This is a genomic window from Nonomuraea sp. NPDC049421 (genome assembly GCF_040677005.1).
Classification (GTDB): domain Bacteria; phylum Actinomycetota; class Actinomycetes; order Streptosporangiales; family Streptosporangiaceae; genus Nonomuraea; species Nonomuraea salmonea.
The window spans coordinates 55543-101554 of the sequence record NZ_JBFAQA010000038.1; the positions used below are offsets into that span (position 1 = coordinate 55543).

Below are 46012 nucleotides of genomic sequence, written 5' to 3' on the forward strand. Positions count from 1 at the left end.
TGCGGCACGCTCATCCGCTGCCGTCGGGCATGGTGCGGGTGGCGTGGTTGCGCAGCGACGATCACATCGAGGTGGCGGTCAGCGACGGGGGCGCCGCGACCGAGCCCCGTGCGGGCCGGCCGACGCTGTCCTCGCTCGGGGGCCGGGGGCTCGGCATCGTGGAATATGTCGCCGAGAGCTGGGGGGTGCGGCACGACGGCGACACGACGACCGTGTGGGCGATTCTGCCCGCGCCTAGCAAAAGTGTGAACGGGCAGGTCGCGGCCCTCAGAGAGGCCGGCTAGCCAGCACGGCGCGCTCGCTCACGGCCCACGCCGTCGAGACGAGCAGATAGAGGCCGGCGGCCAGCGGCAGCACGAGCACGGCCAGCACCGAGCCGTACGGCAGCAGCCGCATGATGCGCTTCATCGCCTCCGGCTGCTCCTCGGCGACCTTGATCTGCCGGGCCGAGAGCCAGGCCACCGCTGTGACCAGGGCGATGACCAATACAAAGACCAAAACCGGGGTGCTGACCAGACCGAAATGGGCGACCACGCCGGCCGCCTGCTCCCCCAGCGGCGCCCCGAACAACGTGTGCCCCGCGAGCGCGGTCGGATGAGTGGCCACCCGGTACATCAGCCACAGGAACGGCAACTGAGCCAGCATCGGCATGATCCCGGCGAACGGTGACGTGCCCTCCTTGGCGTAGAGGGCGTTCAGCTCCTTGCTCAGGCGCTCCGGGTGACGGCCGTGGCGCTGACGCAGCTCGCGGAGCTTGGGGGCGAGCCGTTCGCGGATCTTCGCCGTACGGGCCTGGCGGACGTTCAGCGGCAGCAGCAGAAGGCGTACGGCGAGGGTGAACAGCACGATGCCGAGGGCGGCGCTGCCGCCGGAGACGTGAATGACGAACGTGACGAGAGAATCGATCATGAGCCCTGTTCCCTGCTGAAGAGGCGTGATGACGACGGGCTCGCTCGTCATGGCCGAGGGAGCCCCGCTTCGACGGGGGCTCGTACGAGAGCCCCGCGTCCCGGAAAGCGGGGCGCGCTCAAGGAGCGCGGGGACGCGGCCGCCCGGCCGCGTCCGGGTCGCGCAGCCGCTGGAAGGCCGTGCGGCGCGCGTAGGACAGCGGGAAGCCCACCGGCTCCCCGAGAAGGACGGGCAGCAGCGTGGCCGCCCACGTGGCCAGCAGCAGGATCGCCATCATGGTGATCCCGACCAGCCACGGGTCGAACAGCAGCTGCATCAGCTGGAGCGGGACGTCTTACCGACGACGGTGACCGCGACGAACACGACCAGGGCGATCACCCCGATGATCAAGGCAAGCTTGATCAGACCCACCAGCATCGGCAGGATGAAGGTGAAAAGCACGAAGAGACCCAGCAAGGTCCCCAGAACGAGCATCACGACTTTACCCATGCGCCCACCGTACGTCCTCGGGGCATGATCCGCGACCCTTACGAAGCCATGACGTACCGGCCGGTTCCGGGCGGCGGGCCGTACCGTGAAGGCGTGAACACGCGCATCCTGGTGGTGGACGACGATCCCACGGTGTCCGAGGTCGTGGCGCGCTATCTGGAGCGCGACGGGCACGAGGTGGAGTGCGTCGGCGACGGCGCCGAGGCGCTGCGCAGGGCCCTGGCCCATCCGCCCGACCTCATGGTCCTCGACCTCATGCTGCCCAAGATCGACGGCCTCCAGGTGTGCCGGCGGCTGCGGGAGCGCTGGCCGGTGCCCGTGATCATGCTGACCGCGCTCGGCGAGGAGATCGACCGGGTGGTCGGTCTCGAGACCGGCGCCGACGACTACGTCACCAAGCCGTTCAGCCCCCGCGAGCTGGCGCTGCGCGTCCAGTCGGTGCTGCGGCGGGCGCGCGGGGCCTCCGTCACCGGCGGCACCGGCGTGCTGCGCGACGGCGACCTGCTGGTGGACGTCGGAGCCCACGAGGTACGCCTGCGCGGCGAGGAGGTGCTGCTGACCGCCCGCGAGTTCGACCTGCTCGCCTACCTCATGCGCAACCCGCGCCAGGCATTCAGCCGCTCCGCGCTGCTCAACCAGGTCTGGGGATGGTCGTTCGGCGACTCGTCCACGGTGACCGTCCACGTACGGCGGCTGCGGGAGAAGATCGAGCCCGACCCGACGGAACCGCGCAGGATCGTCACGGTGTGGGGGGTCGGCTACCGCTACGAGCCTCTGGACGGCCTCTGATGCCGCGCCCCGGCGACCTGCCCATGGTCATGGCCGTCACGGCCGGGCTCGGGCTGCTCATCGCGCTGGCGGGCGTCTGGCTGATGGGGCGGCTGCGCACGCGGTCGATCGGCGTGGCCATGGCCGTCGTCGTGGTGGTGGCGGTGGCGGCCACGCTGGCGGGCGTGGTGGCGATCATCAACAAAATGATCATCGAGGGGCCGACCAAGGACTTCGTGCTCAGCGTGGTGGCCGTCGGGGGGCTCGTGGGGTTGGGAGTGGCGTTCGTGCTGGCCAGGCGGGTCGTTCAGGAGAGCAGGCGGTTGGTGGCCGCCGTACGCGACCTGCCGTTCGTCGCGCCGACCGGGCTCCCGGCCGAGCTGCAGACGATCGCCAACACCCTGGAGGAGGCGTACGCGCGGGAGCAGGCCCTCGAAGGGGCGCGGCGCGAGCTGGTGGCGTGGGTGAGCCACGACCTGCGTACGCCGCTCGCCGGCATGCGGGCCATGGCCGAGGCGCTCGAGGACGGCGTGGTGACCGACCCCGAGACGGTCACCCGCTACCACGGGCAGATCAAGCTGGAGGTGGAGCGGCTGTCGGCGATGGTGGACGACCTGTTCGAGCTGTCGCGCATCCACGCGGGGGCGCTGCGGCTGTCACGGTCGCGGATCGGGCTCGCCGACCTGGTCGCCGACACGCTGGCCGGGGCCGAGCCCCTCGCCAGGGCCAAGGGGGTGGTGCTCACCGCCGAGGCCGCCGCGGCCGTGCCCGTGGAGGCCGACGCGGGGGCTCTGGGGCGGGCGCTGCGCAACCTCGTGGTCAACGCCATCCGGCACACGCCGTCCGACCGGCCCGTGGTGCTCAGGGCCGCTGTCGAGCAGGGGATGGCCTGTCTGTCGGTCACCGACTGCTGCGGGGGGATCCCCGAGGAGGATCTGCCCCGGGTGTTCGAGGTCGCCTTCCGGGGGGAGGCCGCGCGGACGCCCAGCGCGGACGGCGGGGCCGGGCTGGGGCTGGCCATCGCGCAGGGGATCGTGGAGGCGCACGACGGGGAGATCGGCGTGGTCAACGACGGGCCGGGGTGCCGGTTCGAGATCCGGCTGCCGCTGGTCGGCTGACGCCCGTCAGGGGCCTTCCGTGGCGTCCCGGCCGAACGACTCCGACATCGCCCGAAATGTCGGGCAGGGCCAGCGCCACATGCAGCTCCTGCAGCGCAGGATCGGATGTGCCGCGTCGCTCGTGATGCCCCCCGCGTCGCGCGGCTGATGGAGATCGAGCAACCTCAGCCCGAGCTCTGAGAACCTGAGCAACTCCGTACGCGCCCCCGCCAGGAACTCCAGGTCCTCGATCGCGAGGCGGGTGCGGATGGGGACGTAGCCCTCATGGTTCACCAGGGCGCGCAGGTGACCTGCTTCTTCATGCCATGACGTGGCCTTCTCCGTGGTGATGAGGATGGTCTCCAGGCGTTCGCGGAGGCCCTGACGCTGCGGATCTTCGGGTTCGTCTGCGTTCATCGATCCGGGGCTCTTCGGTCGTGCCCCAGCCCTTCCTTCTCCGTGAGGCGGTGGCGGTTCCGGTGTCACGCTGTCAAGCTTCGCGTACTCTCCGTTTTCATGGAGCCCAAACGGAGGACAAAAACCTGTGGTTGCCCTATCGGCGTGACAACGTGACCGGAAGCCTCAGCGCCGCTAGCCTGCCCATGTGGAGCTCAAGGTCTCGACTCGATCACATGCCGGGTGCGCACTCGTTGCCGTCACCGGGGAAATCGACCTCTATACGGCGCCTCACCTGCAGTCCGAGTTCACTCGGCTGCTGCAGGAAGGGCCTAGCCGGGTGGTCATCGACATGTCCGCCGTGGATTTCTGCGACTCCACGGGGATGAACGTCCTGCTCTCGGCGCTCAAGCGGATGAAAGAGCAGGGAGGGACGCTGGAGGTCGCCGCGCCGCGTCCCGCCGTACGCAAGATTCTGCAGGTCACCGGGCTCGACTCGGTGTTCACCGTGCACGAAGAGGTGCCGCAGGAGTTCCTCATCACCGAGGGATCATGAGGCAACGCGATCGCGGCTGCGCCGCGCTTGAAGGAGGTGCGGCTCGATGAGCGCTGACACGGCGGTCGTCATCCCGGCCGCCAACGAGGCCGACCGCATCGCCGCCACCGTCAAGGCCGCCGCGGCCCTGCCGGGCGTCGATCTCGTCGTGGTCGTCGACGACGGTTCGCACGACCAGACCGGCAGGGTCGCCCGCGCGGCCGGCGCGCGGGTCGTCCGGCACAGCCGCAACCGGGGCAAGGCCGCCGCCATGGAGACGGGGGCCGAGGCCGTACGCCTCCTCGACGAGGACGACGCCCCCCGCCACCTGCTGTTCCTCGACGCCGACCTGGGCGGCACCGCCCAGGCCGCCGCGCCTCTCATCGAGCCCGTACGCGCGGGCGAGGCCGACATGACCATCGCCGTCTTCTCCACCAGGGTGAAGCTGGGCGGCCACGGGTTAGTCGTCCGCCTGTCCAAAGAGGGCATCCGCCGCGCCACCGGCTTCGACGCCACCCAGCCGCTCAACGGCCAGCGCTGCCTGACCAGGGCGGCCTTCGAGGCGGCGCGTCCGCTGGCGCACGGGTTCGGGGTGGAGACGGCGCTGACGATCGACCTGCTGCGCAAGGGGTTCCGCGTCAGGGAAGTCGAGGTCGACATGGCCCATCGGGCCACCGGCACCGACTTTCGCGCCCAGCTCCACCGGGCACGTCAGCTCCGGGACGTGGCACGGGCGCTGGCGGTACGGGAGCCGGTGGTCGTACAAAATTTGGACAAACTTCGTCCCAAGCGCTGAACTGGCGAACCCCCTTAAACTGACCGCCCATGACCGACATAGACGAGCAGGGCCGTCCTGAGCCTCCCCTCGCCGCCGACGAGCTCGGCACGCTCGTGGGCTACCTGGAGTTCCACCGGGCGACGTTCGCGTGGAAGTGCGCCGGCCTCGACGCCGCCGGGCTCAAGGCCACCGTGGGGGCGTCGGCGATGACGCTCGGGGGCATGCTGAAGCATCTAGCGTATGTCGAGGACCACTGGTTCTCCCGCATGCTGCACGACCGGCCCGGCCAGCCGCTGTGGACCACGGTCGACTGGAAGGCGGACCAGGACTGGGACTGGCACTCGGCGGCCGCCGACTCCCCGGAGGACCTGCACGCGCTGTGGCAGGACGCGGTCACCCGCTCCCGCCACCTCCTGGACGAGGCCCTGGCCGCCGGCGGCCTCGAGCAGCCGGCCCGGCGCACGTGGCCGGACGGCCGCGCGCCCAGCCTGCGGTGGATCCTCGTGCACATGGTCGAGGAGTACTCCCGCCACAACGGCCACGCGGACCTCATCCGGGAGTCGGTGGACGGCCTCACCGGCGAGTGATCTTCGGTCGGGGCGGCTACTAGGGGTGCTCTATGGCACGGCCCGGCGGCTCGTTCGCTTGAGCTTCGAGCGCGGGCTGACCGGGCTTCTGCTTGTCGGTGGATCTGAAATGCCCGAGCGCGCAGCATCCTGTGGGCTGGTGGACGGAGAGGTCGGCGGGTTGTCCACAGGCCGGCGCGATTCGCTTGGGTTATCCACAGGTGGGCCTGAGCGGGCCGGATCCCTTCCGCGGGTGTGCTGGAATCTTCCGGTGACTTCGGAAGCGCGGCGCAAACAGGGACGAGGCCGGTTGGCCGGGCCGGCCATGGTGGCGATCGTCGCCTCGATCCTGCTGACCATCACCATCGGCCTCCTGGGCCCGTCCGCGATGGTCCCCGCGCTCACCGGCCCCGCCTGGCAACCGCCCTACTCCCTGGCAGTGCACCCCAGCCCCTACCTCGTCATCGCCCTGGCAGCCGCAACCCTGCTCCTTGGCGGCCTGGGCCTCCTGACCGCCCTCCTGGCGACAAGCCGCCCAGACTCCCCTCCAGCCCCCACCCGCGACGACCTCGACTCCACCCGCGACGGCTCCGGCTCCACCCGCGACGGCTCCGACTCCACCTGCGGCGGCTCAGACTTCACCCGCGGTGGTTCCGACGCCACCCGCTACGACTCCGACACCACTCCTACGGCCGCTCCAGACGACCCCAGCGCCACCGCCACGGCCACTCCGGATGCCCCCGGCCACGGCTCGGGGGGTGCCGCTTTCCGTAGGCCCTATCCCGCCCCGCTCAACCGGCTCGGAGGAGTGCTCCTCAATGCCAGGGTTCTGGTGCTCGTCGGGTGTGTGGCGGCAGCCGTGCTGGCGTTCCTGCCGCCCTCCGGCTCCGGGGACCACCTCAACTACGCCGCTTACGGGCGCATGGTCACCTTGGGCGTCAATCCGTACACGCACGGCGCGATCGACCTCCCAGGCGACCCCATCGCGGATGCCGTCGAGGAGCCGTGGCGGGAGGAGCCGAGCGTCTACGGGCCGGTCGCCACGGCCGTGCAGGCGGTGGCGAGCTGGGTCGGCGGTGACTCGCTCAAGCTGACGATGTTCGTCCTGGCGGTGTTCAACGCCGCCGCGTTCATCGTGACGGGGCTGCTCATCGACCGCTTCACCCGGCACGACCCCCGCAGGCGCCTGAGAGCTGCCCTTCTGTGGACGGCCAACCCGCTGCTGCTCTATCACCTCGTCGCCGGCATGCACGTCGACACCCTCGCCATCGCCTGCATGGTCGCCGCCCTGCTGGCCAGGGGGCGTCCCATGGGCTCGGGGGTCCTGCTCGGGCTGGGGGTGGCGATCAAGGTGAACGCCGGGCTCGTCGCCCTCGGCCCCGCCTGGGAGTTGCGCCGCCGGCCCGGCCGCCTGGCGCTCATGGCGGGGTGCGCGGTCGCGGTGGTGGTCGTCGGGTACGCCGTCGTCGGGTTCGACGCCCTCGCGCCGATCACCCGTACGAGCAAGTCGATCTCCCATGCCTCGTTCTGGAAGCTCGTCCAGGGGTGGCTGCAGGCCATCGTGGGGACGGGGAGCGCTTATCGGGGGGCCATCCAGGTCGGGTCGCTGCTGGTGCTCGTGCTCGTCGCATGGTCGTTGCTTCGCCTGGCCGTACGGACCGGGTGGTCGAGTGGTGGTGGGGCGCTCTCCACCCACCCCGGCACACGTTTTCGGCATGCCTCTCCGGCGGCGCCCGGGGGGTTGGAGGCGCCGGTGGTCGCCATGGCGTTGGTGGTGGCCTACCTGTTCGCGACGCCGTACATCCTGCCCTGGTACGACGGGCTGGCGCTCGGGATGCTGGCGCTTGTGGGGGCGTCCGCGCTGGACGGACTCGTGGTCGCGCATCTGCTGGTGCTGTCGTTGGCGTACCTGCCGGCCAGGGTCGAGGGGCAGCCCGACGACCTCGAGTGGCTGCGTACGGTGGTCAGACCTCAGCTCGGGTGGGCGTTGCTGGCGCTGACGGTGGCGCTGGTGGTGTGGGCGTGGCGAGCTGCAGGGCGCGAAGGCAGGCGGCAAGCGTCAGCGGCACCGCAACGGTCAGGGCCATAGCGGGGATGGCGATGCCCGAGTCGTTCATGAGGAAGCCGATGAGAGCGCAGGCGAGTGCGCCGAACAGGCCCGCTCTGAGCGTGGGGGTCAGCCCGTACGCGAGGCCGAGCGCGGCCACGCCCCAGCGTGACGGGCGGGCCAGCACGAAGAACAGGAAGGCCAGCGCCACCAGCGAGAGGAGGGTCAGTGACCAGTTGCCGACGGTGACGCCGATCATCGCGCCGAACTTGCGTCCGATGATCGTCCACGCCTCGCCGTCGATGATCTGCTGGACGAAGGTGCCGAGGTGGGTGCGCTCGGACTCCGGACGCAGCCAGTCCACCACGGACAGGGCGCCCACGAGCGCCGCCCCCGCCAGCCCGACCAGCACCAGCAGCAGCGGCGACACCCGCCGGCCGGAGAGAAGGATCAGGAAGACCGCCAGACCGACCACGAACGCCGGCACGCCCCCGAAGTCCGCACCCCAGGCGGGCCACCCGTCCGCGAACACCGCGAACCCCCCGTACACCGCGCACAGCGTCACCACCACGGCCCTCGGCACGCCCTTGCCGAGCAGCCAGTGGGCGATCCCGGCCAGGGCGAGGATGGTGCCGGTGGCGTAGATGGCGAAGGCGATGTTGCTGAATCCGTAGAACCGTCCGCCGGTCACGGGCTCGTATCCGCCGACGGCGTTCACCTGGAGGGTCGAGCCGGTCATGACGTCGAGGAGGAGGGCCAGCGAGGTGACGGCGGCGACGACGGTCAGCGGGCCGAGCACGTGCGCACGCCAGGGGCCGGCGAACGCCACGGCGGTGATGAGCCCGGCGATGCCCACGATGGTCACGATCACCGACAACATCGGCACCGGCAACGTCCACCAGGGCACCAACTGCGCCAAAAACGTCGAAACGGTGATCGCCCCACTGACCACAGCCACGACCTGCACGGACTTGAGCACGGGAGACCCGCCCGCAAGCTCGCCGGTCGGGTAGGCGCGGGCCGACCGGCCTGGGGCGGCCATGTGCGCGGGCGCGCCGCCGCCCGGGGTCGGCTGGCCCGGAGTTGCTGACTGCGCTGGGGCGCCGGCCGGGGTTGCCCGTTCAGCTGGGGGGTTGGTGGGCGGTGGTTGGTCTGTGGGGGCGTCGGTTCGGGGGGCTTGTGCGGATGTGGTGGTTGGTCCCGGGGGTGCTTCTCCTTCGAGGGCTGAGGGGGTGGGCTGGTGGTCAGCGGGCTGGGTGGCGGGGGGTGTTTGTGTGCTTTCTGTGCCCGACCGCTGGGGTTTCGGGGTGGGGCGGCGGTGGCGGAGGGTCAGGGCGGCGAAGGCGTAGAAGAGGAGTTGGGCTATGACCAGGACGGTGAAGAAGGGGCCGCGGACCTCACGCAACACCTGGCTGGCCAGGTCTTCGTCGGCCAGTTCCGCCGCCACGTCGGCGGGGGTCGCAGGGGGCTGGCCGCCGGGCTGCCAGGGGCGGCCGACGACTTCTCGGGGCGGGGTCAGGCCCAGGACGTCGATGGCGGTCGCGGTGAGGTCGCTGATCGTGACCAGGGCGTCCTGGCGGGTGGAGGTGGCGGTCAGGTAGCCGTGGGGGTAGGCGGGGCCGGTCGGAGCGGGGCCGGTGGCGATGGCGACGTGGAGGTGGGCGTTCGGGGTGACGTCGGAGATGCCGGCCAGCAGGATCGTCGTGTCGGGAGGGAGTTGGGTGAGCAGGGCGCCGATGCGCCGGTCGGCTTCGGCGACGGCCTTCTCGCGGGCCGCTGCGGGGAGGGCGGTGGGGATGCCGTAGTCGTCCGCAGGCCGTTGTGACCAGGCCGTTGCCAGGTCGGCGGCTTCCAGGACGATCAGGTTGTACGGGATGGGGTCGCCCAGGGCGGAAGGGGTGGGGGCGTATTTGGCGATATTTCCGGACTTGTCGGCGGCGGCCAGCGCGGCGCCCGGACCTATGGCGGCCACCTTGCCCCCGCCGTCCGTGACGATCTGGCCCAGGGTGCCGAGGCGGGCGTTGTACCCGGTCTCCGACTGATGGGCGGTCAGGGCGTCCCAGCCCGCAATGGTGGCGCCCTCGCCGTTCTGCTGAGGGGCGGGTGGCGCAGGGCAGCCCTCGTCCGGCGTGCCGGCTCGCTGGCCTGCCGACACGGTCAGCCAGCCCGCGGTGGGGCAGGTGATGCCGCGCCCCGGGGGCGGCACGGTGCGCGTCGAGAGGGAGGCCGACGAGCCCTCGGACATGAGGCGCCACAGGTTGGGAGTGCGCGTCTGGTCGAGGTCGCTCCACTCCAGCCCAGGGACGCCGATCAGAGCCACACGGCCGCGGGGGGCACTCGCGGCGCTGCCCGTGGGGGTGGCTGCCGTCGGGGTGCTCGTGCCGCCGGTCGTGCCGCCGGTCGCGGTGATGGCTCGCCCGCCCGGGGCGGCAGGACGCGTGCTGCCGATCAGAAGGTCATGGGTGGGCAGGGCGGCCTCTCGGTGAAGGCTGGAGGCGGGGTGAGCCGTGGCCGCTGCGGCGGGGGTGGTCCAGAGGAGGGGGAGGGACAGGGCCAGGAGGGTCGTCAGGAGGAGGCGGCGGCGCCGCCGCTTCTCGCGCCGGACCGGGCACGCCATGGCGTTCGGCATGTACGGACCCCCAGTAGTCTGCCCCTCGACCAAACAACAGCCACGGTAACGTGCCACACCGTGACAAGTGGCGAGGTACGGGTGAGACGGCGGCAGTGGTGGGCCTGGTTGATCGCGGCCCTGCTCGTCGCGGCGGCCGCGGCGCCGCTGGTGTACGAGTGGCTCACCAACCCCGACGACCAACGCCTGGTCGACCTGGACGTTTACCGTACCGGCGGGCAGATGCTGCTCGACGGCCGCCCGGTCTACGACTACTTCACGCCCGCCCCGCAACTGCTGCCGTTCACCTACCCGCCGGTCGCGGCGATGCTGGCGGTGGGTCTGGCCGGGATGTCGTGGGGAACGGCGCAGTGGGTGTGGACGGCCGGGATCTTCGTGGCGCTGGCGGTGACGGTCGGGTTCTCGTTCCGGCCTCTGCTGGTCAGGGAGTCGCTGCGCAAGTACGCGCCGTGGGTGTTCGCGCTGCTCATGGTCCTGTGCACGTACCTGATGCCGATCAGGGACCAGGTCAGGTTCGGGCAGGTGGACATCCTGCTGGTCGCCTTGTGCGTGGCCGACTGCGTGGCGCGGCGGCCGTGGTGGCCCAGGGGGTTCCTGATCGGGCTGGCGACGGCGGTGAAGCTGACGCCGGGCGTCTTCCTGATCTACCTGCTGATCACCAGGCAGTGGCGGACGTTCTTCATGGCCTCCTTCGCGGCGGCGGTGCTGACGCTGCTGCCGTTCGCGGTGATCCCGCAGGACGCCGCCGACTTCTGGTTCTCCGCGCTGCTCGACCCTGAACGTCTCGGTGCGAACGCGGCCACCACCAACCAGTCGATCCGCGGGATGCTGATCAGGCTCTACTGGCCGGACGCGCTGACCTCGGTGCTGTGGCTGGTGATCGTGGCGGCGGTCGGCTGGTACGGCTTCCGCGGGGCGCGGGACGCGTACCGGAGCGATGATCACGTTACGGCGGTCGCGCTGGTCGGGCTGATGGCCGTGCTGCTGTCGCCCGTCGCCTGGATCCACCACCTGGCCTGGGTGGTCGTGGTGCTCGCGGCGATCGTGGGCGACGGCCGCGATCCGGTACGGCTGCGCGTGGCGGCCGGGGTGTGGCTGTACTACGTGGTGCCGGTGCCGTGGTGGGGGGTGTCGCTCAAGGCGGCGGACATCCCGGGCGTCAGCCTGGTGCTGGGGAAGATCGTCCAGAACGGGTTCGGCCTCGGCGCGCTGGCCCTGGTGTGGTTGCTGGTGCATTGGCTGCCGAAACGGCGGCAGCTCGCTTGACTTTCCCGTTACCCTTCGTGTCGTGCTCGTTACCATCTGGGTGATCGTGGGCGCCGTGGCAGGCGTCAGCGGCGTGCTGGTCGGTTACTCGGCGCTGCGGCAGGCCAGGGCCACGGTCGAAGACTGCCGGCGGCTGCTCGCCCGGCAGCTCGGCGAGGGCCGCGGCGATCTCAAGGCCATCAGGGACGTCGCCGTGTGCCGGTATGACGCGCTGTCGGAGATGTCGGGGCGGCTGTCGTTCTCGGTGGCGATGATCAACGGGCTGGGCGACGGCATCGTGCTGACGTCCATCAACGGGCGCAGCGAGACCCGTACGTACGTGCGCCCCGTGGTCGGCGGCAAGGGGCAGGAGCCGCTGTCGCCCGAGGAGGAAGAGGCCGTGCGCGCGGCCAGGCTCGGGTTGGGGCCCCTGGTGGCGGGGCCGGTGTCGGGGACGTTCTAGCAGGTGACCCACGCCGGAGATCAGCCGTCGGAGTAAACGGCCGCGAGGCCGCCCACCTGCGGATACCCTGGACGCATGCCCAGACTCGCCTATCTCGGACCGGAAGGCACCTTCACCGAAGAGGCCCTGCGGCTCCTCGATCCCACGGCAGACCGGCTGCCCTGCGCCAACGTGAGCGCCGCGCTCAACGCCGCGCGCTCCGGCGACGCCGACGGCGCCGTCGTGCCGCTGGAAAACTCGATCGAGGGCGCGATCACCACGACGCTCGACGAGTTCGCGTGGGGCGAGCCGCTGGTGATCAACGCCGAGCTGCTGCTGCCGGTGCAGTTCTCGCTGCTGGCGCGGCCGGGCACCGAGATCCCCCACATCAAGCGGGTCTACACGCATCCCGCGGCCATCACCCAGTGCCGCGCGTTCGTCGCGCGTGAGCTGCCCGACGCCGTCGTGGTGTCCGCCCCCTCGACGGCGGCCGCGGCGCAGGAGGTGGCGCTGCCCGGGTCGCCGTACGACGCGGCCATCGCCGCCCGCATCGCCGGCGAGCACTACGGGCTGGTCGAGCTGGCCTCCGGCATCGGCGACAGGTCCGACACGGTGACCAGGTTCGTCAAGGTCGCGCGGCCTGGGCCGCTGCCGCCGGCGACCGGGTCCGACCGCACCACGCTGGTGGTCTTCCTGGCCGACGACCACCCGGGCGCGCTGCTGGAGATGCTGACCGAGTTCTCGGTGCGCGGGGTCAACCTGACCCGCATCGAGTCCAGGCCCACCGGCGACGGCATCGGCCGCTACTTCTTCCACTTCGACTTCGAGGGGCACATCGCCGACGCGCGGGTGGGCGACGCCATCGCCGGCCTGCACCGCATCTGCGGCGAGGTGCGCTTCCTCGGCAGCTACCCGCGCGCCGACGGGCTGGTGCCGCAGATCAAGCGCGGCACCTCCGACTCCGACTTCGCCGAGGCCGCCGAGTGGCTGGCCAAGGTGCGCGCGGGCGAGATCTGACCTGGCGGGCCGTGCGGCCCGCCGGCGGGGTGCCGCGCAGGTCGTCGGCAGGTTTTCCGGGTGTCGGGGATAACGAGGGGCAGCGGGGGCCCGTACGCCGGTAGCCTTTCCTTGTGATTGACCTGCGTACCCTTCGTGAGGACCCCGACCGGCTACGGGCGTCGCAGCGTGCCCGCGGTGAGGACGACTCGGTCGTCGACACGCTGCTCGACCTCGACGAGCGCCGCCGATCCGCGCTGACCTCGTTCGAGTCGCTGCGCGCGGAGCAGAAGAGCATGGGCAAGTCGGTCTCCAAGGCGCAGGGTGAGGAGAAGGCCACGCTGCTCCAGCGGGCCAAAGACCTCGCGAGCCAGGTCAAGGCCGCCGAGGCCGAGGCGGAGAAGCTGGGCGCCGAGCTCGACGGCGTGCTCCAGACGGTGCCCAACATCGTCGAGGAGGGCGCCCCGGCCGGCGGCGAGGACGACTACGTCGTGCTCGAGACACAGGGTGAGCCCCGGCAGTTCGACTTCGAGCCGAAGGACCACCTGGCCCTGGGCGAGGCGCTCGGCGCGATCGACATGGAGCGCGGCGCCAAGGTGTCGGGCGCCAGGTTCTTCTTCCTCAAGGGCGTCGGGGCGCGGCTGCAGCTCGGCCTGCTCAACATGGCGATGCAGCAGGCGATCGAGGCCGGGTTCACGCCGATGATCACGCCGGTGCTCGTCAAGCCCGAGACCATGCAGGGCACGGGTTTCCACGTGGCCCACGACAAGGAGATCTACCGGCTGCCCGAGGACGACCTCTACCTCGTCGGCACCTCCGAGGTGTCGCTGGCCGGCTACCACGCCCAGGAGATCGTCAGCGGCGACGAGCTGCCGCTGCGCTACGCGGGCTGGTCGTCGTGCTTCCGCCGCGAGGCGGGCTCGTACGGCAAGGACACCAGGGGCATCATCCGGGTGCACCAGTTCGACAAGGTCGAGATGTTCTCGTACGTGCGGCCCGAGGACGCCCACGAGGAGCACCTGCGGCTGCTCGCCTGGGAGAAGGAGATGCTGGCCAAGATCGAGGTCCCCTACCGGATCATCGACACGGCGGCCGGCGACCTCGGCATGTCGGCGGCCAGGAAGTTCGACTGCGAGGCCTGGATCCCGACCCAGGGCCGCTACCGCGAGCTGACCTCGACGTCCAACTGCACCGAGTTCCAGGCCCGCAGGCTCGCCGTCCGCTACCGCGACAAGGACGGCAAGCCGCAGCACCTGGCCACCCTCAACGGCACGCTGGCCACGACCCGCTGGATCGTGGCCATCCTGGAGAACCACCAGCAGGCCGACGGCTCAGTGGTGGTTCCCGCGGCGTTGCGTCCTTACGTGGGGCTCGATGTCCTGGAGCCCCCCAAGTAGGTGCTCAGAGCCCGGCCGAGGAGCCTTGCTCCTCGGCGCGGGCGTCGCGCCTGACCAGCAGGGCACCCGCGGCCAGTACGGCCGCCGTCAGGAGCACGGAGAGGGCGACGGCCATCTGGTACGACGCCAGGGAGCCGTCGGCCCAGGCCCTGAAGGGCAGCGAGACGGTCGCGTAGACCAGCGGAGCTCCGAGCACGCCGGTCAGGACGGGCACCGTGCGCGGCCGTCCGGCGACCGCCAGCCCCAGGCAGACCGGGGCGCCCAGCACGACCGCCAAGAGTCCGCCCGTGCCCATGAGCAGCGAGACCTCCTGGTTCGCCGGCATCGACGCGTGGTCGAACCAGGGTGTGAGCGCCGCCGCGAACCCGGCGCAGGTGACGGCGGCGATGCCGAGATAGGTACGCCCGTAGCGGCGCAGACCCGCCCCCATGAGGCCGAACAGCGCGCACGCGGCCAGGGCCCAGGCCCAGACGAGTTCGCCGCGCAGCGGGACCTCAGGGGCCTCCTCGGGCAGGGAGACGCGGTGCCACGTCCCTGAGACGTCGCGGATCACGACCGAGTCGGGACCGCCGGCGACGACCACGATGTGGCCGCCGGGCCTGGCCTGCACGGCCAAGGTGGTGGGGAAGCCGGAGGGGTCGTCGTAGCGCCTGCTGAGGCGTTCGACGTCGTCCGACGACAGGCGCCAGGACGGCCGCCAGGTGCTGCCGCCGTCGTCCGACTGCTCGACGCCCTTGCGGTCCTCCGTCACGCGGTAACACCGGGTGGCCTGCTTCGGCACGCACTGGGCGGTCTGGCCCTTCCTCTCCTTGTCCGCGGTGCTCTCCGACCATGTGCGGCCGCCGTCCTCCGAGGTCCACACGGTGTGCGGCCAGGTGTGGACGGCGATGCGGTCCTGGTCGTCCACCGTGACGGCGCCGACGTACGGAGTGGGCGGGGCCGCCGATGTCGCGGTCACCGCGAGCACGGCCAGGGGCATCGTCACCGCGAACCGCCAGCGGGCGGCGGGCGGGCGGCGGAGGCTGTGGGCGCGTACCCACCAGGCGAGGGCGAGGGCCGGCAGTGCCAGGAGGTCCGTAGGATCGGCCAGGACGCGCGACGGGCCCGCGAGGAAGGTCCAGGCATGGGAGGCGGCCTCTGCGCCCGTCTCCGTCGTTTTCACGGCCGCGAAGAGCACCCCGGTCACCATGACCGCCACCCCGTCACTCCAAGCCCACGGTCCCCTGGGAAGTCGCTCAGGGGCTCGGTCGAGGCCGGACGGCAGGCGTTTCGTGAGGGCTGCGGCGGGGCGGGTCAGGAGGAGGGCGACGAGGGCGGGGGCCACGAGCAGGCCGGCCACGTCGCTGAGCTTGCCCGTCACGGCCCCGGGAAAGGCCGGTTTGAGCAGGTGGTCGTTGACCAAGAGCACGAGCACCCCGGCAACCGTCACGGGGTGGCACAGCCACGCGTACCTCATACCCAGGTTGACCGCTCCGGGGACGGGGCGGTTCAAGGGCCATGTGAGTCGAGTCACACCCGTGACCAATCCGACATCACGCCCGACACACGCAAAAGACCGGAGCCCGCTGGAAGCGAACTCCGGTCTGTCTCGCTGCTACAGGTCAGATGGCTCGGACCTGAGAGGCCTGCGGCCCCTTCTGGCCCTGCGTGATCTCGAACTCGACCCGCTGGCCGTCTTCAAGGCTGCGGTAGCCGTTGCCGACGATCTCGGAGAAGTGCACGAACACGTCCGGCGCACCGCCGTCCGGGGCGATGAAGCCGAAGCCCTTCTCGGCGTTGAACCACTTGACGGTTCCCTGAGCCATAAAAGCTCTCCCTCAGGATGTGAATCTATGGGACCCACACCTCGTGGGTCCCGGTGTGTCGTACAGCAAGCACCCGGGGTGGCTCAGACAAAGTCATGCTGGTTTTCACTACGGGATCAGCTAATACAACGCCATCACATCTAACACCATTCTGGCGCGTTGGTGTTCCCCTCCCAACGAAGATTTCTGTCAGGCGGCATCACCGGGCAAACTGGAACCTGTTATGCGCAGCCTTCCCGCACCGCGTCTAGTGGCCACCGACCTCGACGGCACCGCGTTGCGTACGGACGGAACCGTGTCTCCCCGCACGGTCGCCGCCTTCGGCAAAGTCGAGGAATCAGGGGCGGTCCTGGCCTTCGTGACCGGGCGTCCGCCCCGGTGGATGGGCGGGGTGGCCAGTGCGGTGCGTCACCGTGGCCTGGCCGTCTGCGCGAACGGAGCGCTGATCTACGATCTCCATACCGAACGGATAGTGGAATCTCACCTCATCAGCATCGAGGTGCTCGAGGAAGTCGTCGCTCAGCTAAGAGCGAACGTGCCCGAACTCGTATTTTCGGTCGAGTATGAAGCCGGTTTTGCGCATGAGTCAGATTTCCGGCTCGGCGGGTTGGACCGGGCACTCGGAGCAGCGCGTGTGGAATCGGTCACTTCCCGTCCATGCGCCAAGTTGCTCGCCCTGCATCCCCGCCTGAACGCCGACGAGCTCCACGCAGCCGTGGACGAACTGGTCGGCCATCTCGTGACCACCACCCACTCCAGCAGCAGAGGGCTGATCGAGATGAGCGCCCAGGGCGTGACCAAGGCCACCGCCCTGGCGGCGCTCGCGGAGCAGCTGGAGATCAAGCCGTCGCAGACCGTGGCATTCGGCGACATGCCGAACGACCTGCCCATGCTGAGCTGGGCAGGCACGTCGTACGCGGTCGCCAACGCGCACCCTCGCGTGCTGGCGGCGGTCAATCATGTGACCGCGACCAATGACGACGACGGTGTCGCGCAGGTGATCGAGAAGCTCTACGCCTGACGGCGGAGCCCCGCAGGCCCTGAGAAGGGCCTACAGGTAGGGGCCGGAACCGCCGGGCGGCCGCTGCCCCTCGTCACCCGGCACCCCTGGCAGCGCCCTGCGCATCTGCTCCAGCTGGGCGCGGGCGGCCATCTGCTGCGCGAACAGCGTGGTCTGGATGCCGTGGAACAAGCCTTCGAGCCAGCCGACCAGCTGGGCGTGCGCGATGCGCAGCTCGGCGTCACTCGGCGGCGTGCCGTTGTCGTCGGTGAACGGAAGCGACAGCCGCTCCAGCTCATCGACCAGCTCGGGCGCGAGACCGTCTTCGAGCTCCTTGATGGAGGACTCGTGGATCTCCTTCAGCCGCTTGCGGCTGGCCTCGTCGAGGGGAGCCGCGCGCACCTCCTCGAGGAGCTGACGGATCATGCTGCCGATACGCATCACCTTGGCGGGCTGCTCGACCAGGTTGGTGACCGAGCGGTCGTCTTCGCCACCATCGCCCTGACCTTGGAAATCAGGGCCCACCACCACGACGTGGGGGGTGTTGTTGTCCTCAGCATTCATAACACTCACCGTACTAGCAGGATCTTGCCGACGTGCTCCCCCGAATCCAACATTCGGTGAGCTTCTGCGGCGTCGGCCATGGGCACCTCGGCGTACACGACGGGACGTACGGCACCCGCTCCGACCAGGGGCCACACGTTGTCGACCACGCTGCGCACGATGGCGCCCTTCTCGTCGACGGGCCGCGAGCGCAGCGCCGTGGCGTGCACCGAGGCGCGCTTGGCCAGCAGCATGCCCAGGTTGAGCTCCGCCTTGGTGCCGCCCTGCATGCCGATGACCACGAGCCGGCCGCCCGTCTTGAGGGAACGGACGTTCTTGTCCAGGTATTTCGCGCCCATGATGTCGAGGATGACGTCGGCCCGCACCTTGTCGGAGAAGTCCTCCTCGCGGTAGTTGATCACCTCGTCGGCGCCCAGCTCCCTGGCCCGGCGCGCCTTCTCGGCCGAGCCGACGGTGGTGACGACGTGGCTGCCGAGCGCCTTGGCGAGCTGGATCGCGAACGTGCCGATGCCGCTGGCCCCGCCGTGGACGAGCAGCGTCTCGCCCCTGCGCAGCCGCCCGACCATGAAGACGTTGGACCAGACCGTGCAGGCCACCTCGGGCAGTCCGGCGGCCTCGCGCAGCGACACCTGGGAGGGCACCGGCATGACCTGCTGCCAGGGCGCGGCTACGCGCTCGGCGTAACCGCCGCCGGCGAGCAGCGCGCACACCTCGTCGCCCGGCTTGAACTGCTCGACGTCCGTCCCGACCGCGGCCACCACGCCCGAGACCTCGAGCCCCGGGTACGGCGACGACCCCGGCGGCGGGTCATAGAATCCCTGCCGCTGCAGCACGTCGGCGCGGTTGACCGCCGACGCCGTCACGTCGATCAGCACGTCTCCGCGCCCGACGTGGGGGTCCGGCGCCTCGCGCCACTCCAGCACCTCTGGTCCGCCCGGCTCGACGATCTCAATGGCTCGCATGCGAACCACGGTAGCCGGGCAAAGAAGTTGTGGGTTGCCGGGCTGCGACCGAGCGGGTGGCGTTACCCTGCAATGTATTTGCTGCCCCTTTAGACCCACCCGAGGGGGAACACGGTGGCAAGACACGATCGAGAAGAATCTCTCGAGGAACAGCTCGCCTGGCTTGACGCGATCAAAGAGACGGAAGAGGCTCCCGTCTCCGTGAGCGCGCCGGCCGCCCCGGTCGACGAGCCGGTCGCGTCGCCGTACCCCAATGACCCCTGGTCGCTCGTGCCGCAGCAGCACGAGACGCCTCCGCAGCCGCTGTTCAGGGCGGCGGTCGACTCCGCGTACGGCGGCCCGGCGACGACCGAGGAACGCCCGGCGAGCGACTCGGGCGAGTGGCCGGCCAGGTTCACGGCCGACGAGCCGCGGGCGAGCGCGGCGCCGAGCGTGGACGATCCGTTCCTCGCGCCGCTCAAGCCGCTGCCGCGGCCGGACGACACCGACACGTACGCGCTGCCGTTCACCCCGGCGGAGCCGGCCGGGAAGACCGAGGAGAGCACCTGGCCGCCCGCGTCCGACTGGCCTGGGCCCGACGACACGGTCCGGGTGGAGCCGCTGCAGGACAAGCCCGCCGCGGAGGACGAGAGCGCCCGAGAGCCGGCCAAGGAGACCAAGGACTCCGGGGCGACCGGCACCCGGCCGGGCACCGAGCCCCCGGCTCAGGCCGACGACGCGGAGGAGCCGGCTCAGAAGCAGGCCGATGAGCCGGAGGAGCAGCCGGCCGCGCGTGACGACCGTCCGAATTGGTCGTCCGACGTGTCCGAAACCCTGCCGCGCACCGAGCGCCCGCAGTGGGACGCCGCCGAGACGCCGGCCCCCGAGGCCGAGGACAAGCGCCGGAGCGCGCCCGAGACCGACATCCCGCAGTGGGCCAAGGAGGGCTCACAGTGGAGCCGCGAGCAGTCGGAGGGCCTCCCGCACTGGGACCGCCGCGCGGACGAGCAGCCCGCCGCCACCGAGCCGCCGGACCAGCCCACCAGCTGGGTCGACCCGCCGGAGAAGGCGCCGAGCTGGGGTAAGGCGGCCCAGGCGGACGAGGCCCCGGCGGCCTGGACCCAGGACCCGGCAGCGAAGGACGAGACCCCGAGCTGGGACCAGAAGGACAAGACGCCTGGCTGGGGCCAGGACCCGAAGGACAAGCCCTCGGGCTGGGGTCGCGACCAGAAGGAAGAGGCTCCTCGCTGGGACCAGGAGGACGCTCCCCAGTGGGGCAGGGAGCAGCCGGAAGAGCGCCCCCAGTGGGTACGCGACCAGCCGGAGGACCGCCCCCAGTGGACCGAGCAGCCGGAGGAGCGCCCCCAGTGGGCCGAGCAGCCGGAGGAGCGTCCCCAGTGGGCGGAGCAGCCCGAGTGGCGCCCCGCCGAGCGGGACATCCCCCCGGTACGCCCGCCGCGCCGCCCGGCCCCCGTGCCCGTGTTCACGGCTCCGCCCAGGCCACCGGCGAGCGGCAAGCCCACGGCCGAGAGCCTCGACCCGGAGTCCCTGCTACGCGGACGGCGTAACGCCCCCTCCAAGGGCTGGCGGCGCATCATCTACAAGGCGTCGGGCGGCTGGATCAAGCCGGGCGAGCCCCCGGAGGTGCGCCGCCGCCGCGAGCTGGTGACCCGCGCCCGCACCCCCGTCACCGCGGGACACCACCGCGTCGCGGTGCTCAGCCTCAAGGGCGGTGTGGGCAAGACCACGACCACGGTCGGCCTCGGCGCGACGCTGGCGCAGGTGCGCGGCGACCGCGTGATCGCCGTCGACGCCAACCCCGACCGCGGCACGCTGTCGGACAAGCTGGAGCTGGAGACCTCGGCCACCGTACGCGACCTGCTGAACGAGCGTGACCAGGTCAAGCGGTACGTCGACATCAGGGCGTTCACCTCGCAGGCCCCGTCGCGGCTGGAGGTGCTGGCCTCCGACCGCGACCCGTCGGTCTCCGAGGCGTTCAGCGGCGCCGACTACCAGGCCGTCTCGCAGGTGCTGGAGAATTTCTACTCGATCTGCATCACCGACTGCGGCACCGGACTGCTGCACTCGGCGATGGGCGGCGTGCTGGGTCTCGCCGACCAGATCGTGCTGGTCAGCTCCCCGTCGGTGGACGGCGCCAGGGCGGCCTCGGCGACGCTCGACTGGCTGGAGGCCCACCACTACGGCGACCTGGTGAAGAACGCGACCGTGGTGCTGTGCAGCGTGCGGCCCAGGTCGAAGTCGGCGGTGGACATCAAGAAGCTGGAGGCCCATTTCGCCGCCAGGTGCCGCGCGGTGATCAGGGTGCCGTACGACCCGCATCTGGAGGAGGGCGCGGAGATCGACCTGGACCGGCTGCAGGAGCCGACCAGGGACGCTTATCTCCAGCTCGCCGCCAGCGTGGGCGACGGTTTCGCGGGGATCCGCGACTGAGCGGAGGGTGTGGGATTCGAACCCACGAGGCCATCGCTGACCTGGCCGCTTTCAAGGCGGCTGCACTCGTCCACTATGCGAACCCTCCTGTGCCGACACCACGATAGCGGCTGTCATGACAGGGGTGTACGTTCAGGTGGTGGCGGATCTCGACGTCGAGGTGCAGCGCGGCTCGCGCGACGCGCTCGTACGGCTGAGCGGTGACCTCGACAAGCTCACCGCGCCACTGCTCAAGGACACCCTCGTCATGTTGTTCACCGAGGGCAGGGTGCAGGTGGTGATCGACGCGGGGCGGCTCGAGTTCTGCGACTCCAGCGGGTTGTGGGTGCTGGTGGAGCACCGGCGCAGGGTCGCCGCGCAGGCCGGGTCGCTGGGCATCGTGGGCGTCCACGGGGTCTTGCACCGGGTGCTCGACGTGACGGGGCTCAGGGCCGCCTTCGACCGGGTGGACCTACGCGGGCAGGTGTGACAGCAGCCATTTGGGGCCGATGGTTGCGGCGCCCAGCTTCTCCACACGTTCGCGCAGGCCACGATCCGCCGTGACGACGAGCAGGCGTTCCCAGGGCCTGGCCCGGCGTACGACGTCCACGATCGCGTCGTCGCCGCTCCCCATGGCCGCGACCACCTGGATGCCGGGCACCTCGGGCGCGCTGCGTGCGGCGCCCTCGACGACGGCCACCATGCGCGGATACCACTGCGCCAGCACCGGATGGCTCAGCCGCAGCCCCGAGACGGCCTCAAGCAGCCGGGTGGCGGCGCCGAGGCGGTCGTTCCACCAGCCCCGCTCGGCCCGCGCCCCGACGATGTTGGCGACGTCGAGCACGAGGGTCTCGGGCTGAAGTGCGCCGCTGACCTCGTCCCAGGTGGCGGCGAAGCCGGGGTGCAGCTCGCGCTGGGGCACCTCGGGCAGGGCCAGCCAGCGCATCTCGTCGCTCTCGGAGTTGGCCGGCGCGGCGGCCAGCAGCTCGGGTGACTCGGCGATGACGGTCTCGAACGCCCACCCGCCGTGGTCGTCGACGTAGACGCCCTGGACGCGCAGCCCCTCCGCTCTCAGCGCGACCTCCTCCTGGGCCTCGCGCAGCGCGCTGGCGACGGCGTCCTCATGGCTGTCGCGGGCGCCGCCGGGCAGCCCCCAGGTGCCGCCGTGGTGGCAGCGCAGCGAGCGCTTCTGCATGAGCACGTACGGGATGCCGCGATCGTCGTGGTGCACGACCAGGAGCCCGGAAGCGCCGTGGACGCCCCAGTGCCGGTGGCCCTGGGCGCACTCGGTCCAGCCGTCGCCGTCCTTCGCCGTCATGAGGGGATCCTCTCAGCCTCCGCCCTTGGAGAAGTGCTGGTAGTCCTTGGCGCCTGACCAGTAACCACCCCACTCCCAGCCGACCTGGGCGAAGGTCTTGACGACCCGGTCGCCGGGATTAATCACACCTTTACCCTTCATCGGGCGCTTGGTGAACTTTTTCGCGTTGCGGTGGGCGGTGCCGCCGCTCGCGGTGACGTACGGGTTCTCCAGCGGGTTGACGTCGATGGCCTCGCCGTACGCGTGGTTCGACCAGTTGCTCGACCCGGTGGCCCGGCGGCAGTTGAAGGCCGAGGTGTTGTCGGCGTCGATCGAGTCGTAGTCGTCGGCCTTGTACGCGTCGACCAGCTTCATCTGCCGGATCGGCCAGCGGCGGTCGTACAGCTTCTTGAAGACCGTCTCGATGTCGTCGGTCACCGTCTTGCGCACGACCAGCTCGCCGGTGTGCGGCTTGCCGTCGAACCCCCAGTACGACAGCGTCACCAGGCGCAGGTCGCGGTAGTGGACGGGGCACCCGGGGCGCCAGGAGTAGGGCAGGCGGTCGCGGGAGACGCGCGAGACCTTCGAGGTGAATGCGGGCGGCGCCGTCGGGCTGGGCGCCGCCGTGGAACGCTCGGACGTCGGCTCGGCGGTGGTGGCAGTGGTGGTCACGGTGGCGGACTCTCGTGGCGGGTCGGCGGAGGCCACGGGCTCCTCCGCGGCCGCACACGCGGCGGACGCGAGCACCACGAACGCGATGGCGGCAGCACGCTTCATCTCGCCACCATATGCGACGTCGGGCCAGGTCAGGGCACTACCAGCACGGTACGGCGAGCCCGTTTCGCCAGGCTGGCCGCCACCGACCGCCGCCACGAGGAGCGGGAGCGGCCCACCACGATGGCGTCCGCCATGTACGTGCTGGCCAGCGCCTCGAGCTCGCGGGCCGCGTCACCGCGCAGGCTGACGAACCGCCACGGCACCCCGGCGCCCCGCAGCTCCTCCCTGAGGTCCTCGGTCAGGTCGGCCGCCGCGTCGGGGATGATGGGCGACCCGGCGAAGAACCACAGCGTCGAGGTGTTGAGCGACTCGACGAAGGCGATCAGCAGGGCCGCGTCGTCCCTGCGGGCGAGCCCGGCCGCGTACGCGAGCGCGTTGCGGCTCGGGCCCGATCCGTCGAAGCCCACGACGAGCAGGCCGGCGCCGTCCTTGCCGATCTCGAACCGCCCTTCGGGGAGCCTGCCTGCCAGCGGCTCCCACCGCGGGTCCGTGCCACTGCCGAACACGGCATCGCTCGCGTCAGACGTCGGCGTGCCTGCCGCGGTGCGCCAGCTCGCGCAGCGCGTCGGCCGCGTAGATCACCAGGGCCACGAACGAGATCCCGGCGAGGGCGCCGCCCAGCCAGAGGTCGTTGACGGTCGCGTCGGCGTATTCGGCGCCGCGCGGCTGGTAGCCGACCGCGAACGGGGCCGCGATCAGCCACAGGCCGCCGAGGAACAGCAGCACCAGGGCGCCCACGCCCAGTTTGGCCTTCAACGGTTGTCCTCCACTCCGACCAGGGAAGCCTTGCCGTTCTGGCGGTGCTCGCCACCGCCCGTACGGGTGTTGAGGTCCTCACGCAGCGCCTCCACGAGCGGGGCCAGCAGGGTCGCCAGCTCGGCGGAGGTGGCCTGCGGCCCGGCGGGAGCGGCCGGCACGGGCTCAGGCTCCGGCTCGGGCTCGCGGCGCGGCTTCGGCACGACCAGGCCGCGCACCACCAGCTCCTCGTGAATGGCCGCCACGAAGGCGATCGCGCCCACGACGCCCACGACGGCCACGCCGAGGCCGGTGAAGAACTCCGACTGGGTGGCGTTCGTCCAGTCGGCGTCCTCCGGCTGCGTGCCGAGGGCGAAGGGCGCGATCATCAGCCACAGCCCGGCCATGACGGCCAGGGCCGCGGCGACGGCACCCACGAACTTGCGAATCATTGTGTGATTCCTCCTGAGACGAGGTCCTTCTGCGGTGGCGTGGCCTGCGCGATCAGGGCGCGTGAGGTGGGCCGCAGCACGCTCTGCGCGACCGACCTGGCCCGTTCGCGTTCCGAGCGGCCGTCGGGCGGCGCCATCTTGGCGACCGCGGTGAGCAGTGCCGAGCGCTCACCGTTGGCCCGCTCGATGCGCTGGGCGATGAGCTCCAGCAGCAGGCCCGCCAGGACGAGGTCGTCCTTGCTGAGCGGTTGGGGCGTGGGTGCCGCGGGCGCGGCCGAGCCGCGCAGCGGCAGCTCCTTGAGGAAGATCGTGGCGATGAAGCCGAGCAGCGCGATCGGCACGCCCACGATGAACACCGTCTCCAGGCCCCGCGTGAACGACTCCAGCACGATGTTCTTGACCGGCCCTGGAAGGTGCTGGATGGCCTCGGGGCTGCCGAGCTTGACGTCACCGCCGCCGGGCAGCTTGATGCCGGCCGCCGCCAGCATCGCGGCCATCTCGTCCTTGAGCCGGCCGGTGAGGATCGCGCCGAACGCGGCCACGCCGACGGCGCCGCCCAGGGAGCGGAAGAACGACACGCCTGACGTGGTCGAGGCCATGTCACGCAGCTCGGAGCCGTTCTGCGCGGCCAGGATGAGCATCTGCATGGAAAGGCCGAGGCCGATGCCCAGCACCGCGACGTCGAAGCCGATCAGCCATTCGCTGGAGTCGACGTGCAGCCTGGACAGCAGGAACAGCCCGATGGCCACGATGAGCAGGCCGGCCACGGGGAAGATCTTCCACCGCCCGGTCTGGGTGACGATCTTCCCCGAGATGACGCCGGACAGGAACAGCGCTATGACCATCGGCAGCGTCATCAGGCCCGAGTTGGTCGGGCTGAGCCCCTTGACGATCTGCAGGTACTGCGGCAGGTAGATCATCGCGCCGAACATCGCCATGCCCACGAACAGCGAGGCGAGGCTGGTGAGCACGAACGTCCTGTTGCGGAACAGCCGCGGCGGCAGGATCGGGTTGCGCGCGGTCCGCTCCGAGAGCACGGCCAGGGCCAGCATGAGCAGCGCGGTGGCGGCGAGCACGTACGTCCAGGGCGAGTTCCACTCGAACTCGTTGCCCCCCAGGGTCAGCAGCAGCATCAGCGCGCTCGCGCTGGCCGTGATCGTCGTGGCGCCCCAGATGTCGATCGAGGTCTTCCGCTTGATCCGCGGCAGCTTGAGCACCTTCTGGATGACGATGAACGACACCAGGGCGAACGGCACGACCACGTAGAAGCACCAGCGCCAGCCCAGCCACTCGGTGTCCACGATGAACCCGCCCAGCAACGGCCCCGCGACCGTCGAGATGCCGAAGACGGCGCCCATGTAGCCGGAGTAGCGGCCACGCTCGCGCGGCGAGACGATGTCCCCCAGGATCACCTGCGACAGGGCCGACAGACCACCGACACCCAGGCCCTGGATGGCCCGCGCGGCGATGAGCTGCCCCATGTTCTGCGACATGCCGGCCACCGCCGAGGCCGCCACGAACAGCACCAGAGCACTCTGGAAGAGCAGCTTGCGCCCGAAGACGTCGGACAGCTTGCCCCACAACGGCGTCGAGACCGTCATCGTCAGCATGGTCGCGCTGGCGACCCATGAGTACTGGTCCTGACCGCCTAGTTCCCCCACGATCGTCGGCAGCGCGGTGCCCACCACGGAGGTCGAGATCATCGAGGTCAGCATGGCGAGCATGAGCCCGGACAGAACCTCGAGGATCTCGCGGTGGGTGTAGTGCCGCTTCGCGGGGGACGCGGCCGGTGCGTGCGCTACCAAGACAACACCACATCCCCTTCGTTCATTTTTGTCCACGAGGAGTATACGCCCGTTTACTAGCCGCGCGGTAAGTGGGGTGGCCGCCGAGTAGAGTGCGGGCATGAGTCCCCAGGTGACTGAGGCCAGGCCGCGCGACCGCGAGGCCACCCGGGAGCGGATCCTCCAGGCGGCCCGCGCGCTCTTCGGCGAGCAGGGCTACGAGCAGGTGACCGTACGCATGATCGCGGCGGCGGCCGACGCCAACATCGCGCTGGTCGGCCGCTACTTCGGCTCCAAGGCCGGCCTGTTCGGCGCCGTGCTGCAGGGCGAGCCGAGGTTCAGCGCACTGTACGAGGGCGACGCCGAGGACCTGCCGAGGCGGCTGGCCGAGTACGCCGCCGAGCGCATGCACCAGGCGCCGGACAGCCCCATCCTGCGCACGCTCGAACGCTCGGCCATGCACCCCGAGGTGCACGCCGTGGCGAGGGAGCGGCTGATCACGGCGGTGCTGGAGCCGCTGGTCGCCCGGCTTGAGGGGCCCGACGCCCACGCGCGGGCCCGCATGGCCACCGCGGTCCTGCTCGGCATCGGCGCGACGCGCCGCCGCCTCGGCCCCCAGGAGCCCACGCCGCAGGACGTCGACCGGCTCACCGCCGTCTTCAAGGCGTGCCTGGCCGCCTGAAACTTTCACCACCCGCACCCGCTCCGACCTGCGGGGAGGGGTTGGGGAGCGATCCGATGTCTTTGTCATGCACGGGAGCGCTTTCTACGATCCACGGAAGCCCGTGGGAGCGCTCCCACATGACGGACGGAGATCGTTCATGTCTCGCAGAAGGCCCGTGTTGGCGGTGCTCCTCACAGCGGCCGCCATGGCCGCGGCGGGGGCGGTCGTCGTCGCCGCCTCGTCGTCCACCGCCCAGGCCGCCGACTCCGCTTTCTACGTGGATCCCCAGACCAACGCCGCCAAGTGGGTGGCGGCCAACCCGGGCGACAGCCGGGCGGCGGTGATCAGGGACCGGATCGCGGCCGTGCCGCAGGGCCGCTGGTTCGCCACCTACAACCCGAGCACCGTACGCGGCCAGGTGGACGCGTACGTCGGCGCCGCCGCGGCGGCCGGCAAGATCCCGATCATGGCCGTGTACGCCATGCCCAACCGCGACTGCGGAGGCCCCAGCGCGGGCGGCGCCCCCGACCACGCCTCCTACCGCGCCTGGATCGACCAGATCGCCGCCGGGCTCGGCGGCCGGCCGGCCACGATCGTGCTGGAGCCCGACGCCCTGGCCATCATGACCAACTGCATGAACGGCTCAGAGCAGGCCGAGGTCAAGGCGTCCATGGCCTACGCCGGCAAGCGGCTCAAGGGCACGTCGTCGCAGGTCAAGGTGTACTACGACATCGGCCACGACGCGTGGCTGTCCGCCTCCGAGGCCGCCTCCCGGCTGAACGGCGCCGACGTCGCCAACAGCGCCGACGGCATCGCGGTCAACACCTCCAACTACCGCTCGACGCCTGGGCTGGTGTCGTACGCGAAGAGCATCATCGCGGCGACCGGCGTCTCCAGGCTGAAGGCGGTCATCGACACCAGCCGCAACGGCAACGGCCCGGCCGGCAGCGAGTGGTGCGACCCCGGCGGCCGCGCCACCGGCATCTGGAGCACCACCGAGACCGGCGACTCCGCGATCGACGCCTACCTGTGGGTCAAGCCCCCCGGCGAGGCCGACGGGTGCATCGCGCAGGCGGGGCAGTTCGTGCCGCAGCGGGCGTACGACCTGGCCATGGCCGCGCCCGAGCCCACGGTCTCGCCCACCGTCACCGTCTCGCCCACCGTCACGCCCACGACCGGGCCCGAAGGGTGCTCGGCGACGTTCAAGGCGATCAGCCAGTGGTCGGGCGGCATGCAGGGCGAGGTCACCGTCACCAACACCGGCGGCGCGGCCACCAGCGGCTGGCGGATCGGCTGGACGCTGCCGTCCGGACAGACGATCTCCCAGCTGTGGAACGGCAACCTGTCCGTCAGCGGCGGCTCGGTCACCGTCACCAATCTGAACTGGAACGGCAACCTGGCTCCCGGCGCGACGACCACGTTCGGGTTCATCGCGAGCGGCGGGTCCGGCGGCCCGTCAGGGCTCACCTGCACCACCTCCTAGCGCTCACGCGCACCCGGCCGAGCCCCCGCCCGACGCCTGCGGGGGCTCGGCCCCATGAAATAACCGGGCAGGCGCCGCTGTTGACCACCACCAGGTCACCCCGCTCTGCGAAAGGCGCTCACTCATGGCTCTGCCGCTGTCCATCCTCGATCTGGCGCACATCGGCGAGGGAGAGACGGCCGCCGACAGCTTCGCCGCCAGCGTGACCCTCGCCCAGCGCGCCGAGGAGCTGGGCTACCAGCGCATCTGGTACGCCGAGCACCACAACATGGACAGCATCGCCTCCTCCGCCACGAGCGTGCTGATCGCCCACATCGCCGCTCACACCCGGACGATCCGCCTCGGCGCGGGCGGCGTCATGCTGCCCAACCACTCGCCGCTGACCATCGCCGAGCAGTTCGGCACGCTGGAGACGCTCCACCCCGGCCGCATCGACCTCGGTCTCGGCCGCGCGCCCGGCAGCGACCAGCAGACCATGCGCGCCCTGCGCCGCACGCCCTCGTCGGCCGACTCGTTCCCGCAGGACGTGCTGGAGCTGCAGGGCTACCTCACCGGCGAGACCCGCATCCCCGGCGTGCACGCCACCCCCGGCAGGGGCACCGACGTGCCGCTCTACATCCTCGGGTCCTCGCTGTTCGGCGCGCAGCTCGCCGCCGCGCTCGGCCTGCCCTACGCGTTCGCCTCCCACTTCGCGCCCGCCGCGCTGGAAGAGGCCGTCGCACTCTACCGGCGCGACTTCAAGCCGTCGGCCCAGCTCGACCGGCCCCACGTGATCGCCGCACTCAACGTGATCGCCGCCGACACCACCGAGGAGGCCGAGGAGCAGTTCCTGGCCTCCAAGCGGCTGCGGGTCACCCGGTTCCTCGGGCGCGGGCGCACGTTCACGGACGAAGAGGCCGACATGATCCTCGAGTCCCCGGCGGGGCAGCAGATCGTGCAGATGGCCAAATACTCGGCCGTCGGCGACCCGGCCGAGGTCAAGGCGTATGTCGACCGGTTCGCCGAGCACGCTCAGGCCGACGAGCTGATCGTGGCCTTCTCCGCCGTCGACAGGAAGGCGTGGCTGCGTTCGGCCGAGCTGCTCGCCGAGGTCCACGCCTCCTAAGGCCGGTAGGCGGGGTGGCGGGCCACGGAGCCGGGCCGCCGCGGCGTCTCGCTGCCTGCGAGGGCGCGCACGAGCCGGTCACGTACGGCGCTCAGCTCGGCGATCCGCTCCTCCAGGTCCGCCACTTTCCTGGTCACCGCCTCGACGCTGGGCGGACAGGCCGGCCCCAGCGCCACGTCGTCGCCCTCCAGGCAGGGCAGGAAGCCGCGGACGTCCTGGGCGGTGAAACCGTTGGACAGCAGGAGCCTGATGTTGCGGACCCTCGTCACCGCGCCACGGTCGTAGTGCCGGTAGCCGTTGGAGGTCCGCTCCGGCCGCAGCAGGCCCTGCTGCTCGTAGTAGCGCAGCGCCCTGACGGTGACGCCGCTCGCCCGCGCCAGCTCCCCGATCAGCATCGCCCCAGCTTATGCCTGCTGCCCCGCCGCCACGGAAAGGCCGCCGTCCACGCGGATGACGGTCCCGGTGAGGTACGCGGCCTCGGGGCGCGCCACGTTCACGATCCACCAGGCGATCTCGGCGGGCCGGGCGATGCGGCCGAGCGGGATGCGTCCGGTGAGACTTGCGCCCGCGGCGGCGATCTGCTCCTGGGTGTAGCCGGCGTGGGCCAGCACCGGCGTGGCGGTGATGCCGGGCGCCACGGACACGACACGTATGCCCTTGGGCGCCAGCTCCACGGCCCAGGTGGCCGTCAGGAAGTCGAGCGCGACCTTGGTCGAGCCGTAGACCGAGCCCTCCGGCCAGCCGATCGAGGACGGGTTGGAGGACACGTTCACGATCGTCCCCTCCGTGGCGGCCAGGTGGGGCAGGGCGGCCTGCGCCAGGAAGATGGGCGCGAGGAGGTTGGTGGCGATCTGGTCCTCCGCGGTACGCCGATCGATCGCCCCGAGCGCGGCAGGCCGGGTGATCGCCGCGTTGTTGACCAGCACGTCGATCCGGCCCAGCCGCGCCGTCGCCGCCTCCACGATGCGCTCGGGCCCGTCGGGCGCCGCGCCGTCGGCGGCGAACGTGCTGATGGAGGAGTGCGCGGCGGCGGTCTCCTCCAGGCGTGCCGCGGTGCGGCCGACGACGAGCACCCGCGCGCCCTCGGCGGCGAACAGGTGCGCCGTGGCCCGGCCGATCCCCGTGCCGCCGCCGGTGATGACCACGCCCTTGCCTGCCAAGCTGCTCATGAGACGTCCCCTCTCGTAGGTGAGTGGACGTGAAGCTAAACCTTGACCCGGGCGTCAGGGTCAAACCGCCGCCCGGGTGGGAGGTCGCTAGTCGGCCACCAGGCGGGCGCGGCGGCCCTCGTGCTCGCGCTGGCGGCGCACCACGTACGTGCCGGGCGCGCAGCCCGAGCCGCCGTGCTCCGGATGCAGCAGATAGACCGGGGCGGAGGCGGAGAACACCCCGATCGCCAGGCCGTCGGCGTCCGAGACGTTCACCGTCCAGCGGCAGGTGCCCGGTTCGGCGACCAGCGTGTGCGGGTTGCCGCCCGCCGCGCCGCGCAGCAGCTCGACGCCCTCAGGCGGGACGGCCTGCCAGCGGGGGTCGTCGCGGATCTGCACCGACGCCGCCACCAGCCGTAGCGGCACCACGATGAGGTCGCCCTGGGCCTGCGGGCCGTCGAGCACGGGGATCTGGATCGACTGCTCCAGGTGGTCGAGCACGGTCAGCCCGGTCTGCCGGGTCAGCGTGGCCAGCGTCACTGTCATGAGCATCACCTCAGGTTCTGCGTAGGAGTTGGGCGTACTGCTCGCCGGACAGCCCGTACGTCCAGCCGGCGGCGGCGAGCGGATCGTCGAAATAGCCGGGCACGGTGAGGCCGTACTGCCTGCGGCGGCCGTCGCGCTCGACCGAGCCGTTGACCGCGAGCAGCACCCGCGTGTCCCGGCGCATGTCGTAGAGGCGCAGCTCCGCGCCCGCGTTGCCGGGGTCGGGGGCGGTGGCGACCAGCCGCAGCTCGGCCCGCGCGATGTAGGCGGGCCAGCCGAGGCGTTCGATCGCGCAGCGCCTGATCTCGACGTTGGGCTCGGCGGAGATGCGCTCGGGGGTGGGGTCGTGGATCACCCAGGACGGGATCCTGGTGCCGTGCCAGGCGTAGGTGGCCCAGCCGTCGGCGTACCGTGCCGACGGGCCGTCCTCGTGGTGCGGGCGCTGCTCGCCGGTGGCCGTCCACGTCTCCGTGTGCAGCTCGGCGGGGCGTTCCGACATGACGCACACGTGCTCGGACGGCCACCACCAGTGGCACGTCATGGCCACGGCCGTCCACAGATCCACCTGACGGGCCAGCTCGGTGGGCAGCTCCACGCCGGCGATCCGGCGCAGCGCGTCGCAGTGGGCGATCCAGGAGACGCACATCGTGCGGTACCAGGTCTGGTGCCGCGACGCCTCGTTGTGCGCGAGCTCGACGGGCGGCAGCAGGCAGCGGCCGGCCGTGTTGAGGAGTGGCTGGTGCACCTCGCGGCGCAGCAGCACGTCGATCGGGCGTCGCGCCGGGCGTACGCGGGCGTGCACCGCCCCGTACACGCGGTGGCGCAGCGCCGCGAACCTGGCCGGCAGCGGCCACGCGTCCACCCGCTCGACGCTCTGCCCGGGCGGCAGCCCGGCGGGCACGGTCGCGAACGCGGCGGCAGGCGAGGTCACCCAGTGGAAACGGGGTGGGGACAGACCGATGAACCGGTAGAGATCGGAGACGGCGGCTTGCGCTGCCTTGCGGTCCGCGGGCCGCGTCGAGAGCGCGCGGCCCAGCCATCGGTCACGGAGCGAAGCAGCTTCCCGCTGCAGGATGTCGCTCACCGGGCGAGGGCGGAGGCGCCCTCCTTTCGCATGATCATGAAAGAAATGGTGACAGAAGGGAGCGCCCTATGTCCACCCGATCAGTCGGCCAACCGGTGCTGGAGCTGGTAGGGGCCGGTCGTCTCCGAGGCGGGCGCGGGAGCCAGGCCCGCCGCGAGCAACTGGGCGCGCAACGCGATCACCGTACGTTCGAGCGCCCGGATCTGCGCCTGCAACCTCCGGATCTGGTCGCGCATCGCCTTGGACATGTCCTGCTCGGTCGTCAGGTCGGCGCTCACCTGCTCCGCCTGGCCCTGCGTGCGGGCGAGCTGCCGCTCCAGCTGACTCAGCGCGTCCTCGTAGATGGTCTTCGCCCTGGTGTAGGCATCGGCGTCCACTTTGGAACGCTCCAGCTCCGCTTGCCGCTCCACCTGCAGCAGTGCCGCCTCGTGGGTCTTCCTGTTGGCGTCCGTGGCCGATCGGAAGGCGAGGTACGCCACACCCAGCGGGACGACCCCGACCGCGATCTGAATGAGGACCTCAGTCAGACTCGACATCGCCGGCTCCTCCCATGAGCTTGATCACACCGGTGTAGCCGACGCCGTCGTCGCCCTGCCAGGTGTTCACCGTCAACGCGATGGGGATCTCGCTGCCGTCGCGGCGCAGCCCCATCAGCGGGATGATCCGCCCGGACAGCGCCGATTCGCCCGACGATCGCACCCTGGTCAGCCCCGCCAGGTGCCGCTCGCGCAGCCGGGGCGGGATCAGGATCGTCAGCGGCCGGCCCACCGCCTCCTCCGTGCTCCATCCGAACAGCGCCGCCGCCTGCGGGTTCCACGACTGGATGACGCCGCCCGCGTCCGCCACCACGATGGCCGGCCCGCCCCGGCGCCCCGACGTCAGCCGGTGCACCGCGACCGCCTCCGGCCAGGTGGCGATCAGCGCGATCCAGCCGCCGAACGCCAGCCACACCGCCCCGGCCACCCAGCCGCGCGGATTGTCGCCGGTGAACGTGGAGATCATGTGGACCAGGCCGTACAGCAGGAGCAGCGCGGTGGCCACCGCGAACGCGACCCTGTCGGAGCGCAGGAACATCTGCACCAGGCACAGCACGCCCGTCAGGCACCAGGCCAGCGCCCACACAGGTATCGGGGCGATCGTGGTGAGCATCGCCTGACCGGCGGCGGCACGCTCGCCGCCCTGCCTGAACGCGAGCGACGCGGCGATGGCGAGGCACAGCAGGCCCACGAACGCCAGCGACGCGCCGCGCCGGCCGATGCGGCGCAGGACGCGTGCGGACAAGGCCGCGGCGACGGAATCCCCGTTACTCACGGTCGTCACATTAATACATGGGGTCAGCCTCGGATGACGTTGTCAGCGAGCGTCGCCCGCACGTTGCGCCGATCGCCGGCGGAGGGTGCCTCCCGGCGTTGCGGAGGAGTCACAGGCCGGCGTCGGTCAGGGTCGTCGGCGGGAGGTTCCACGCGTCCAGGCGGATCCGGCGATCCTGCGGCGGGACGCCGTCCCAGGTGGCGTGCAGCACGCGTTCCTCGCCGGGCAGCAGGTCGAAGGCGTTGTCGTCCCAGCGGGCCCAGCCGGGCGCCGTCGCCGGGCGGGCGTCGAGCAGGCGCACGAACGGCACCACGGGGCCCGCCTCGTGGCGCAGCCGCAGCGTCCAGGTCGTGTCGCCGGCCTGCAGTGTGGTGGTGACGCGGGCCTCGGGCAGCGTGAGCAGGTCGGCGAAGCCGGGGCCGGCGGTGAGGACGTACCGGTTGGTGATGGTACGCCGGTTGGTGTCGGTACGGCCCTCGCCGCGTACGGACAGGTCGAGCACGAAGCTGCCCGGCCCCGGCGCGCACGTGATCGTGCCGATCTCGCCGGGGGCGGCGGCCGTCCAGCGCCGCTCGGCCCGCACGCCGCCGTCGAGGCCCAGCACGCGCGCCTCGACCTCGGCAGGACCGCCCTCCCACCAGGCCCAGACGACCGCGCGCAGCTCGTCCCCGACGCGTGGCGCGGACAGCGCCGCGCACACATGCTCATGCCGGTACGCCCGCCGCACGTAGTGGTAGGCCGCCTTCGGCTCACCGAAGTAGTCCACGGACGCCGTGCACCAGCCGTTCGGGAACGACTCGTTGAGCTGCCACGGCAGCACCCCGCAGCTCTCGGGACGGCGCCTGTTGGCCTCGACCGCGTACCGCAGTCCGTCGGCCTGGAGGAACTGGCTCGCGCGTGACAACGTTCCCAGGTCCTCGATGGCGTCGCCGAACGCGGCGCGTACCAGGGGCTCGTTGTTCCACCAGCGGCCGAGATGGTCCCAGACCGGGTTGCGGGTGGTCGGCAGGCGGCGCTCCGAGGCCGGCACCACCGACTCGATGGCCCGCAGGTTGCTCATCCCCTCCACCCCGAACTCGCTCAGCAGCAGCGCCCTGCCCTCGTCATAGAGGCGGTAGTGGTCGTCCAGGCCCTGGTGCTCCCACGGGCCGTGCACGTCGTGGTGCTCGGGCCCGGTGCGTACGCTCTCCAGCGTGTTCCCGAACACCGGCCCCGTCGGGGAGGTCGGCAGCCAGTGCCGGTCGGGGTCCAGCCGGGCCACCACGCCGTGCAGCGCCGCCGGCACCGGTGAGTCCGCGTCCGTCAGCGGCACGCCGTCGGCCCGCTGCAGCTCGTTGCCGCCGCACCAGATCGCCAGGCTCGGATGGTTACGCCGCGCCGGGACGATGCGCTCCGCCTCGGCCGTCATCCTGGCCACGAACGTGGGGTCGTCGCTGGGCAGGCTCTCCATGCCAGAGCTGGACTGGGCGAACTCCTGCCAGACGAGGATGCCGTACTCGTCGCACAGGTCGTAGAACGCCTCGCTCTCGATGAGCCCGCCGCCCCAGACGCGCAGCATGGTGACGCCGGCGTCGCGGGCGAGCGTGAGGAGGTGGCGCAGTTTGGCCTGGTCGACGGCGCCGTAGAGCGCGTCGGCCGGCACCCAGTTCCACCCCTTGATGTCGGTGGGCCGGCCGTCCACGGTCAGCCGGTACGGGAGCGCGTCCGCCGGCGCCCCTGGGTCGCGGGTGAACCGCACGTCCCTGAACCCGATCCGGGTGTCCCGCCGGTCGCTGACCTCGCCTTTCGCGTCGCGCAGGATCGTGGTGAGCGTGTAGAGGTGGGGCTCACCGTGCCCGTTGAGATGCCACCGGCGGGGATCGTCCAGGGTGAGCGTGGTGCTGCCGTGAGGCGGAACGCCGGCCTCCGCCACGATCTCGCCTTGAGCCGTCCGGAGAGTCAGTTCAGCCCAGCCCTCTTGATCCGACGCATCCGTGTCGAGCTGAACGACGACTTTCCCGATATCTCCCTCAATGCTGGCCCGCGCCCACACATCGACCAACCGCAGCGCCCTGGTGGTCCGCAGCCGCACGGACTGCCACAACCCCTGATGCACGAGCCGCGGGCAGAAGTCCCACCCATACCCCATGCGCCCCTTGTGGACGTTCACCTTGGCCGTGTACCCGACCTGCGGCTCACTGACCGGCGCCGGTTGGACGACGACCGCCAGCGCGTGCTCCTCACCCAGCCGCCCGGTGACCTCGACGACGAGCGGCACGAACGTCCCCTCATGCACCGCGACCCGCTCCCCATCGAGGTGAACGGTCGCCGCATAGTCGATCCCGTCGAACTCGAGAAAGGCCCGCTCCCCATCCGCGAGTTCCGTCGCGACCAGCCGCGTCCGATACACCCAGGTCCGCTGCGAAACCCACTCGGACAGCATGCTCTGCCGCCCGACGTACGGATCCACCGCCTCCCCGGCCGCGACCAGATCAGCCAGCACACTCCCCGGCACCTTCGCCGGCACCCAGCCCCCGTTGTGACCTTGGCGAGCATGCAACTGCGCCCGATGCAACTGCCAGTCATCCCCGAGGAACCCCCGAAGCTCCCAGCCCTGATCAAGAACACGTACGGAGGACATGGGCGCCTTTCCGATGTGGCAACGTTCCCACGCGATGCTAGGCCCGCTCCGCCCAGGAGGTCAACGCGATGTGCTTGCCAGCGCGACCGGCTCCTCGGCGATGCATCGCTCTGGCTTGGTGTGCTTAGCTGGGGGCAGAAATCTTCGATGGGTGCCTAGGGGTCTCCCCGAACACCACATCCTTAGGCCGCCCTTCCCGGGCGGCCTTAGCGCTATTGTGCCCGCGTGCAAACCGCCACAGCCGCGCAGCACGAGCGGGATCCATAGAAAGGACCTTCATGGCAGCGAGCGCCCAGTACGCATGGTCCGAACGGATCGGCGAGCGCCGCACTCGTAACCCGCTGGGCGAGCTGCATCCGCCGGCCACCGAGGCGGAGGTGCGGGAGGTCGAGGAGCGGCTCGGGATGGGGTTGCCGCCGAGCTATCGGCAGTTCCTGCTCGTCGCCAACGGCTGGGGCAGCGACGATGACTGCCTCCTGTTGTCCGTACAGGAAGCCGGTTGGCTCCGTGACGTCGATCCGTCCAGGGCCGAGGCCTGGTCGACGCCCGCGAGCGTCCCCGACGAGCTCTATTTCGTCTACGGACCCGAGCAGGACTCCATCCATTACCGAGGGGAGTACGTGCCCGGCACCCTTCTCGCCGGTTATTGGGACGACGGGGTGGCGCTGCTCAATCCTCACGTCAGGACCGCCGAAGGTGAGTGGGAGGCCTGGCATCTCGCGCCCTGGAAACCCGGTGCCACGCGCTACCGGTCCTTCTGGGAGCTCGCCATGGACGAGCTGAGCCTGCGCTACCCGAGTTAACGGTTGCGGCGGACCTGCTTCTTCTCCTCGATGACGGCGAGGGCGTCGGCGATGGGGCCGAAGTGGGTGAGCTTGTCTGGGTTGACGATCGAGCGGATGGTGTGGATGCGTCCGTCCTGGATGTCGAGCGTCCAGACGTTGAAGATGCGGCCGTCGCGGTCGCGGATGATCGCGCCCGGCTGGCCGTTCACCTCGGTCGGCTCCAGCGCCGCGCCGATCTGGGCGAACGGCGGGATCATGACGGCCAGCACCTTGGCGACCTTCGTGTCGCCGAACAGCGGTATCGTGCTGCCGATCTTGCCGGCCCCGTCGTTGACCAGCTGCACGTCGGCGGCCAGCAGCTCCTGCAGCCCCGCGACGTCCCCCTCGCGCATCGCGTGGAAGAAGCGGCCCGCGAGCTGGTCGCGGGCCCGGCGGTCGGCCTCGAAGCGGGGCCGGCCCGCCTCCATGTGGCGGCGCGCCTGCACCGCGAGCTGGCGGCAGGCCGCCTCCGACCGGTCCACGGCGGCGGCGATGTCCCGGTAGCTGAAGGCGAACACCTCGCGGAGGACGAAGACCGCGCGTTCGAGCGGGCTGAGCCGCTCCAGCAGGATCAACGCCGCCATCGACAACGAGTCGGACAGCTCCGCCGACCGCTCGGGGTCCTGATAGGGGTCGGCCAGCAGCGGTTCTGGGAACCAGGGACCGACATAAGCCTCACGCCGTACGCGCGCCGAACGCAGCACGTCGATCGAGATCCGCGTCACCGTCGCCGACAGGAACGCCTTGGGCGATTCGGGCCGGGTCGCGGAGCCCTCGTAGCGCAGCCAGGCTTCTTGGACGGCGTCCTCGGCCTCGCTCACGCTGCCCAGGATGCGGTAGGAGATCGCGAAAAGCAGCGGCCTCAGTTCCTGGAACTCTTCGACGCGGGTCACGCCGCCCATTGATATCACCGTCCCGGACAAAAGGAACATGTGTCGCAGCTCACAGGCCCGGGATCTCACAGCTTCACGGGGCTGTCTCGTCTTGGAGGTTGGAACGGCTGATAGCGGCAACAAGGAGCACATCATGCAGAAGGTCTGGTTCGTCACCGGTTCATCCCGCGGTCTGGGCCGCAACTTCGTACAGGCCGCCCTGAGGCGCGGCGACAAGGTCGCCGCCACCGCCCGCAGCACCGAGAGCCTGAAGGCGCTGATCGACACCTACGGCGACGCCGTCCTCCCCCTGGAGATGGACGTCACCGACAGGGCCGGCGTCTTCGACGCCGTGCAGCGCACCCACGAGCACTTCTGCCGCCTCGACGTCATCGTCAACAACGCCGGATACGCCCAGATCGGCGCCGTCGAAGAGCTCACCGAGCAGGAACTGCGCGACCAGATGGAGACCAACCTGTTCGGCGCGGTGTGGGTGGTCCAGGCCGCGCTGCCGTACCTGCGGGCGCAGCGCTCCGGGCACATCATCCAGCTGTCCTCGGCCGCGGGGGTCATCGCCATGCCGCTCGGGGGCGCGTACCACGCCTCCAAGTGGGCCCTCGAGGGCCTGAACGAGGCGCTCGCCGGCGAGGTCGCCGAGTTCGGGATCAAGCTGACCATCATCGAGCCCGCCGGCTTCGCCACCCGCGACGGCAACAACCCCGACCCCCTCGCCAACGGCCACATGGCCAAGCCCGACCCCGCCTACGACGGCCTCCGGCAGCGGCTCGGGGCGATGGCGGGCAAGATGCCCGCGGGCGACCCGGCCGCCGCGGCGCAGGCCCTGCTCAAGCTCGTGGACTCCGACAACCCGCCGGTGCGGGTGCTGTTCGGGAAGGGGTTCCAGCCGATGATCGAGCAGGCGTACGCGGCCCGCCTCAAGACCTGGTCCGACTGGCAGGACCTCTCCATCGAGGCCCACGGCGACCTCGAAGCCCGCTGACTCGGGTGAGAGGCCGTGCGCACTGGCGGCGTCCAGGCCGTCCCGAGAGCGGGACGTCTCTGGACGTCCGCACGGTGGTCACGGGAGCAAAGCTTCCACCCGTCCGTACGACGATCATCGCGGCGCCTGAGCCTCTGCCGAACCTTCCAGGCCGGCCGTTGATCACTCGAAGATCCGCGCCGTAAAGTCCGCTCATGGCCAAGCCGCGCCCCCGCCCGCGCCCGCTGAGCGCTTCCGGACGTCGAGCTCTGATCATCACGGAAGTCATCTTCGTCTGTGCTGTCCTCTGGATGGTGGGCTTCTTCGCATCGATGGGCATGACCGTCCTGCAGAACAAGGCCTGCGGGCTCGATCCAATGACGGGGTACGAGACCGAAGAATGCGCTCCCATCAGCGCCTTGGATCAGGCTCTCTTCTTCGTCTGGCTCTTCGCGCCGGTCGGCTGCGCCCTGCTGGGTGCGATGATCACGATGATCCCCCGACGTATGCGGCGCACGCGCTTGACGGCGCTCTGGCTTGTCCCGCTCTGGCCGCTTTCGGTCGTGGCGGGCGCGGTGCTGACGTATGAGCTCTACTGGCCGTTGTCCGACTGACCTGGCAGTTCGAGGCTCCGGTCATCCATGGCGAGCCGCTCGTCGGGCGTCGGCATCCTCGACCAGCACACCCGCATCGTCCCGGCACTTGCGATGCCGAAGCCCTCCGGCGGATGATCCACATTCGGACGATACGCCCGTAGGGCCCCGACGGTCCTCAGCGGTGTCGGTCCTGGTCTCTACTCTCAGGTGCATGGGAGTCCCCGAAATCATCCCTATCGCTCACTTATCCGACTATCACACCGACACGGTCGGTCATTGGGATGGTGGCCAGTTCTTCGGCTCCGTCGTCGCCGCCTTCCGCCAGGGCTACACCCGCACCGACGATTGGTTGAAACACAAACGCTGGTACGCCGTCCTGCACACCTTCGACGCCGCCGGCCATCACCTCGACTCTCGCATCAAGGGGACCGGCGCTGAAGACGACCATCGGGCAGCCGTCGACCTCGCGAACGAGCGACTCGATCACTGGCTCGAGGCGCTTCCCGGGTTCCGCTACGACGACATCGCCATCCGGCCCTTCCAGCGCACGTTCGACGGGGTCCTGTTCGGTCTGGTCATCAAGACCTTCGAAGGGATGGAACACGCCGAGTTCTACCCGGACAACATCGGCTTCTACGAGCCGTGGGACGGCATGTACGACACCTGATCAGGACCTCCCCTGATGATCCCGGAGGGCCTGTCGTACGGAGCGGCGGCCGACCGGCGCGGAGCGGAGCGGCCGCCGGGCAAGGGTCTCCCGTGACCTATTGGAACGCTTCGTGGAGCTGCGTCATGGTGCTCTCGACGCGGCTCTTGTTGCCGACGACCACGTAGGTCTCGTAGTTGCGTTCGTCCCCCTCGTCCATGGCGCCGCTGGGGCTCGTCACCTGGATGGTGTTCTCGCCGAAGTGGCCGTTGTAGTCCATGGGCGGGCGCGACATCGTGTAGTAGTACGCCTCGTCGCCCTGGACGTCTGGCTTGACGTACATGCCGAGGCAGTAGTCCCCGTCAGCTGTGCAGCGGACCATGGGGTCCTTGCTCGTGTGCGACTCCGCCGGCTGCTCCGACAGCCGCCCCAGCCCTGGGCTGTAGGAGAAGACCTCGGTGAAGTCCGGCTGCAGGTAGGCGACGAAGGCGCTGCTGAAGTGGTCGTACGGCTCGTCCTCCGAGGTGATCGTGGCGGCGGCGCGGAAGACGTTCTCCAGCCCAATCGCGTCGTGGTCGGGAGCCATCTCGATTTTGGTACTCAGCCAGTACGGCGACAGGCCCATCGTGTACGGCTCACGCGCCGGCTGGCGTTCGGCGGGTATGCAGCCGCCCCAGCCCGGCTGCGCGTCCGTCAAGGTCATGAACATCGCCGGCCGCTGCTCCGTACGGATGGAGCTGCCCGACTTGGCCATGGTGTAGAGCGCACTCGTGCTGGGCCCGTGGTAGGGCGGCGCCTTGCGGTCGTCGTCCCTGCGGGCGCCGGCCTGCGTGGGGTTGTAGCACTCGCTCGCCTCCTGGCCGTCCTTCCAGGCGTGGAAGGCGTACTGGAAGGCCGCGCCGTGGCCGCCGCTGGCGATGAACTCCTTCTCGTTCACCTTGACCGACGCGATCGCGCCGGCCAGCGCCGTCGAGGTCGTGACCGACAGCTCATTGCGCCCGTCGACCAGCGCGGACACCGTCACGTCCGGGAAAGTCCGGTCGTAGTTGTTCTTCGAGGCGCACTCGGTCTTGTACGTGAGCACGAAGTCGTCATAGTCCGGACTGTCGGGTGGCGGCGCCACACACGTTTCCGGCACGGCCGTCGCCGCCGCCGGTAAGGCCACCGGAGTGGCCACGGGAACAGCCACTGCGGCCAGGCCCAGGACCGCCGCCAGCGCGGCCCTTCGTCGGTTGGATGTCATGATCGGATCGAACCAGGTACGGCGACCGCGGCGGCCTCTGTTCATGAAAGCCGGAAATGTTGGCCACGCCAACACCTACGCTGGTCCGACGTGGATCGTAAGGGTAGTCAGATGACCATCCGAGGGCCGAGGAAGTGGACGCTTGTCAGCAGAGGTGTTGGCAAGATCCCAGAATTGTCCTGATAAGCACGAAGACCCGCTCCCAGGAATCCCTGGCCCGTATGGCAGGGAGCCTTCACCGCAAGAACAGGGCGCATCGGGATCAAGCCTGATCTACAGGGACTGGTCCCAAGGGGCGGGAGGGGGCGCCGGGTTGGAAGGTGCGCTTGAAGTCGGGGCATTCCACGAGCGGCTCGTGCGTACAGGTCGAGGCATGGCGGAGGCCGTCGCGCATGCGGATCAGGCGGGCGATGTCTTCCTCCAGTTCCTCGGCCTTGCCGATCATGCGGGTGCGTAGCTCCAGGTCGCCGGGGGTTGCCCGCAGGAATCTGGCGATCTCGGCGATGGTGAACCCGGCGCCGCGTGCGCAGGTGATGAAGGCGAGGTGATCGAGGACCTCGGAGTGGTAGGTCCGGCGCAACCCGTTCCGGCCCGCCGGGGCGACGAGGCCCCGCTTCTCGTAGAACCGCAGCGCCGACGCCGCCAGCCCGGAGCGCTCGGCCACCTCTGCGATGTCCAGCAGTTGCTCGCCCACCATGCCTCCTTGACTTGAACCGCGCTTCAACTAGCAGGCTAGCCGCCATGCAGATCCATCACCTCAACTGCGGGTCCGTACGGCAGATCGAAGCCACCTATCCGGGCCCGGCCCCCGCGCACGCCGTCAACCACTGCCTGCTGGTCGAGACCGACTCCGAAGGACTGGTCCTCATCGAAACCGGTCTCGGCCTGGACGATGTACGCGACCCCAGCCATACCCTCGGCGCCGACTGGGTCGAGATGGCCCAGCCCCTGCTGGACGAGCAGGAAACCGCCATACGCCAGATAGCCGGGCTGGGGTATGACCCCGGCGACGTACGCCACATCATCGTGACGCACCTCGATGTGGACCACTGCGGTGGCCTGCCCGACTTCCCCACCGCCCAGGTTCACGTTCTGGCGGCCGAGCTTGAAGCCGCGACCAGTCAGGCGCCCAGCTTCCGCTACCGCCCGGCCCACTGGGCACACCACCCGAACTGGGTGACCTATCCCACCGGCCCCGGCGAGGACTGGTTCGGCTTCGCCTCCCTGCAGGCCCAGGGCCTTCCGCCGCAGATCCGCCTGATCCCGCTCGGCGGCCACACCGCCGGCCACGCCGGAGTGGCGGTCCAGGACGGCGACCGCTGGCTCCTGCACTGCGGTGACGCCTACTACTACCACCGGGAACTCGGTGACACCCCCCAGCCTCACCCGCTCCTGGATCTAGTGCAAACCAGCTCAGAAGTTCACCACGATCTCAGACTCGGCACTCAGGCTCGGCTACGCGAACTCCTCCGCCGCCACGGCGACCAGGTGTCGATCTTCAGCGCCCACGACCCCTGGGAACTCCAGCACCACCGTCATCCCGGGCAACCCTCGGTGCTGCAGTAGGTTCACAGAATCATGCGGCAACCGGATCTGTCGCGCGAGACGGAGCGCCACCACCGGAGCGACGCATGATTACGCGGCCTGATCCTTGCCGCTGGGCATCGGACTGCGGCGCGCGGTCGACTGCGCTTCCCCGTGAGCCGGCGTGAGGAACGAACCCTGGCTCTTCGATCGCCCCGACCGCGACAGACCTCGATCACCCCATGGCGATCGGACGACGTCCCGCTTCGCCTGGCGGACGAAGGCTGCCGGCGACCTCGGCAGCTGACATCTTCGCCGAGCCGGTCGGTGAGGGGGGAAGAGGGCGCTTGTCAGCAGAGGTGTTAGCAGGATTTCAACATTGTCCTGACAAACACGAAGGCCCGCTCCCAGGAATCCCTGGTAGCGGGCCTTGACGCTGTGCGCGGCCGAGAGAACTCGAACCCCTAACCTTCTGATCCGTAGTGAACGGCACATCCCAAGTGGACGCGTGCACGTCCTGGTAAGACAGTGGATACGGGTCGCCAGCGTGTGATCGTGTAGGGCGGTGTTGCTGTATCGGTTGCTGTACAGCACAGGTCAGGCGCGCGCCGGTGCTCCAATGCCCCGCTGCCGTACGCAGACGAGCCCTCACCCGCCTGACGGAGCATCTGACACGTGATCCCCCTGGATACCACCACCACGCTCATAATCGGTGGGCGCGAAGGAGGGTAAGCAGGCGCTCGTCGATGCTTGGACTGCTGGTCAGCCTAGGACCTCACCCAAGCGTCGCAACTCTCCATTGAACTCTTCGATGACCAAGTCATCTGCGGTAACTATCAAGTCCATAGATACTCTCACCGGCTGGCCTTGAGCCAGCATCTCGGGCAGTTGCTCTGCCATCGCTATGAAGCTCTCTATGAACTGGCGAATCTCTCGAAGCGGTTGGTCAGAGAAGGACGCTGCCAGCCGAAAGGCACGAGTGAATTCCGAGGGAACACTCAAGCTTCTGAGATGAGCCGACCAATCAAGTAGACCTTCATATATATGGAGAAGCTTTCGCGCGAGATGCTTTATGCGTTCCTCGTCGCCCGCCTGGCCAGGCTCTCCGAAAGCACGGTTCTGCGCGGAGCGGCTGAATATAAGCTCGATTGCAGATATTATCTCTTGAATTTCACTGAATTTCGCATCAAGATAGGAAGGAGCACTTTCCGGATCGATGTGTTTTCCACTCCGAGCAGCATAGCCAAGCTCATGGTCATGCCACTTATCCAGCAATGCACGCTGACCCATCTGCAGTTCGCTCGCGAATAGAATATACTCCCAAGCCGGAGGTTTTTCCGATAGAAGCCGCATCTGCTCGCTAGGGGAACGTGGAACCACCGGTAGTGCGATGGTAAGGAGACGCTCCTCGCCGTCGTGTGGCCTGAGCTTTTCTAGAACAAGACCCACCAGATCTTCGGGCGCAATGCCGCGCAGATCAATATAAGCAACGGTAGGCGATAGTCCGGGAATTTTCGTATCATCAAACCTGGCGGGAAGGATATACTCCTCATTGGCATTAAGGGCTCGCGCTTGCGCGTTTCTACGTTCGTGCGATGTCCATACTTTGGCCGCATACGCAGCCGATGCAAAAAGCACGCAATATTGCGCAGATTCCTGGTATATATGACTGAGGTGTTCGTATAGGTCTTTACCCCAGAGCGTTGCCTGCTCGTAGGCGTCGAAGAACACTCGAACACCCGCGCGGCGAAGACCGGCGGCTACAAGCTCAACGTAAGCACGCTGCTCACCCGCATACGAAAGACATACATCGTATGCGTAACCTGAATCTGACGACAGAGCCACAAGCCCAGTGTAGAACGCCCATAGCACACAACGTGTCTCCCTGAGATGCCTAGAAGATTCCGGACAGCCAGCTACATAAGCTGACATTAGTCTGGAAGAGGTACACCGGTTGAATTCGTAGGGTCGGTCATGGTTTTGCCGGGACGTCGAGGGTGAGTCCGGTCTGGGTCAGGCATCCGGTGAGTAGGTGAGGCCGGTACTGGATCTTCTTCAGCTTGCGTTTGACGAGCCGGACGAGGCCGTCCAGGTCGGCAACAAGGAAGTTGGCCAGTCCCCGTACAAGCGACTTGATGTACTTGCGCCGCACAATAAGTATGGAGCTGCTGCGTGGGCTCGTCCCGACGCTGGAGAACGCGGTACGGTCCGCGCCTGCTGAGCGGCAGGCCGAGTTGTTCGAGCTGCTGGCGGTCACCTATCAGGCGTGTTCGGCGTCGCTGGCCAAGCTGGGTGAGCCGGAGGCGGCGTGGATCGCGGCCGATCGGGCCATCAGCGCGGCCGAGCGGGCCGGCAACCCCTTGATGATGGCGGCCGGGGCGTTCCGGCTGGGGTTCGTGTTCCTGGGGGCGCGTCATTTCGACCAGGCGGAGGAGACTGCGCGGACCGCTGCCGAGGCGCTGTGGTTCCTGACCGATCAGGGCAACGTGGAAGCGATGTCGCTGTGGGGCGGACTGACGTTGCAGCGGGCGGTGGCGGCCTCACGGCTCAATCAGGCCGATGTCGCCTACGAGCACCTCTCGCGAGCCCGCGAGATGGCCACGCGGGTCGGTGAGGGGCGCAACTACTACAACACCGAGTTCGGGCCGGCCAACGTGGCGCTACATGAGGTGGCGGTGGCTGTGGAGGTGGGTGACGCCGGGCACGCGTTGCGGGTCGGAACCGCGGTGGACGCCTCGACGCTGTCGGCCGAGCGACGGGCGCGGCTGGCTGTCGATCTCGCGCGGGCGCATGCGCAGCGTCGCCAGGTGGACGAAGCGGTGGCGCGACTGCTGGAGGCCGAAAGCGTCACGCCGGAGCAGATTCGCAACCACCGGGTCGTACGGCAACTCGTCTCTGACCTGCTGTCGATGCAGGATCCGGCGTCCTCTGAGCTGCGGGAGCTGGCCGAACGAGCGGGCGCGTAGAAAAGGTACGTGTCCACGTACCTGACCTTCACGACCCGAACGGGCACACCGATCGAGCTGCGGAGCTTCAACCGGGCCTTTGAGAGCCACTACCGCCGAGCGGGTGTTCCGCGCATCCGCGTCCACGACACCCGACACACCGGTGCTTCACTCCTGGCCGCCCTCGACGTCCATCCGCGCGTGGCCATGCGCATCCTGCGTCACTCGCAGATCTCGATGACCATGGATACACCGGTTGAAAGCGTAGAGTCCTAGCCTCGTGACGGATCGCGTTCGATGCGGTACGACCGGAGCATGCGGTACGGGCAAAGGGGTGGGTACA

General features: G+C 69.9%; 51 protein-coding genes, 1 tRNA gene and 1 pseudogene (1 of these 53 cut by a window edge). 24 read left to right on the forward strand and 29 right to left on the reverse strand.

The annotated features are described in order from the left end of the window. A protein-coding gene (locus tag AB0K18_RS43510; protein WP_364368492.1) for an ATP-binding protein crosses the window boundary here: on the forward strand, positions 1 to 284 show its 3' portion. The gene continues 139 nt to the left of window position 1, outside the view; the window shows 284 of its 423 coding nt (coding positions 140-423); the start codon falls outside the window, past its left edge; it ends in the stop codon at positions 282 to 284. Here the strand turns inward: AB0K18_RS43510 and AB0K18_RS43515 are convergent. From AB0K18_RS43515 to AB0K18_RS43525, 3 genes are all read right to left on the reverse strand, one after another. Continuing rightward, a complete protein-coding gene (locus tag AB0K18_RS43515; protein ID WP_364926898.1) occupies positions 268 to 909 on the reverse strand; it encodes a membrane protein insertase YidC in 642 nt (213 codons plus the stop codon). The genes AB0K18_RS43510 and AB0K18_RS43515 overlap by 17 nt on opposite strands. 118 nt (positions 910 to 1027) lie before the next feature. Next, complete coding sequence (locus tag AB0K18_RS43520; RefSeq protein WP_345393481.1) at positions 1028 to 1225, reverse strand: DUF6412 domain-containing protein; 198 nt, start codon at positions 1223 to 1225, stop codon at positions 1028 to 1030. Then, on the reverse strand, positions 1225 to 1398 hold the full coding sequence (locus tag AB0K18_RS43525) for a hypothetical protein (protein ID WP_345393484.1): 174 nt from the start codon (positions 1396 to 1398) through the stop codon (positions 1225 to 1227). The genes AB0K18_RS43520 and AB0K18_RS43525 overlap by 1 nt, the downstream gene beginning before the upstream one ends. A gap of 93 nt (positions 1399 to 1491) precedes the next feature. On the opposite strand from AB0K18_RS43525, the gene AB0K18_RS43530 reads away from it, so the two are divergent. Further along, positions 1492 to 2187 (forward strand): response regulator transcription factor, encoded by a 696-nt coding sequence (locus AB0K18_RS43530; RefSeq protein WP_355416044.1) that lies wholly within the window; start codon positions 1492 to 1494, stop codon positions 2185 to 2187. Continuing rightward, entirely contained in the window at positions 2187 to 3284 is a 1098-nt protein-coding gene (locus tag AB0K18_RS43535) for a HAMP domain-containing sensor histidine kinase (RefSeq protein WP_364926903.1), read from the forward strand. The genes AB0K18_RS43530 and AB0K18_RS43535 overlap by 1 nt, the downstream gene beginning before the upstream one ends. A 6-nt stretch (positions 3285 to 3290) precedes the next feature. Here the strand turns inward: AB0K18_RS43535 and AB0K18_RS43540 are convergent, their stop codons facing one another. Further along, positions 3291 to 3680: a hypothetical protein gene (locus AB0K18_RS43540; RefSeq protein WP_364926906.1), complete on the reverse strand. Its 390-nt coding sequence runs from the start codon at positions 3678 to 3680 to the stop codon at positions 3291 to 3293. Between the two features lie 187 nt (positions 3681 to 3867). Between AB0K18_RS43540 and AB0K18_RS43545 the strand changes: the two genes are divergently transcribed. The 4 genes and pseudogenes from AB0K18_RS43545 to mptB form a co-directional block, all read left to right on the forward strand. Continuing rightward, a complete protein-coding gene (locus tag AB0K18_RS43545; protein WP_345393493.1) occupies positions 3868 to 4215 on the forward strand; it encodes an STAS domain-containing protein in 348 nt (115 codons plus the stop codon). A 46-nt stretch (positions 4216 to 4261) separates the two neighbouring features. After that, positions 4262 to 4990: a glycosyltransferase gene (locus tag AB0K18_RS43550; protein WP_364926909.1), complete on the forward strand. Its 729-nt coding sequence runs from the start codon at positions 4262 to 4264 to the stop codon at positions 4988 to 4990. A gap of 29 nt (positions 4991 to 5019) precedes the next feature. Next, a complete protein-coding gene (locus AB0K18_RS43555) occupies positions 5020 to 5559 on the forward strand; it encodes a DinB family protein (protein WP_364926911.1) in 540 nt (179 codons plus the stop codon). 367 nt (positions 5560 to 5926) lie between these two features. Then, a pseudogene (gene mptB / locus AB0K18_RS43560) lies at positions 5927 to 7177 on the forward strand (polyprenol phosphomannose-dependent alpha 1,6 mannosyltransferase MptB); the annotation flags it as partial. Between the two features lie 325 nt (positions 7178 to 7502). Here the strand turns inward: mptB and AB0K18_RS43565 are convergent. Then, complete coding sequence (locus AB0K18_RS43565) at positions 7503 to 10214, reverse strand: hypothetical protein (protein WP_364926914.1); 2712 nt, start codon at positions 10212 to 10214, stop codon at positions 7503 to 7505. A gap of 60 nt (positions 10215 to 10274) precedes the next feature. On the opposite strand from AB0K18_RS43565, the gene AB0K18_RS43570 reads away from it, so the two are divergent. The 4 genes from AB0K18_RS43570 to serS all read left to right on the forward strand — a co-directional run bounded on the left by AB0K18_RS43570 (position 10275) and on the right by serS (position 14294). Next, positions 10275 to 11480, forward strand: a complete 1206-nt coding sequence (locus tag AB0K18_RS43570) for a glycosyltransferase 87 family protein (RefSeq protein WP_364926916.1) — start codon at positions 10275 to 10277, stop codon at positions 11478 to 11480. Positions 11481 to 11502: 22 nt separating this feature from the next. Then, entirely contained in the window at positions 11503 to 11922 is a 420-nt protein-coding gene (locus tag AB0K18_RS43575; RefSeq protein ID WP_364926919.1) for a DUF4446 family protein, read from the forward strand. A 75-nt stretch (positions 11923 to 11997) separates the two neighbouring features. After that, positions 11998 to 12918: a prephenate dehydratase gene (pheA, locus tag AB0K18_RS43580; RefSeq protein WP_364926922.1), complete on the forward strand. Its 921-nt coding sequence runs from the start codon at positions 11998 to 12000 to the stop codon at positions 12916 to 12918. Between the two features lie 113 nt (positions 12919 to 13031). Then, positions 13032 to 14294, forward strand: a complete 1263-nt coding sequence (serS, locus tag AB0K18_RS43585) for a serine--tRNA ligase (protein WP_364926925.1) — start codon at positions 13032 to 13034, stop codon at positions 14292 to 14294. A 4-nt stretch (positions 14295 to 14298) separates the two neighbouring features. Here serS and AB0K18_RS43590 read toward each other — a convergent pair whose 3' ends face one another. Both AB0K18_RS43590 and AB0K18_RS43595 read right to left on the reverse strand, forming a co-directional pair. Next, positions 14299 to 15708: a hypothetical protein gene (locus tag AB0K18_RS43590; RefSeq protein ID WP_364926928.1), complete on the reverse strand. Its 1410-nt coding sequence runs from the start codon at positions 15706 to 15708 to the stop codon at positions 14299 to 14301. Between the two features lie 187 nt (positions 15709 to 15895). After that, positions 15896 to 16099 (reverse strand): cold-shock protein, encoded by a 204-nt coding sequence (locus AB0K18_RS43595; protein ID WP_043619750.1) that lies wholly within the window; start codon positions 16097 to 16099, stop codon positions 15896 to 15898. Positions 16100 to 16349: 250 nt separating this feature from the next. Here AB0K18_RS43595 and AB0K18_RS43600 point away from each other — a divergent pair, with 250 nt between their 5' ends. Continuing rightward, positions 16350 to 17120: an HAD family hydrolase gene (locus tag AB0K18_RS43600; RefSeq protein ID WP_364926931.1), complete on the forward strand. Its 771-nt coding sequence runs from the start codon at positions 16350 to 16352 to the stop codon at positions 17118 to 17120. A 30-nt stretch (positions 17121 to 17150) separates the two neighbouring features. Here AB0K18_RS43600 and AB0K18_RS43605 read toward each other — a convergent pair whose 3' ends face one another. Both AB0K18_RS43605 and AB0K18_RS43610 read right to left on the reverse strand, forming a co-directional pair. Beyond that, entirely contained in the window at positions 17151 to 17663 is a 513-nt protein-coding gene (locus AB0K18_RS43605; RefSeq protein ID WP_364368456.1) for a bacterial proteasome activator family protein, read from the reverse strand. Between the two features lie 5 nt (positions 17664 to 17668). Continuing rightward, positions 17669 to 18625 (reverse strand): NAD(P)H-quinone oxidoreductase, encoded by a 957-nt coding sequence (locus tag AB0K18_RS43610; RefSeq protein WP_364926934.1) that lies wholly within the window; start codon positions 18623 to 18625, stop codon positions 17669 to 17671. A gap of 114 nt (positions 18626 to 18739) precedes the next feature. Here AB0K18_RS43610 and AB0K18_RS43615 point away from each other — a divergent pair, with 114 nt between their 5' ends. After that, complete coding sequence (locus AB0K18_RS43615) at positions 18740 to 21055, forward strand: AAA family ATPase (protein ID WP_364926937.1); 2316 nt, start codon at positions 18740 to 18742, stop codon at positions 21053 to 21055. A gap of 1 nt (position 21056) precedes the next feature. On the opposite strand, the gene AB0K18_RS43620 is transcribed toward AB0K18_RS43615, so the two are convergent. Next, positions 21057 to 21143 (reverse strand) — tRNA-Ser (locus tag AB0K18_RS43620). A gap of 27 nt (positions 21144 to 21170) precedes the next feature. Between AB0K18_RS43620 and AB0K18_RS43625 the strand changes: the two genes are divergently transcribed. Continuing rightward, on the forward strand, positions 21171 to 21524 hold the full coding sequence (locus AB0K18_RS43625; RefSeq protein ID WP_364926940.1) for an STAS domain-containing protein: 354 nt from the start codon (positions 21171 to 21173) through the stop codon (positions 21522 to 21524). On the opposite strand, the gene AB0K18_RS43630 is transcribed toward AB0K18_RS43625, so the two are convergent. From AB0K18_RS43630 to AB0K18_RS43655, 6 genes are read right to left on the reverse strand one after another with little or no spacing between them, the layout of a single operon-like run. Continuing rightward, positions 21507 to 22352, reverse strand: coding sequence for an NUDIX hydrolase (locus AB0K18_RS43630; protein WP_364926943.1), 846 nt, complete (start codon positions 22350 to 22352; stop codon positions 21507 to 21509). The two genes, AB0K18_RS43625 and AB0K18_RS43630, sit on opposite strands and share 18 nt — an antisense overlap. Before the next feature lie 12 nt (positions 22353 to 22364). Further along, positions 22365 to 23108 carry a M15 family metallopeptidase gene (locus tag AB0K18_RS43635; protein ID WP_364926945.1) on the reverse strand — a complete coding sequence of 248 codons (744 nt, stop codon included), beginning with the start codon at positions 23106 to 23108 and terminating at the stop codon, positions 22365 to 22367. Positions 23109 to 23137: 29 nt separating this feature from the next. Further along, positions 23138 to 23614 carry a universal stress protein gene (locus tag AB0K18_RS43640; protein WP_364926948.1) on the reverse strand — a complete coding sequence of 159 codons (477 nt, stop codon included), beginning with the start codon at positions 23612 to 23614 and terminating at the stop codon, positions 23138 to 23140. A 13-nt stretch (positions 23615 to 23627) separates the two neighbouring features. Continuing rightward, positions 23628 to 23864 (reverse strand): hypothetical protein, encoded by a 237-nt coding sequence (locus AB0K18_RS43645; RefSeq protein ID WP_345393556.1) that lies wholly within the window; start codon positions 23862 to 23864, stop codon positions 23628 to 23630. Beyond that, on the reverse strand, positions 23861 to 24295 hold the full coding sequence (locus AB0K18_RS43650; protein ID WP_364926950.1) for a hypothetical protein: 435 nt from the start codon (positions 24293 to 24295) through the stop codon (positions 23861 to 23863). Before AB0K18_RS43650 ends, AB0K18_RS43645 begins: the two co-directional genes overlap by 4 nt. After that, positions 24292 to 26100 (reverse strand): MDR family MFS transporter, encoded by a 1809-nt coding sequence (locus AB0K18_RS43655; protein WP_364926953.1) that lies wholly within the window; start codon positions 26098 to 26100, stop codon positions 24292 to 24294. The genes AB0K18_RS43650 and AB0K18_RS43655 overlap by 4 nt, the downstream gene beginning before the upstream one ends. Positions 26101 to 26200: 100 nt before the next feature. On the opposite strand from AB0K18_RS43655, the gene AB0K18_RS43660 reads away from it, so the two are divergent. From AB0K18_RS43660 to AB0K18_RS43670, 3 genes are all read left to right on the forward strand, one after another. Continuing rightward, positions 26201 to 26761 carry a TetR family transcriptional regulator gene (locus tag AB0K18_RS43660; protein ID WP_364926954.1) on the forward strand — a complete coding sequence of 187 codons (561 nt, stop codon included), beginning with the start codon at positions 26201 to 26203 and terminating at the stop codon, positions 26759 to 26761. Between the two features lie 139 nt (positions 26762 to 26900). Continuing rightward, on the forward strand, positions 26901 to 28226 hold the full coding sequence (locus AB0K18_RS43665; RefSeq protein ID WP_364926957.1) for a glycoside hydrolase family 6 protein: 1326 nt from the start codon (positions 26901 to 26903) through the stop codon (positions 28224 to 28226). A 124-nt stretch (positions 28227 to 28350) separates the two neighbouring features. Continuing rightward, the gene (locus AB0K18_RS43670) at positions 28351 to 29331 is read left to right on the forward strand and encodes an LLM class flavin-dependent oxidoreductase (RefSeq protein ID WP_364926960.1); all 981 of its coding nucleotides are present in this window, start codon (positions 28351 to 28353) and stop codon (positions 29329 to 29331) included. On the opposite strand, the gene AB0K18_RS43675 is transcribed toward AB0K18_RS43670, so the two are convergent. From AB0K18_RS43675 to AB0K18_RS43705, 7 genes are all read right to left on the reverse strand, one after another. Beyond that, entirely contained in the window at positions 29328 to 29726 is a 399-nt protein-coding gene (locus AB0K18_RS43675) for a MerR family transcriptional regulator (RefSeq protein WP_364926963.1), read from the reverse strand. The genes AB0K18_RS43670 and AB0K18_RS43675 overlap by 4 nt on opposite strands. Positions 29727 to 29735: 9 nt before the next feature. Continuing rightward, positions 29736 to 30500 carry an SDR family oxidoreductase gene (locus AB0K18_RS43680; RefSeq protein ID WP_364926966.1) on the reverse strand — a complete coding sequence of 255 codons (765 nt, stop codon included), beginning with the start codon at positions 30498 to 30500 and terminating at the stop codon, positions 29736 to 29738. 87 nt (positions 30501 to 30587) lie between these two features. Next, entirely contained in the window at positions 30588 to 31025 is a 438-nt protein-coding gene (locus AB0K18_RS43685; protein ID WP_364926969.1) for a hypothetical protein, read from the reverse strand. Positions 31026 to 31035: 10 nt separating this feature from the next. Continuing rightward, on the reverse strand, positions 31036 to 32109 hold the full coding sequence (locus AB0K18_RS43690; RefSeq protein WP_364926971.1) for a DUF6745 domain-containing protein: 1074 nt from the start codon (positions 32107 to 32109) through the stop codon (positions 31036 to 31038). An 80-nt stretch (positions 32110 to 32189) separates the two neighbouring features. Beyond that, positions 32190 to 32645, reverse strand: a complete 456-nt coding sequence (locus AB0K18_RS43695; protein ID WP_364926974.1) for a hypothetical protein — start codon at positions 32643 to 32645, stop codon at positions 32190 to 32192. Beyond that, on the reverse strand, positions 32629 to 33420 hold the full coding sequence (locus AB0K18_RS43700; RefSeq protein ID WP_364926977.1) for a PAS domain S-box protein: 792 nt from the start codon (positions 33418 to 33420) through the stop codon (positions 32629 to 32631). The genes AB0K18_RS43695 and AB0K18_RS43700 overlap by 17 nt, the downstream gene beginning before the upstream one ends. 109 nt (positions 33421 to 33529) lie before the next feature. After that, a complete protein-coding gene (locus AB0K18_RS43705) occupies positions 33530 to 35902 on the reverse strand; it encodes a glycoside hydrolase family 2 TIM barrel-domain containing protein (protein WP_364926980.1) in 2373 nt (790 codons plus the stop codon). Between the two features lie 416 nt (positions 35903 to 36318). Here AB0K18_RS43705 and AB0K18_RS43710 point away from each other — a divergent pair, with 416 nt between their 5' ends. Then, positions 36319 to 36843, forward strand: a complete 525-nt coding sequence (locus tag AB0K18_RS43710) for an SMI1/KNR4 family protein (protein WP_364926982.1) — start codon at positions 36319 to 36321, stop codon at positions 36841 to 36843. On the opposite strand, the gene AB0K18_RS43715 is transcribed toward AB0K18_RS43710, so the two are convergent. Continuing rightward, complete coding sequence (locus AB0K18_RS43715) at positions 36840 to 37766, reverse strand: RNA polymerase sigma-70 factor (RefSeq protein ID WP_364926985.1); 927 nt, start codon at positions 37764 to 37766, stop codon at positions 36840 to 36842. The two genes, AB0K18_RS43710 and AB0K18_RS43715, sit on opposite strands and share 4 nt — an antisense overlap. A gap of 124 nt (positions 37767 to 37890) precedes the next feature. Here AB0K18_RS43715 and AB0K18_RS43720 point away from each other — a divergent pair, with 124 nt between their 5' ends. Continuing rightward, positions 37891 to 38736 (forward strand): SDR family NAD(P)-dependent oxidoreductase, encoded by an 846-nt coding sequence (locus tag AB0K18_RS43720; protein ID WP_364926988.1) that lies wholly within the window; start codon positions 37891 to 37893, stop codon positions 38734 to 38736. 194 nt (positions 38737 to 38930) lie between these two features. Continuing rightward, positions 38931 to 39329, forward strand: coding sequence for a hypothetical protein (locus AB0K18_RS43725; protein ID WP_364926991.1), 399 nt, complete (start codon positions 38931 to 38933; stop codon positions 39327 to 39329). Here AB0K18_RS43725 and AB0K18_RS43730 read toward each other — a convergent pair. After that, complete coding sequence (locus AB0K18_RS43730) at positions 39308 to 39451, reverse strand: hypothetical protein (RefSeq protein WP_364926994.1); 144 nt, start codon at positions 39449 to 39451, stop codon at positions 39308 to 39310. The two genes, AB0K18_RS43725 and AB0K18_RS43730, sit on opposite strands and share 22 nt — an antisense overlap. A 71-nt stretch (positions 39452 to 39522) precedes the next feature. Between AB0K18_RS43730 and AB0K18_RS43735 the strand changes: the two genes are divergently transcribed. Next, positions 39523 to 39978: a hypothetical protein gene (locus tag AB0K18_RS43735; protein WP_364926996.1), complete on the forward strand. Its 456-nt coding sequence runs from the start codon at positions 39523 to 39525 to the stop codon at positions 39976 to 39978. A 97-nt stretch (positions 39979 to 40075) separates the two neighbouring features. Here AB0K18_RS43735 and AB0K18_RS43740 read toward each other — a convergent pair whose 3' ends face one another. Both AB0K18_RS43740 and AB0K18_RS43745 read right to left on the reverse strand, forming a co-directional pair. Then, positions 40076 to 41200 carry a hypothetical protein gene (locus tag AB0K18_RS43740; protein WP_364926998.1) on the reverse strand — a complete coding sequence of 375 codons (1125 nt, stop codon included), beginning with the start codon at positions 41198 to 41200 and terminating at the stop codon, positions 40076 to 40078. 262 nt (positions 41201 to 41462) lie between these two features. After that, positions 41463 to 41897 carry a MerR family transcriptional regulator gene (locus tag AB0K18_RS43745; protein ID WP_364927001.1) on the reverse strand — a complete coding sequence of 145 codons (435 nt, stop codon included), beginning with the start codon at positions 41895 to 41897 and terminating at the stop codon, positions 41463 to 41465. A gap of 44 nt (positions 41898 to 41941) precedes the next feature. Here AB0K18_RS43745 and AB0K18_RS43750 point away from each other — a divergent pair, with 44 nt between their 5' ends. Then, on the forward strand, positions 41942 to 42766 hold the full coding sequence (locus AB0K18_RS43750; protein WP_364927004.1) for an MBL fold metallo-hydrolase: 825 nt from the start codon (positions 41942 to 41944) through the stop codon (positions 42764 to 42766). A 720-nt stretch (positions 42767 to 43486) separates the two neighbouring features. Here AB0K18_RS43750 and AB0K18_RS43755 read toward each other — a convergent pair. Beyond that, positions 43487 to 44656, reverse strand: a complete 1170-nt coding sequence (locus AB0K18_RS43755) for a TIR domain-containing protein (protein ID WP_364927007.1) — start codon at positions 44654 to 44656, stop codon at positions 43487 to 43489. Between the two features lie 40 nt (positions 44657 to 44696). Beyond that, complete coding sequence (locus AB0K18_RS43760; protein ID WP_364927010.1) at positions 44697 to 44876, reverse strand: hypothetical protein; 180 nt, start codon at positions 44874 to 44876, stop codon at positions 44697 to 44699. 7 nt (positions 44877 to 44883) lie between these two features. On the opposite strand from AB0K18_RS43760, the gene AB0K18_RS43765 reads away from it, so the two are divergent. Both AB0K18_RS43765 and AB0K18_RS43770 read left to right on the forward strand, forming a co-directional pair. Further along, positions 44884 to 45690 carry a hypothetical protein gene (locus tag AB0K18_RS43765; protein ID WP_364927011.1) on the forward strand — a complete coding sequence of 269 codons (807 nt, stop codon included), beginning with the start codon at positions 44884 to 44886 and terminating at the stop codon, positions 45688 to 45690. Positions 45691 to 45699: 9 nt separating this feature from the next. Continuing rightward, entirely contained in the window at positions 45700 to 45945 is a 246-nt protein-coding gene (locus tag AB0K18_RS43770; protein WP_364927014.1) for a tyrosine-type recombinase/integrase, read from the forward strand. Positions 45946 to 46012 lie beyond the last annotated feature (67 nt).

Excerpts from the sequence above, each read along its gene's own strand:
- AB0K18_RS43515 (WP_364926898.1), bottom strand. The coding sequence starts at position 909 with ATGATCGATTCTCTCGTCACGTTCGTCATTCACGTCTCCGGCGGCAGC.
- AB0K18_RS43520 (WP_345393481.1), bottom strand. The coding sequence starts at position 1,225 with ATGCAGCTGCTGTTCGACCCGTGGCTGGTCGGGATCACCATGATGGCG.
- AB0K18_RS43525 (WP_345393484.1), bottom strand. The coding sequence starts at position 1,398 with ATGGGTAAAGTCGTGATGCTCGTTCTGGGGACCTTGCTGGGTCTCTTC.
- AB0K18_RS43535 (WP_364926903.1), top strand. The coding sequence starts at position 2,187 with ATGCCGCGCCCCGGCGACCTGCCCATGGTCATGGCCGTCACGGCCGGG.
- AB0K18_RS43540 (WP_364926906.1), bottom strand. The coding sequence starts at position 3,680 with ATGAACGCAGACGAACCCGAAGATCCGCAGCGTCAGGGCCTCCGCGAA.
- AB0K18_RS43550 (WP_364926909.1), top strand. The coding sequence starts at position 4,262 with ATGAGCGCTGACACGGCGGTCGTCATCCCGGCCGCCAACGAGGCCGAC.
- AB0K18_RS43555 (WP_364926911.1), top strand. The coding sequence starts at position 5,020 with ATGACCGACATAGACGAGCAGGGCCGTCCTGAGCCTCCCCTCGCCGCC.
- AB0K18_RS43565 (WP_364926914.1), bottom strand. The coding sequence starts at position 10,214 with ATGCCGAACGCCATGGCGTGCCCGGTCCGGCGCGAGAAGCGGCGGCGC.
- pheA (WP_364926922.1), top strand. The coding sequence starts at position 11,998 with ATGCCCAGACTCGCCTATCTCGGACCGGAAGGCACCTTCACCGAAGAG.
- AB0K18_RS43595 (WP_043619750.1), bottom strand. The coding sequence starts at position 16,099 with ATGGCTCAGGGAACCGTCAAGTGGTTCAACGCCGAGAAGGGCTTCGGC.
- AB0K18_RS43605 (WP_364368456.1), bottom strand. The coding sequence starts at position 17,663 with ATGAATGCTGAGGACAACAACACCCCCCACGTCGTGGTGGTGGGCCCT.
- AB0K18_RS43610 (WP_364926934.1), bottom strand. The coding sequence starts at position 18,625 with ATGCGAGCCATTGAGATCGTCGAGCCGGGCGGACCAGAGGTGCTGGAG.
- AB0K18_RS43625 (WP_364926940.1), top strand. The coding sequence starts at position 21,171 with ATGACAGGGGTGTACGTTCAGGTGGTGGCGGATCTCGACGTCGAGGTG.
- AB0K18_RS43630 (WP_364926943.1), bottom strand. The coding sequence starts at position 22,352 with ATGACGGCGAAGGACGGCGACGGCTGGACCGAGTGCGCCCAGGGCCAC.
- AB0K18_RS43635 (WP_364926945.1), bottom strand. The coding sequence starts at position 23,108 with ATGAAGCGTGCTGCCGCCATCGCGTTCGTGGTGCTCGCGTCCGCCGCG.
- AB0K18_RS43650 (WP_364926950.1), bottom strand. The coding sequence starts at position 24,295 with ATGATTCGCAAGTTCGTGGGTGCCGTCGCCGCGGCCCTGGCCGTCATG.
- AB0K18_RS43660 (WP_364926954.1), top strand. The coding sequence starts at position 26,201 with ATGAGTCCCCAGGTGACTGAGGCCAGGCCGCGCGACCGCGAGGCCACC.
- AB0K18_RS43665 (WP_364926957.1), top strand. The coding sequence starts at position 26,901 with ATGTCTCGCAGAAGGCCCGTGTTGGCGGTGCTCCTCACAGCGGCCGCC.
- AB0K18_RS43670 (WP_364926960.1), top strand. The coding sequence starts at position 28,351 with ATGGCTCTGCCGCTGTCCATCCTCGATCTGGCGCACATCGGCGAGGGA.
- AB0K18_RS43675 (WP_364926963.1), bottom strand. The coding sequence starts at position 29,726 with ATGCTGATCGGGGAGCTGGCGCGGGCGAGCGGCGTCACCGTCAGGGCG.
- AB0K18_RS43680 (WP_364926966.1), bottom strand. The coding sequence starts at position 30,500 with ATGAGCAGCTTGGCAGGCAAGGGCGTGGTCATCACCGGCGGCGGCACG.
- AB0K18_RS43685 (WP_364926969.1), bottom strand. The coding sequence starts at position 31,025 with ATGACAGTGACGCTGGCCACGCTGACCCGGCAGACCGGGCTGACCGTG.
- AB0K18_RS43695 (WP_364926974.1), bottom strand. The coding sequence starts at position 32,645 with ATGTCGAGTCTGACTGAGGTCCTCATTCAGATCGCGGTCGGGGTCGTC.
- AB0K18_RS43710 (WP_364926982.1), top strand. The coding sequence starts at position 36,319 with ATGGCAGCGAGCGCCCAGTACGCATGGTCCGAACGGATCGGCGAGCGC.
- AB0K18_RS43715 (WP_364926985.1), bottom strand. The coding sequence starts at position 37,766 with ATGGGCGGCGTGACCCGCGTCGAAGAGTTCCAGGAACTGAGGCCGCTG.
- AB0K18_RS43720 (WP_364926988.1), top strand. The coding sequence starts at position 37,891 with ATGCAGAAGGTCTGGTTCGTCACCGGTTCATCCCGCGGTCTGGGCCGC.
- AB0K18_RS43725 (WP_364926991.1), top strand. The coding sequence starts at position 38,931 with ATGGCCAAGCCGCGCCCCCGCCCGCGCCCGCTGAGCGCTTCCGGACGT.
- AB0K18_RS43735 (WP_364926996.1), top strand. The coding sequence starts at position 39,523 with ATGGGAGTCCCCGAAATCATCCCTATCGCTCACTTATCCGACTATCAC.
- AB0K18_RS43740 (WP_364926998.1), bottom strand. The coding sequence starts at position 41,200 with ATGACATCCAACCGACGAAGGGCCGCGCTGGCGGCGGTCCTGGGCCTG.
- AB0K18_RS43745 (WP_364927001.1), bottom strand. The coding sequence starts at position 41,897 with ATGGTGGGCGAGCAACTGCTGGACATCGCAGAGGTGGCCGAGCGCTCC.
- AB0K18_RS43750 (WP_364927004.1), top strand. The coding sequence starts at position 41,942 with ATGCAGATCCATCACCTCAACTGCGGGTCCGTACGGCAGATCGAAGCC.
- AB0K18_RS43755 (WP_364927007.1), bottom strand. The coding sequence starts at position 44,656 with ATGTCAGCTTATGTAGCTGGCTGTCCGGAATCTTCTAGGCATCTCAGG.
- AB0K18_RS43765 (WP_364927011.1), top strand. The coding sequence starts at position 44,884 with ATGGAGCTGCTGCGTGGGCTCGTCCCGACGCTGGAGAACGCGGTACGG.